Annotated in this window: 50 protein-coding genes (1 of these 50 running past the window's edge); 17 read left to right on the top strand and 33 right to left on the bottom strand. The window is 44.7% G+C overall.

Going from position 1 to position 57671, the window contains the following annotated elements; all coding sequences use genetic code 11:
- The 3 genes from ettA to OCV12_RS02525 form a co-directional block, all read left to right on the top strand.
- Positions 1 to 1604, top strand: the 3' portion of a protein-coding gene (gene ettA / locus OCV12_RS02535; RefSeq protein WP_017629779.1) for an energy-dependent translational throttle protein EttA. The gene continues 64 nt to the left of window position 1, outside the view; only the last 1604 of its 1668 coding nucleotides appear in the window; its start codon lies beyond the left edge, outside the window; its stop codon occupies positions 1602 to 1604.
- A gap of 90 nt (positions 1605 to 1694) precedes the next feature.
- Positions 1695 to 2063 carry a PilZ domain-containing protein gene (locus OCV12_RS02530; protein WP_261885279.1) on the top strand — a complete coding sequence of 123 codons (369 nt, stop codon included), beginning with the start codon at positions 1695 to 1697 and terminating at the stop codon, positions 2061 to 2063.
- Between the two features lie 50 nt (positions 2064 to 2113).
- The gene (locus OCV12_RS02525; RefSeq protein WP_176682024.1) at positions 2114 to 3124 is read left to right on the top strand and encodes a M23 family metallopeptidase; all 1011 of its coding nucleotides are present in this window, start codon (positions 2114 to 2116) and stop codon (positions 3122 to 3124) included.
- A gap of 164 nt (positions 3125 to 3288) precedes the next feature.
- Here OCV12_RS02525 and tyrA read toward each other — a convergent pair whose 3' ends face one another.
- The 4 genes from tyrA to OCV12_RS02505 form a co-directional block, all read right to left on the bottom strand.
- Complete coding sequence (gene tyrA / locus OCV12_RS02520) at positions 3289 to 4416, bottom strand: bifunctional chorismate mutase/prephenate dehydrogenase (RefSeq protein ID WP_239830909.1); 1128 nt, start codon at positions 4414 to 4416, stop codon at positions 3289 to 3291.
- Positions 4417 to 4517: 101 nt separating this feature from the next.
- A complete protein-coding gene (locus OCV12_RS02515; RefSeq protein WP_239849321.1) occupies positions 4518 to 5591 on the bottom strand; it encodes a 3-deoxy-7-phosphoheptulonate synthase in 1074 nt (357 codons plus the stop codon).
- 246 nt (positions 5592 to 5837) lie between these two features.
- A complete protein-coding gene (nagZ, locus tag OCV12_RS02510) occupies positions 5838 to 6827 on the bottom strand; it encodes a beta-N-acetylhexosaminidase (protein WP_261885278.1) in 990 nt (329 codons plus the stop codon).
- Positions 6828 to 6838: 11 nt separating this feature from the next.
- Complete coding sequence (locus OCV12_RS02505; protein ID WP_261885277.1) at positions 6839 to 7687, bottom strand: MurR/RpiR family transcriptional regulator; 849 nt, start codon at positions 7685 to 7687, stop codon at positions 6839 to 6841.
- 241 nt (positions 7688 to 7928) lie between these two features.
- On the opposite strand from OCV12_RS02505, the gene OCV12_RS02500 reads away from it, so the two are divergent.
- From OCV12_RS02500 to murQ, 4 genes are read left to right on the top strand one after another with little or no spacing between them, the layout of a single operon-like run.
- On the top strand, positions 7929 to 9521 hold the full coding sequence (locus OCV12_RS02500) for a sodium:solute symporter (RefSeq protein WP_261885276.1): 1593 nt from the start codon (positions 7929 to 7931) through the stop codon (positions 9519 to 9521).
- Between the two features lie 3 nt (positions 9522 to 9524).
- Entirely contained in the window at positions 9525 to 10409 is an 885-nt protein-coding gene (locus OCV12_RS02495) for a BadF/BadG/BcrA/BcrD ATPase family protein (protein ID WP_261885275.1), read from the top strand.
- Positions 10406 to 11518 (top strand): anhydro-N-acetylmuramic acid kinase, encoded by a 1113-nt coding sequence (locus OCV12_RS02490; RefSeq protein ID WP_261885274.1) that lies wholly within the window; start codon positions 10406 to 10408, stop codon positions 11516 to 11518. The genes OCV12_RS02495 and OCV12_RS02490 overlap by 4 nt, the downstream gene beginning before the upstream one ends.
- A 30-nt stretch (positions 11519 to 11548) precedes the next feature.
- Positions 11549 to 12469 carry an N-acetylmuramic acid 6-phosphate etherase gene (gene murQ, locus OCV12_RS02485; RefSeq protein WP_261885273.1) on the top strand — a complete coding sequence of 307 codons (921 nt, stop codon included), beginning with the start codon at positions 11549 to 11551 and terminating at the stop codon, positions 12467 to 12469.
- Positions 12470 to 12611: 142 nt separating this feature from the next.
- Here murQ and OCV12_RS02480 read toward each other — a convergent pair whose 3' ends face one another.
- Positions 12612 to 12962, bottom strand: a complete 351-nt coding sequence (locus OCV12_RS02480) for a DUF2799 domain-containing protein (protein ID WP_017629790.1) — start codon at positions 12960 to 12962, stop codon at positions 12612 to 12614.
- 354 nt (positions 12963 to 13316) lie between these two features.
- Between OCV12_RS02480 and OCV12_RS02475 the strand changes: the two genes are divergently transcribed.
- The 3 genes from OCV12_RS02475 (at position 13317) to btsR (ending at position 17566) form a co-directional block, all read left to right on the top strand.
- A complete protein-coding gene (locus OCV12_RS02475) occupies positions 13317 to 14807 on the top strand; it encodes a carbon starvation CstA family protein (RefSeq protein WP_261885272.1) in 1491 nt (496 codons plus the stop codon).
- 264 nt (positions 14808 to 15071) lie between these two features.
- Positions 15072 to 16742, top strand: coding sequence for a sensor histidine kinase (locus OCV12_RS02470; RefSeq protein WP_261885271.1), 1671 nt, complete (start codon positions 15072 to 15074; stop codon positions 16740 to 16742).
- 92 nt (positions 16743 to 16834) lie between these two features.
- A complete protein-coding gene (gene btsR, locus OCV12_RS02465) occupies positions 16835 to 17566 on the top strand; it encodes a two-component system response regulator BtsR (RefSeq protein WP_132762242.1) in 732 nt (243 codons plus the stop codon).
- 83 nt (positions 17567 to 17649) lie between these two features.
- On the opposite strand, the gene ispH is transcribed toward btsR, so the two are convergent.
- The 6 genes from ispH to murJ form a co-directional block, all read right to left on the bottom strand.
- Entirely contained in the window at positions 17650 to 18606 is a 957-nt protein-coding gene (gene ispH, locus OCV12_RS02460) for a 4-hydroxy-3-methylbut-2-enyl diphosphate reductase (RefSeq protein WP_171731860.1), read from the bottom strand.
- Positions 18607 to 18744: 138 nt separating this feature from the next.
- Positions 18745 to 19176 carry an FKBP-type peptidyl-prolyl cis-trans isomerase gene (gene fkpB, locus OCV12_RS02455; protein ID WP_145575390.1) on the bottom strand — a complete coding sequence of 144 codons (432 nt, stop codon included), beginning with the start codon at positions 19174 to 19176 and terminating at the stop codon, positions 18745 to 18747.
- A gap of 184 nt (positions 19177 to 19360) precedes the next feature.
- On the bottom strand, positions 19361 to 19861 hold the full coding sequence (lspA, locus tag OCV12_RS02450; protein WP_004739521.1) for a signal peptidase II: 501 nt from the start codon (positions 19859 to 19861) through the stop codon (positions 19361 to 19363).
- 158 nt (positions 19862 to 20019) lie between these two features.
- Complete coding sequence (gene ileS, locus OCV12_RS02445) at positions 20020 to 22860, bottom strand: isoleucine--tRNA ligase (RefSeq protein ID WP_261885270.1); 2841 nt, start codon at positions 22858 to 22860, stop codon at positions 20020 to 20022.
- 63 nt (positions 22861 to 22923) lie between these two features.
- The gene (gene ribF / locus OCV12_RS02440; protein ID WP_017062867.1) at positions 22924 to 23859 is read right to left on the bottom strand and encodes a bifunctional riboflavin kinase/FAD synthetase; all 936 of its coding nucleotides are present in this window, start codon (positions 23857 to 23859) and stop codon (positions 22924 to 22926) included.
- Positions 23860 to 23929: 70 nt separating this feature from the next.
- Positions 23930 to 25492, bottom strand: coding sequence for a murein biosynthesis integral membrane protein MurJ (gene murJ, locus OCV12_RS02435; protein ID WP_032545310.1), 1563 nt, complete (start codon positions 25490 to 25492; stop codon positions 23930 to 23932).
- 251 nt (positions 25493 to 25743) lie between these two features.
- On the opposite strand from murJ, the gene rpsT reads away from it, so the two are divergent.
- A complete protein-coding gene (gene rpsT / locus OCV12_RS02430; protein WP_004739529.1) occupies positions 25744 to 26004 on the top strand; it encodes a 30S ribosomal protein S20 in 261 nt (86 codons plus the stop codon).
- Positions 26005 to 26272: 268 nt separating this feature from the next.
- Here rpsT and OCV12_RS02425 read toward each other — a convergent pair whose 3' ends face one another.
- Together OCV12_RS02425 and nhaR are read right to left on the bottom strand one after the other, a co-directional pair.
- Positions 26273 to 26566 carry an ArsR/SmtB family transcription factor gene (locus OCV12_RS02425; RefSeq protein ID WP_004735028.1) on the bottom strand — a complete coding sequence of 98 codons (294 nt, stop codon included), beginning with the start codon at positions 26564 to 26566 and terminating at the stop codon, positions 26273 to 26275.
- A gap of 100 nt (positions 26567 to 26666) precedes the next feature.
- Positions 26667 to 27557 carry a transcriptional activator NhaR gene (nhaR, locus tag OCV12_RS02420; RefSeq protein WP_261885269.1) on the bottom strand — a complete coding sequence of 297 codons (891 nt, stop codon included), beginning with the start codon at positions 27555 to 27557 and terminating at the stop codon, positions 26667 to 26669.
- Positions 27558 to 27947: 390 nt separating this feature from the next.
- Between nhaR and OCV12_RS02415 the strand changes: the two genes are divergently transcribed.
- Entirely contained in the window at positions 27948 to 29093 is a 1146-nt protein-coding gene (locus OCV12_RS02415) for a Na/Pi symporter (RefSeq protein ID WP_017629800.1), read from the top strand.
- A 255-nt stretch (positions 29094 to 29348) separates the two neighbouring features.
- Here the strand turns inward: OCV12_RS02415 and OCV12_RS02410 are convergent, their stop codons facing one another.
- The 7 genes from OCV12_RS02410 to rppH form a co-directional block, all read right to left on the bottom strand.
- Complete coding sequence (locus tag OCV12_RS02410; protein WP_261885268.1) at positions 29349 to 29825, bottom strand: hypothetical protein; 477 nt, start codon at positions 29823 to 29825, stop codon at positions 29349 to 29351.
- Between the two features lie 217 nt (positions 29826 to 30042).
- Positions 30043 to 31437, bottom strand: coding sequence for a winged helix-turn-helix domain-containing protein (locus tag OCV12_RS02405; protein ID WP_261885267.1), 1395 nt, complete (start codon positions 31435 to 31437; stop codon positions 30043 to 30045).
- Positions 31438 to 31561: 124 nt separating this feature from the next.
- Complete coding sequence (locus tag OCV12_RS02400) at positions 31562 to 32413, bottom strand: thymidylate synthase (protein WP_123302202.1); 852 nt, start codon at positions 32411 to 32413, stop codon at positions 31562 to 31564.
- Between the two features lie 9 nt (positions 32414 to 32422).
- Positions 32423 to 33244, bottom strand: coding sequence for a prolipoprotein diacylglyceryl transferase (gene lgt / locus OCV12_RS02395; protein ID WP_017059338.1), 822 nt, complete (start codon positions 33242 to 33244; stop codon positions 32423 to 32425).
- A 56-nt stretch (positions 33245 to 33300) separates the two neighbouring features.
- A complete protein-coding gene (locus OCV12_RS02390; RefSeq protein ID WP_261885266.1) occupies positions 33301 to 34092 on the bottom strand; it encodes a sulfite exporter TauE/SafE family protein in 792 nt (263 codons plus the stop codon).
- A gap of 8 nt (positions 34093 to 34100) precedes the next feature.
- Positions 34101 to 36350, bottom strand: coding sequence for a phosphoenolpyruvate--protein phosphotransferase (ptsP, locus tag OCV12_RS02385; protein ID WP_261885265.1), 2250 nt, complete (start codon positions 36348 to 36350; stop codon positions 34101 to 34103).
- Between the two features lie 2 nt (positions 36351 to 36352).
- The gene (gene rppH, locus OCV12_RS02380) at positions 36353 to 36871 is read right to left on the bottom strand and encodes an RNA pyrophosphohydrolase (protein WP_004739545.1); all 519 of its coding nucleotides are present in this window, start codon (positions 36869 to 36871) and stop codon (positions 36353 to 36355) included.
- A 616-nt stretch (positions 36872 to 37487) separates the two neighbouring features.
- Between rppH and mutH the strand changes: the two genes are divergently transcribed.
- Positions 37488 to 38153: a DNA mismatch repair endonuclease MutH gene (gene mutH, locus OCV12_RS02375; RefSeq protein WP_261885264.1), complete on the top strand. Its 666-nt coding sequence runs from the start codon at positions 37488 to 37490 to the stop codon at positions 38151 to 38153.
- Positions 38154 to 38222: 69 nt separating this feature from the next.
- On the opposite strand, the gene OCV12_RS02370 is transcribed toward mutH, so the two are convergent.
- From OCV12_RS02370 to xerD, 9 genes are all read right to left on the bottom strand, one after another.
- Positions 38223 to 38534: a DUF6482 family protein gene (locus tag OCV12_RS02370; protein ID WP_176681991.1), complete on the bottom strand. Its 312-nt coding sequence runs from the start codon at positions 38532 to 38534 to the stop codon at positions 38223 to 38225.
- Between the two features lie 204 nt (positions 38535 to 38738).
- The gene (locus tag OCV12_RS02365; protein ID WP_261885263.1) at positions 38739 to 38990 is read right to left on the bottom strand and encodes a DUF1127 domain-containing protein; all 252 of its coding nucleotides are present in this window, start codon (positions 38988 to 38990) and stop codon (positions 38739 to 38741) included.
- A gap of 757 nt (positions 38991 to 39747) precedes the next feature.
- Entirely contained in the window at positions 39748 to 40761 is a 1014-nt protein-coding gene (locus OCV12_RS02360) for an IS110 family RNA-guided transposase (protein WP_261885262.1), read from the bottom strand.
- A 132-nt stretch (positions 40762 to 40893) separates the two neighbouring features.
- Positions 40894 to 42234, bottom strand: a complete 1341-nt coding sequence (gene vpsR / locus OCV12_RS02355; RefSeq protein ID WP_261885261.1) for a cyclic-di-GMP-binding transcriptional regulator VpsR — start codon at positions 42232 to 42234, stop codon at positions 40894 to 40896.
- A gap of 271 nt (positions 42235 to 42505) precedes the next feature.
- Positions 42506 to 44023 (bottom strand): lysine--tRNA ligase, encoded by a 1518-nt coding sequence (gene lysS / locus OCV12_RS02350; RefSeq protein ID WP_261885260.1) that lies wholly within the window; start codon positions 44021 to 44023, stop codon positions 42506 to 42508.
- 80 nt (positions 44024 to 44103) lie between these two features.
- Positions 44104 to 45202 (bottom strand): peptide chain release factor 2 gene (gene prfB, locus OCV12_RS02345; RefSeq protein WP_102300662.1). Its coding sequence is split into 2 segments (ribosomal slippage): positions 44104 to 45126 and positions 45128 to 45202, totalling 1098 coding nucleotides; the frame shifts between segments, so codons are not numbered across the junction.
- A 236-nt stretch (positions 45203 to 45438) separates the two neighbouring features.
- Positions 45439 to 47175, bottom strand: a complete 1737-nt coding sequence (gene recJ, locus OCV12_RS02340) for a single-stranded-DNA-specific exonuclease RecJ (protein ID WP_261885259.1) — start codon at positions 47173 to 47175, stop codon at positions 45439 to 45441.
- A 79-nt stretch (positions 47176 to 47254) separates the two neighbouring features.
- Positions 47255 to 48034 (bottom strand): thioredoxin fold domain-containing protein, encoded by a 780-nt coding sequence (locus OCV12_RS02335; RefSeq protein WP_239830924.1) that lies wholly within the window; start codon positions 48032 to 48034, stop codon positions 47255 to 47257.
- A 26-nt stretch (positions 48035 to 48060) separates the two neighbouring features.
- Positions 48061 to 48975 carry a site-specific tyrosine recombinase XerD gene (gene xerD / locus OCV12_RS02330; protein ID WP_086712433.1) on the bottom strand — a complete coding sequence of 305 codons (915 nt, stop codon included), beginning with the start codon at positions 48973 to 48975 and terminating at the stop codon, positions 48061 to 48063.
- 150 nt (positions 48976 to 49125) lie between these two features.
- Between xerD and fldB the strand changes: the two genes are divergently transcribed.
- The gene (gene fldB, locus OCV12_RS02325; protein WP_017630223.1) at positions 49126 to 49647 is read left to right on the top strand and encodes a flavodoxin FldB; all 522 of its coding nucleotides are present in this window, start codon (positions 49126 to 49128) and stop codon (positions 49645 to 49647) included.
- A 121-nt stretch (positions 49648 to 49768) separates the two neighbouring features.
- On the opposite strand, the gene brnQ is transcribed toward fldB, so the two are convergent.
- Positions 49769 to 51082 carry a branched-chain amino acid transport system II carrier protein gene (gene brnQ / locus OCV12_RS02320; RefSeq protein WP_017630224.1) on the bottom strand — a complete coding sequence of 438 codons (1314 nt, stop codon included), beginning with the start codon at positions 51080 to 51082 and terminating at the stop codon, positions 49769 to 49771.
- A 314-nt stretch (positions 51083 to 51396) separates the two neighbouring features.
- Here brnQ and OCV12_RS02315 point away from each other — a divergent pair, with 314 nt between their 5' ends.
- Together OCV12_RS02315 and srmB are read left to right on the top strand one after the other, a co-directional pair.
- The gene (locus OCV12_RS02315) at positions 51397 to 52125 is read left to right on the top strand and encodes a tRNA1(Val) (adenine(37)-N6)-methyltransferase (RefSeq protein WP_261885258.1); all 729 of its coding nucleotides are present in this window, start codon (positions 51397 to 51399) and stop codon (positions 52123 to 52125) included.
- Between the two features lie 107 nt (positions 52126 to 52232).
- On the top strand, positions 52233 to 53498 hold the full coding sequence (gene srmB / locus OCV12_RS02310; RefSeq protein ID WP_017630226.1) for an ATP-dependent RNA helicase SrmB: 1266 nt from the start codon (positions 52233 to 52235) through the stop codon (positions 53496 to 53498).
- Between the two features lie 111 nt (positions 53499 to 53609).
- On the opposite strand, the gene yaaA is transcribed toward srmB, so the two are convergent.
- Positions 53610 to 54386, bottom strand: a complete 777-nt coding sequence (gene yaaA, locus OCV12_RS02305; RefSeq protein ID WP_123924403.1) for a peroxide stress protein YaaA — start codon at positions 54384 to 54386, stop codon at positions 53610 to 53612.
- 208 nt (positions 54387 to 54594) lie between these two features.
- Positions 54595 to 56022 (bottom strand): alanine/glycine:cation symporter family protein, encoded by a 1428-nt coding sequence (locus tag OCV12_RS02300; protein WP_032545312.1) that lies wholly within the window; start codon positions 56020 to 56022, stop codon positions 54595 to 54597.
- A gap of 712 nt (positions 56023 to 56734) precedes the next feature.
- On the opposite strand from OCV12_RS02300, the gene OCV12_RS02295 reads away from it, so the two are divergent.
- Positions 56735 to 56923 carry a DUF3545 family protein gene (locus OCV12_RS02295; protein WP_008224353.1) on the top strand — a complete coding sequence of 63 codons (189 nt, stop codon included), beginning with the start codon at positions 56735 to 56737 and terminating at the stop codon, positions 56921 to 56923.
- 184 nt (positions 56924 to 57107) lie between these two features.
- On the opposite strand, the gene OCV12_RS02290 is transcribed toward OCV12_RS02295, so the two are convergent.
- Complete coding sequence (locus OCV12_RS02290; protein ID WP_026084176.1) at positions 57108 to 57659, bottom strand: hemerythrin domain-containing protein; 552 nt, start codon at positions 57657 to 57659, stop codon at positions 57108 to 57110.
- Positions 57660 to 57671 lie beyond the last annotated feature (12 nt).

The following is a 57671-nucleotide window of genomic DNA, read 5'->3' as shown; positions in this document are numbered from 1 at the left end:
TTAAAGACATTTCTCTTAGCTTTTTTCCTGGCGCTAAAATCGGTGTTTTGGGTCTAAATGGTTCAGGTAAATCTACCCTACTACGTATCATGGCTGGTATTGATACTGATATTGATGGTGAAGCTCGTGCACAGCAAGGCCTTAAAGTAGGTTACCTACCGCAAGAACCTGTACTAGACGAATCAAAAACGGTTCGTGAGATCGTAGAAGAAGCGGTTTCTGACGTTGCTGACGCACTTAAGCGTATCGATGCAGTTTACGCAGCTTACGCAGAACCAGATGCAGACTTCGATGCACTTGCTAAAGAGCAAGGCGAACTAGAAGCACTGATTCAAGCAAAAGACGGTCACAACCTAGAAACAGCTCTAGAGCGCGCTGCTGATGCACTTCGTCTTCCTGAGTGGGATGCGAAAATTGAATTCCTATCAGGTGGTGAGCGTCGTCGTGTTGCTATCTGTCGTCTACTTCTTGAAAAGCCAGACATGCTGCTTCTTGATGAACCAACCAACCACTTGGATGCAGAATCAGTAGCATGGCTTGAGCACTTCCTAGTTGATTACAGTGGTACTGTTGTGGCAATTACCCACGACCGTTACTTCCTAGACAACGCAGCTGGCTGGATTCTAGAACTTGACCGTGGTGAAGGTATCCCATGGGAAGGTAACTACACATCTTGGCTAGAGCAAAAAGACGAGCGTCTTAAGCAAGAAAAAGCGGGCGAAAGCGCACGTCAAAAGACTATCGAGAAAGAACTTGAGTGGGTTCGTCAAAACCCTAAAGGCCGTCAAGCTAAGTCTAAAGCTCGTATGGCTCGTTTTGAAGAACTGACTACTGGTCAATATCAGAAGCGTAACGAAACTAACGAACTGTTCATCCCGCCAGGTGAGCGTCTAGGTGACAAAGTTCTTGAAGTGAACAACCTAACTAAATCGTTTGGTGATCGCGTTCTTATCGACGACCTATCGTTCAGCATGCCTAAGGGCGCTATCGTAGGTATCGTTGGTGCCAACGGTGCAGGTAAATCAACACTATTCAAGATGCTAAGCGGCGCAGAACAGCCAGATTCAGGTACAGTTGAACTAGGCGAAACCGTTAAGCTTGCTTCTGTTGATCAGTTCCGTGACAGCATGGACGACACGAAGACAGTATTCCAAGAGATCTCTGAAGGCGCTGATATCATTAAGATCAACAACTTCGAAATCCCTGCACGTGCATACTGCTCTCGTTTCAACTTTAAAGGCAACGACCAACAGAAGATCATCGGTGAGCTTTCTGGTGGTGAACGTAACCGTGTTCACTTAGCGAAACTGCTAAAAGCGGGCGGTAACGTACTGCTACTCGATGAACCTACCAATGACCTTGACGTTGAAACTCTACGTGCTCTTGAAGAAGCACTGCTTGAGTTTCCTGGTTGTGCAATGGTTATCTCGCATGACCGTTGGTTCCTAGACCGTATTGCGACCCATATCTTAGACTACCGTGATGAAGGTCAAGTTAACTTCTACGAAGGTAACTATACTGAGTACACTGAGTGGCTGAAGCAGACTCTGGGCGCTCAAGCGGCAGAACCGCACCGCATCAAGTACAAGCGTATATCTAAGTAAATTAGCTTGTATTCTGAACAAAGGCCGCGATAATAGCGGCCTTTGATATATCTGGCTTACTATTTACCTATTGATATAGAGATATTACCTATGGTTGAAAGACGTCAATTTTCACGAGTTATTTATCAAGTCCCGACTGAGATCTCACAAGGACAAGTAAATGTATCCGGCTCAGTGCAAGATTTGTCGCTCCATGGTTTACTCATTCAATGTGAAGAATGGCAACAACTCAGCCACGATGTGCCTGTTCACGTGAGCTTTACGCTGACAAACAGTGATATCAATATTCAGTTAGAAGCAACGATAGTCTCTACCATCAATACCTCAATGCGTTTACGCATAGAGCATTTAGATATTGATAGTATTAGCCACCTTAAGCGCCTTGTGGAGCTTAACGTTGGTGACGATGAACTGCTTTATAGAGAGATTGAACATCTTACCGACTTAGGTAGTGAGTAATATCTCCGTAACCCATTTGTCTATTAGAAGCATTTAGTTAATACAGAACCATGTCTAAAAAAATTTCCATCACCATTCCCTCTAGTCAGGGGGAACAGACGTTTTACTTCGGGCGAAAAGCCGTGCTCATGTGCACCACTGCCATTTTTTCAGTACCGTTACTGATTGGCGGCGCTGCCTACATGCACTTCGAGAATCAGCAAGAACTCGCGATGCAAGCGGGTGACGCACAAGAGTTGATTGAAACCCTGATTGTTGAAAAAGAGCAAACTGAGTTTCTTTATGCTGAACAAGTAGAAACCAACCACTCTTTGTCGCAAACATTAACCGAGAAAGAAGGCACGATTCAGCTGCTTGGTAAGCGTGTATTTGATGTGGAATCCGTACTTGGCCTTGCCGATGAAGAGCTACTTACTGATGAAGTATCACTAGAAGATCGCATTGATGCTGCGGCCGTCGATTCAGCGGTAAGAGCCACCATGTTCCGCTTGATTCCAAACGACAGCCCAATGGCTTATCAGCGTATCTCATCTTCTTATGGTCGCCGTACCAACCCGATCACAGGTAAGCGCCACAACCATACCGGTATCGACCTGACGTGTAAGCGCGGCGAAGATATCTTAGCGCCTGCAGATGGTGTAATTGAAACGGTTCGTCCGAGCAATAAAGGCTTCGGCAACTTTATTACCATGCGCCACTCGTTCGGCTTCATGAGTTCTTACGCTCATCTACAGAAATTCAAAGTTCGCAGCGGTCAGTTCGTAAGTAAAGGCGATGTGATTGCAAGCTGTGGTAACTCAGGTAACTCAACCGGGCCACACCTACACTATGAAGTACGCTTCCTTGGTCGCTCGTTGAACCCTCAATACTTGATGGACTGGACACCTGAGAACTTCAACTACGTGTTTGAGAAAGAGAAAAAGGTTAAGTGGGGTCCACTGGTTCAACTGATTGATAATGTAGTTCGCTTGCAGATCAACCTAACAAACGTGCCTTACATCAGTTCGACTATCGACACGGTATCAAGTGAAGATACTAAAAAGCCTATCGCGACTAACTAGTTTTTAGCTGTTGGTTATTAGCTATTGGTTATTAGGAACAGTTGATTTGGCCTACGATGATCTAATTGCTTTTAGCCTACTGTAGGCCAAATACTTTCATAGCGTTCAGCACAAACAAAAAGAGCGACCCAATGGTCGCTCTTTTTCATGATTTCAAACCGTACTTAGCCACGGTGAATCGAGTCATGTGCTTGTTTTAATAGGCTTTGACTCTCTTGCAAGAATTGCTGTGAGTAATCACCAAACCAGTCACTCACCTGGTTAAAACTCTCAACGAACTTGGCTTTATCTTTTCCATCTAAGATCTCAAGAGCTTCACCAAAACAACGGTGGAAGCGTCGAATCATCTCAATGTTCTCATCTGAAGAGAGAATGATGTCGCCGTACAAGTTCGGGTCTTGAGCAAACAGACGGCCAACCATCGCAATCTCTAGACGGTAGATTGGCGAGCTCAGCTTCAGAAGTTGATCGATGTTCGGATTCTCTTTGCTTAGGTGAAGGCCGTAAGCAAAAGAGGTGAAGTGGCGAAGTGCTTGAATCAAAGTCATACCGTGGTCGTGCTCAGCAGCATCCATCTGACATAGGCTCGCACCCCAGATACCAAATTGATTCAGTAGCCATTGGTAGTTTTCAGAACCACGTCCATCACTGTAAACAATCACTTGTTTCGCTAGGCTTGGTACATCAGGGCCAAACATTGGGTGTAAACCAACTACCGGGCCTTGGTGCATGTTCATCATTGCTTGCAGCGGTTTTGACTTAATCGATGTTAAATCACAAAGAATACAATCGCTTGGTAAGTTACCCAGTTTTGCAATTACACCTTCCGTTAGGTGAATTGGGACGGTAACAACCACAAGCCCTGCGCTATCTAAGATTTCGTCGGCTCTATCCCAATCTTGGCTGCCAAGGATTTTCACTTCGTAGCCAGAAAGCTTAAACATACGGCCAAACAGACCGCCAAGTTGACCATTACCACCAACGATAACCACTGAACGTAACTCTGGGTTAAGACACTTAAAACCAGAATCTTTCTCACTGGCATAAGACTCACGCATAGTACGACGCAAAATATCTTCGATTAACTGTGGTGGAACCCCTATTTTCTCGGCTTCTTGACGACGAGATGCCAGCATTGCCGCTTCGCGCTCCGGCACATAAATAGGTAAACCATGTTCACTTTTTACTTCACCGACTTTCTCCACTAAAGCCAATCGCTGAGCAAGTAAATCCAGCATTTGTTTATCGACAGCATCGATTTGGTCGCGTAATTCGTTCAGTTCAACGGCCATTTTATTCCTTACTAATCTATAAGCCCGTACTAACGCTGATTTCGCTAGTAACAGATCTTAAAATGCCCCATTAGATGAGGCACTTAAATTTAAAACTCTGACTAACCTTTCAAGCGGTTCTCTAAGAACGGGACTAATTCCGTATGTGCATGTTTCAATAGTGCCTCAGTTGAATCCCAATTGATACACGCGTCGGTAATAGATACGCCGTATTTCATCTCATTGAGAGGTATATCCGAAGATTGGTTTCCTTCGTTAATATGGCTTTCAATCATAAGGCCGATGATCGACTTGTTGCCTTCACGAATTTGGTGAATCACATCTTCTGCAACTAGAGGTTGGCGAAGGAAATCTTTGCGAGAGTTTGCGTGGCTACAGTCAACCATCAGCGCCGCTTCTAAGCCTGATTTACCAAGCTCTTGTTCACATTCGTGTACAGAAACTGAATCGTAGTTCGTTTGCTTACCGCCACGTAAAATAACGTGACCATTTGGGTTGCCTTGAGTAGTAAGCAGTGCAACTTGACCTTCGCGGCTGATACCCATGAAGCGGTGGCTAGAAGAAGCTGCCTGCATCGCATTGATTGCAGTACCTAGGTTGCCATCAGTACCGTTTTTGAAGCCGATTGGCATTGAAAGACCACTTGCCATCTCACGGTGAGTTTGTGATTCAGTCGTACGAGCGCCGATTGCTGCCCAGCTGAAGGTGTCTGCTAGGTATTGTGGGCTGATTGGGTCTAGTGCTTCTGTTGCGAGTGGAATTTCCATCTCAGCAAGCTCAACCAATAGCTCTCGACCAACATGCAGACCATGCTCAATATCGAAAGTACCATCTAGATGAGGGTCATTAATCAAACCTTTCCAACCAACAGTAGTACGAGGCTTTTCAAAGTAAACACGCATTACAATATACAGTTGATCGCTCAGTTCTTCAGAAAGTGCTTTTAGGCGTTTCGCGTACTCTTTCGCAGCTTCAATATCGTGGATAGAACATGGGCCACATACAACAAGCATGCGATGATCTTTCTTATGAATAATGTTTGCGATAGTTTGACGAGACTCTTGAATGAAACGACGAGCATTATCACTCAAAGGCAGTTTTGCTTTTAACTCCTCAGGAGTAATCAGTACCTGTTCGTCGATGATATTGACATTGCTTAATTCACTTTTCTGCATAACTCAACCTGTATATTTATTTTTACACCCAACATTTCCATTTGGGCTAACAATCTTTAAAAACACAATAACAGCTACAAAAACGATTGCAAGTGTAAACAATAAAAAACATTTAGTGTAATTTTAATTTTACACCACTGCTTTAACTAGTTCAGGCTATCAAATAGCTCTAAACCACGCCCTACACATACAAAAAAGGCGATATTTATCATATCGCCCTATCTAAAATTATTATGTGTTTATTTATCACTCATTGCCTAGCATTCGCTTAATTTGCTCTGAAGCCTCTTTCCATCGGCTATCTGAGTGAAGAGTCGATAAATCAAAACTGTGTTTTTTAAGCAATGAGTTGGCTAAAGGCACCTCTTGGATAGCTAAGTGATCGAGAGCCTCTATTTGTGCATCTCGTTTATTACACATTAACACCATGTCGCACCCTGCATTCAAAGCAGCCTTTGCTCTGTCGGCAGGACCGCCCATAATCGCAGCGCCTTCCATGGTTAAATCATCAGAGAAGATCAGGCCTTTAAAGCCCAGTTTTTGTCTCAATACTTTTTGTAACCAATATTGAGAGCCACTTGCAGGTTGGTCATCGTAATGAGAGAAAACCACGTGCGCAGGCATCATCGCATCTAATATTCCCGCTTCAATTTGCGCCTTAAAAATCGCCATATCGGTTTCAAAAATGTCGTCTCTTGGGTCATAAGGCGTTTCAAGGTGTGAATCAGCAATCACACCGCCATGCCCGGGAAAGTGCTTTCCAGTTGTCGCCATACCAACCGACTTCATGCCCTTAATAAAAGCACTACTGTGACGAACGATGGTATCGATATCTTCACCAAATGCTCGGCTACCAATCGCTTTACAGTCATGGCCTTTGTCTAAGACTGGTGCAAAACTCAGGTCGATATCATGGGCAATCAATTCCGCAGCCATCAACCAACCCGCTTGTTCTGCTAGTTGTTCGCCATTGTTTTTGGTCGCAAATTCTTGAGCTGCTGGGATAATTGAAAAGCCGTCACGGAAGCGTTGTACTCGACCGCCCTCTTGGTCAACACCAATCAAAATAGGACGCTTCGCAACTTTACGGATCTCTTTGTTTAACGCCGATAGTTGTTTGCTATCGTGGTAGTTTCGAGCAAATAAGATGAGACCACCAACAGTTGGATGCTCTAAAATCTCTCTGTCTTCAGCGGTCAGTTCGTAGCCTGCAACATCAACCCACAACGGTCCCATAAAATTTCCTTCTATTGCTTAAATTCCGCTACTGCAGATTTACTTTGTTCAATTAATTGGTCGGCTTGCTCTTCTTGCTGAGTTAACGCAATGAACAACAAGTCAGTAATAAAAAGTTGGCTATCACGAGCCGTAATCGATGAACTGCGAATATGGTTTTCGTCAGCTGCCGAGATAAGTTTGATATCCGCATATTTGTCTAAAGCAGAAGGAGATAACTGACTAATCACAATCACCTTTGCCTTTTTCGATCTCGCCAACTGAGCGACCTTCACCACTTCTCTGGTTTTTCCTGAATAGGAAATCGCAACCAATACATCACTTTCAGAAAGAGAAGCGGCGTTAGCTATCTGAATATGGGCATCTTGTTCTGCGTTAACAGCATGGCCTATTTTCATCAGCTTGTAAGCGAAGTCTTTAGCGACCAGAGATGATGCACCTACACCTGAAATCTGTATTTTATTAGCAAGATGCAGTAAATCAGCGGCATTGCTCAGCTGTTCACCTTCATTTAATAACACGGTACGCTCAAGCGATTGTGTTTTACTTGCAAGAAGTTTGTCCATCACGGTATCGGGCGGATCTTTTCTGGTGATGGTGCCATGTATTCCTCGCTGGGATACCGGCTGATAAGTCATATCACTCTGATAGATCTTCATCTTCATCTCAGAAAACCCTTTGTAACCGAGCTTCTGGCTAAACTTTACGATCGTCGACTGGCTCACTCCCACCGCTTTGGCCAACTCAGGAGACGAAAGCTGCTTAACTTGCTGTGGATGATCCAGTACGTAACGAGCCACCAGCGAATCCGATGGAGAGAGTTTTGGTAATAACGCTTTAACTTTCGCAATGCCTTTCATTAAACGCTCTTCCCTTTGACCTCACCTCGTTATCATAACGAGTTTTGTATTTTCATTGGAATAATTATTCCTTCACATTCTGCCGTTTGGAATAGCTGACATAACCTTCTGGGATCACTGTCAAAGAAAACCATTGGTCACTATTCCACCAAGGAATAGATTTTGAAACTCATTATTCAAACTGACATTCTGAAAAAATAACAATAAACACCCTCTACTCTATTCATGCTACGGAGCTGCTATGAATTCACTATTTACCTCACTGGACTGGGCGGTATTTGCGATATATTTCGCCATTATCGCTTTTACTGGTTGGCACTTTAGCCGAACAAAAATCACAAGTACCAAAGACTATTTCTTAGGTGGTAACTCCATGCCAATGTGGGTTGTTGCTATCTCGGTACTGGCGACCTCACAATCCGCAGCGACGTTTTTAGGTGGACCAGAGTCTAGCTACCGTGGTGATCTCACTTACCTAGCGACCAACATTGGCGGTATTCTTGGTGCAATTTTTGTAGCGCTCGTTCTAATCCCTCGTTTCTACCAAAACAAAGTCTCTACCGTTTATGAACTGCTGAAAGTGCGCTTTGGTGAGAAGACCAAACAGCGCGCCGGTGTGATGTATTTGGTCGGTCGTGTGTTTGCTTCTGGTGCTCGCCTATACATGGCGGCTATCGCAGTATCTATGATCCTATTTACCAACATTGACCCAAGCAGCGTAGTCACTTCGGTTGTGATCCTTGTCGCCGTTGGCCTCGCTTATACCTACATGGGCGGCATTCGTTCCGTTATCTGGAGTGACTTAATCCAACTCATTGTTTATGTAGGCGCAGCTATTGCGGTAATTATCTACCTATTAGGTCAGATCCCAGCCGATTTTAGCCAAATTGCTCAGGTGCTTGCGAATCCAGGTGAAGGACAATCATCGAAGCTGACCCTACTCGATTTCACGCTCGACTTTAGCCCTGCTGGCACCTTTAGCTTCTGGGCATGTATCACTGGTTTTGTGCTGTTAAACATCGGTGCGTTTGGTCTTGATCAAGACATGACGCAACGCGTTTTGACTTGTAAAGATGCCAAGCAAGGTTCAAAGGCGATGATCAACTCAATCATCTTCTCGATCCCTGTCGTGTTGGTATTTATGTCGATTGGCCTACTCTTGTATGTCTTCTACCAAAGACCTGAACTCATGGGTGTTGAAGGCAAAGACGTCGTACAAAATTTCAATGGCGAAAACGTCACGATCTTCATGTACTACGTGCTGAATGAAATGCCTGCAGGTCTTCGTGGCTTAGTGACTGTTGGGGTAGTTGCTGCAGCGCTTTCAACACTAAACTCTGGCTTAAACTCAATGTCTTCAGTTGCGGTACAAGACATTTACAAGCCTTGGTTAGAAGCTCGTAAGGGGGAGCAAGATGACTTCCATTACGTAAAAGCTGGACGCTTTGGTATGGCTGCTGCGGCCGTAGCCTTGGGTAGTATGGGTATCCTTTGTTATTACTGGCAACAGTACACAGACATGCCACTGTTATCGTTCGCTTTGAGTGTGATGGTGTTTGCTTACACCGGATTACTGGGTGTCTACTTCACGGCGATTTTCACTGAACGCGGCAATGAAACGTCTGTAGCCTTAGCGCTTGTGGCAGGCTTCTTAACGACATTACTGATGCAAGCTTATGTGTGGGATAGCGTGATGGGTGTTATTAACGCGGATTGGGTGGGTATTCGATTAGCCTTCCCGTATCAACTCTGTGTCGGCACGTTTGTATCATTAATCGTGTGCCTTGCAGGAAAGAAGCAGACTCAAGAAGTTAATAAACTACAAACGGTTTAGCCAATGATTACCCATACTTTGGCAGTCGATGGCGGTGGAACCAAAACCGCCATGAGACTGAAGCAAATATCACCCACACCAAGTGTCATTCAAGAACGCACTTTAGCGGCGACGTCATTGACCTTATATGGTGAAACGGCAATCACTCAACTGACTCATTATATTGAAGAAATGTTGAGTGTGAATCAGATTAAAGCTAAACAGTGCTATATTGTGGTTGGCGTGGCTGGTGCAGGAAATAAACAATTAAAAGCCAAGCTACAATCGGCATTAGCCCACTGCCCACACCTATATGTGACAACTGATGCTGAGGCGTCGGTATTTGGTGCTAACGCAGGGCAAGGCGTTAACTGCATTGCGATTGGCACAGGTTCAGTTGCCATTCAGTTAGATAGCGAATATGTGACTCATCAGTTTGGTGGGTGGGGGTTCCCGATTGGCGATCAAGGGGGTGGCGCTTGGCTTGGGTTTCGAGCTGTGCAGCAAACTCTAGCCGAATTTGATGACAAACATTCCTCTTTAACGAGCCAGTTTGTCATGAATAAAATAGGTAGCGAACGTAGTGATATTCTTAAGTGGATCAATAGAGCCAATGCGACCGATTATGCGCAATTTGCACGAGAACTCGTTGATATAGAGCAACGCTGCTCAACAGCAAGTACCATATTAAAACAAGGTAATGAAGAAATAGAGAAGCTCACACGAGCATGCTCAGAAAATAACAGCTTACCGATTATGTTTTTAGGCAGCTTAGGGCAATTCTATCGCCCTAAGCTTTCTCAAGAGCTTCAAGCTCGCGCCTTAGACATTCAAGGTGATGCTCTGGATGGTGCTGAAGTTATCGCTCACCAAAAGATCCACATGCTCAATTTAGGAAATGAACAATGAAGTCAGAGTTATATATCGGCGTGATGTCAGGCACGAGTATGGATGGCGTTGATACCGCCTTAGTGTCGATAGAAGGCACTCGTATCACATTGCTCGCGCATGATGAGTTTCCTATGCCTGATGACCTTAAAGCCCGTCTGCTTGAAGTCTGTATTGGTCAGAAAACGGATTTGATTGCCATTGGTGAACTCGACCACCAGCTTGGTCATTTATTTGCTGATGCGGTTCTGCAACTTCTCGAAAAATCAGGTACTCCGGCCTCTTCTGTAACGGCGATTGGTAACCATGGTCAAACGGTATTCCACCAGCCAACGGGCGAATCACCCTTTACCATGCAGTTGGGTGATGCCAATATCATCGCTGCAAAAACAGAGATTCAAACCGTCGCCGATTTCAGACGCAAGGACATGGCGCTAGGCGGGCAAGGTGCCCCACTCGTACCAGCATTTCACCATACTATTTTTCACCCGCAAGACAGCTCGGTTGTGGTGTTGAACATTGGCGGTATCTCGAACATTTCGGTGCTACGCCCGAATCAGCCAACGCTTGGTTATGATACAGGCCCAGGCAATATGTTGATGGACGCTTGGGTAGATAAACACACGGGTGACAAATTCGACCGCGATGCGCAGTTTGCTCTTAAAGGCCAACTCAACCAAGCTTTACTCGAACAGCTGTTGGATGAATCCTATCTATCTCAACTGCCACCGAAGAGTACCGGTAGAGAGTTGTTTAACCTACCGTGGTTAGAACAACAACTTACTGAGTTTAAAGACCTTACAGCAGAAGATGTTCAGCGCACGCTTTGTGAATACACCGCTTTGACGATAGCCAATGAAGTGGAGACTTATCGCTTGGGCAACCAACCTGCACTCTATGTGTGTGGTGGCGGTACAAGAAACCCATTGTTGATGAAAAGATTGTCTGAACTACTTCCTAACTGGGAAGTAGAGTCGACCACCAGTAAAGGCGTTGATGCCGATTATATGGAAGCGATGGCCTTTGCATGGCTTGCTCAACGTCATGTGCATCAACTGCCAAGTAATTTAACCGAAGTGACTGGCGCAAGCAGGGCTGCCTCTCTAGGCGTTCTCTATCGTGCTGACTAAACAATTTAGAACCATCATTTAAGGATCATTATGAGTAACGACGCTCTCATATCAGCGCTCTCGCACCTCGTTTCGGAGGGGAGAAACCCTGATACTATGGATATTGATCTACTCACCTCTCTCGAAGTGGTTGAAAAGATTAACCAACAAGACAAACAAGTACCACTCGCTATCGAGGCCGAGCTTCCACAGATCGCTCAAGCCGTTGATAAAATCGCTCACGCCTTCCAAAACGGCGGTCGACTGATTTATATGGGCGCAGGCACCAGTGGTCGATTAGGTGTGTTAGATGCATCAGAATGCCCACCGACTTTCGGTGTTTCAGACAAGATGGTTATCGGTCTCATCGCTGGCGGGCCAGAAGCCATTTTAAAAGCTAAAGAAGGCGCGGAAGATTCGCTGACTCTAGGTATTGAAGACCTGAAAGCGATTCAGTTTTCAGAAAATGATGTTGTGGTTGGCATTGCAGCCAGTGGCCGCACACCTTACGTGATTGGTGCACTTAACTATGCCAATCAAATCGGGGCGGTGACCGTAGCTCTGTCTTGTAACCCTGACTCTCCAATTGCCGAGATCGCTCAAATAGCAATTAGCCCAGTAGTTGGCCCAGAAGCATTAACGGGATCAACTCGTTTGAAATCAGGTACTGCACAAAAGCTGGTACTTAATATGCTGACGACTGCGAGTATGATTCGCATTGGTAAGAGCTACCAGAACTTGATGGTTGACGTAAAAGCAACCAATGAAAAGTTGGTTGCCCGCGCCGCTCGCATCGTGATTCAAGCGACTGAGTGTGATAAAGCACTGGCCGTGTCGACACTAAAAAACACCAACTATGACGTGAAGCTCGCTATTTTGATGATTCTAACCGGGCTTGATTTTGAAAGTGCCAAGGCTCAGCTTGACCAACAAAATGGCTTCCTGCGAAAAGCGGTTGAGAATAATCAGTAAACGTCGGATTAGTCTTCGATACAGATGAAAGCTTGATACAAAAAAACCAGTACACATGAAGTACTGGTTTTTATTTAGCTAGGTGCTTTTTATGTAGCGAGATTTGCTATTTAACGAGATAACGAATTAACCGTAAACCAGATTAATAGTCGTTCGAGAACTCATCCCAGCCACGCTGCCATTCCATGCGGAAACGTTGAGCGTCTTCCGTACCAGAACATACACCTTCATACACCTGACCAGACAAGCCAATCTGATAAGCATGGTTAGGGTTACAGTATTCAGTCACTCCTGAGTGATAACCTTCTGTGTAACTTGCTTGGTCAACAGCGCCAAGCGCAGCCATCTCTTGATAAGAACGCTGAGTGTGGCCTTTAATACCATCACGGTAACCAATCTCTTTCCAGTTACCTTCTGCCGCTAAATCTTGAATATTGGCGCTGCATCCTGCAAGGCTAAATGCCACGGCGAATAGTGCGATTATTTTTTTCATTTCAATCCTTTATATTATTACTTCACCACTTTCTGACGAAGCGCTGCCTTTGTGGTGATTCTCCGCTGAACGCCTGTCGATGTCCACTTATTGTCTAATGTTCGCCACTTTAGGCCAATTTCGACCACTCGGAATCAGTAGTCGCCGCTAAGCCAGTTCAAACAACCTCTCTATAAAGCTAATAGGCCTCTCGATATAAATATCTGCCACTCAGCACAGTAAACAAACCACTCAATCAGTTATAACACCGTTAAATTGGCTATTCGACCACTCACTCTCGTAGCGGAAGTTTCTTCTCATCGACTCCTTTAATATACACCCTGACTTAATTAATACATTCAGGGATAACAAATTATGATGTGGTTTCTTACCTGTGTTGCAGCACTCATTGGTGGCTACTTTATTTACGGTACCTTTATCGAGAAGATTTTCGGTATCAATGAAAAACGCCAAACACCTGCTCACACTAAGCAAGATGGCGTGGACTACGTTCCAATGTCGACACCAAAGGTTTACCTAGTTCAGCTGCTTAATATCGCAGGTGTAGGTCCAATCTTCGGCCCTATCATGGGTGCCCTTTACGGCCCAGCAGCAATGCTTTGGATCGTTCTAGGTTGTATCTTCGCAGGTGCAGTACACGACTACTTCTCAGGTATGTTATCTATCCGTAATGGCGGTGCTTCGGTTCCAACCATTACTGGACGTTACCTAGGCAATGGCGCAAAACACTTTATGAACATCTTTGCCATTGTTCTACTACTTCTTGTTGGTGTGGTATTCGTATCTGCTCCAGCAGGTATGATCACTAACCTAGTGAACGACCAAACTGATTTCGCGATGTCTGCAACGACGATGGTTGTTATCATCTTTGCTTACTACATCATCGCAACGATTGTCCCTGTCGATAAAATCATTGGTCGCTTCTACCCACTGTTCGGCGCACTGCTTATCTTCATGTCTGTTGGCCTAATCACTGCGATTGGTCTATCTGACGAACACCAAATCATGGGTGGTTTTGAGATGAGCGACATGTTCACTAACATGAACCCGAATGACCTACCACTTTGGCCTGCGCTATTCATCACAATCGCATGTGGTGCTATCTCTGGCTTCCACGCAACTCAGTCTCCTTTGATGGCGCGTTGCATGGAAAACGAGAAGAACGGTCGCTTCGTATTCTACGGCGCAATGATTGGTGAAGGCATCATCGCTCTAATCTGGTGTGCACTTGCTCTGTCTTTCTTCGGTTCAGTTGAGTCTCTGTCTGACGCGATTGCAAACGGCGGCCCAGGTAACGTGGTATACAGCGCTTCATTTGGTCTACTGGGTGTATTTGGCGGTATCCTTGCATTCCTTGGCGTGGTTATCCTACCAATCACTTCTGGTGACACAGCGTTCCGTTCAAGCCGTCTTATCCTTGCTGAATACTTCAACATGGAGCAGAAAACACTGCGTAATCGTCTACTAATGGCGTTACCACTGTTCGTTATCGGTGGCATCTTGACTCAAGTTGATTTCGGTATCATCTGGCGCTACTTCGGTTTTGCTAACCAATCAACAGCAGTAATGATGCTGTGGACAGCTTCAGCTTACCTACTTCGTCACAACAAACTGCACTGGGTAACAACGGTTCCAGCTATCTTCATGACGTCTGTGTGTATCACGTTCATCCTGAACAACAGCCAACTAGGCTTCGGTCTACCAATGCAAATCTCAACCATCATTGGTGTGGTGAGTGCACTAGGTGTTGCGGCTTACGTTATTAAGATTTCAAAAGGCAAAGGCGACATCGACCTTGCAGATGAAGAAGAGAAAGAAGTAAAAGGCGTCACCAAAACAGCCTAGTTCTTTAAGGCTCTTGGGAACAAGAGACCAATCTTCAGAGAAAGAGACAAAAGAACAGCCAAACACAACTTCGCTTGTTCCCGTAATCACTGAGTGATTAGTGGAATCTAAGACTAAAGCCCGTCCACTGTGATGGGCTTTATTGTTTTCAGGCGTTAATGCTTTCGACTCTGGGAAGCGAATATACCCCACTAAAACACAAGCAAAGCTACCGTTACCAAGCAATGAGCTTTACACTTAACAAGCGTCTCAATAGGTGAAAATATGGAACTCATTCTCTCTCTGCTGCAACAAACCTGCGTCTACTTAGTGATTGCTTACATGTTAAGTAAAACCCCACTGATTCTCCCTTTGTTGAGCATCTCATCTCGCTTAAGCCATAAGATCAGCTGCTACGTTCTGTTTTCCCTGTTCTGCATTATGGGCACCTATTTCGGACTGCAGATCAATGACGCCATCGCCAATACGCGAGCTATGGGCGCGGTAATGGGCGGTTTGTTCGGTGGTCCTGTGGTTGGCTTTGCGGTCGGATTTACTGGCGGGATACATCGCTATTCATTAGGTGGTTTTACAGACTTAGCTTGTGCTATATCAACGACAGCAGAAGGCTTGATTGGTGGCTTGCTGCATGTTTACCTAGTCAGAAAGAACAAAGCCAGTCAGCTGTTTAATCCGCTGGTAGTGTTCTCTGTCACCCTGTTTGCCGAGATCATTCAGATGTTGATTCTGCTCGCAGTCGCCAAACCGTTTGAGCAGTCCTACGCTCTGGTTTCTGATATTGCTGCGCCAATGATCATTGCAAACTCAGTGGGTGCGGCACTGTTCATGAGCATCATCCAAGACAGAAAAACCATCTTCGAGAAATACTCCGCCACCTTCTCACGCCGCGCACTCACCATTGCCGAGCGTTCGGTGGGTATTCTGCATGGCGGCTTCACTTCTGATAATGCACAAAAAATCGTGCGTATCGTTTATGAAGAAACCAACGTTGGTGCTGTTGCGATTACCGACCGAGAAAAAATCCTCGCTTTCGTCGGCATTGGCGATGAACACCATATTCCAAACACACCGATTTCATCGCAGAGTACCCTCACTTCGATGGAAAAGAACGACATCATCTACCTTGATGGTAAAGAGAACCCATACCAATGTTCTCTATCTCAAGATTGTAAGTTAGGCTCTGCGCTCATTATCCCACTGCGTGCTGGTAACGAAGTCGTCGGTACCATTAAACTGTATGAGCCTAAGCTGAAGCTATTCTCGACCATTAACATGTCGATGGCAGAGGGTATCGCTCAGCTATTATCGAGTCAGATCCTGTTCAGCAACTATCAGCAGCAACAGACCCTGCTCACTCAAGCTGAGATCAAACTGTTGCACGCTCAGGTTAACCCGCACTTCTTGTTTAATGCGCTCAATACTATTAGTGCTGTTACACGTCGTGATCCTGATAAAGCGCGAGAGCTCATTCAACACCTATCCCACTTCTTTAGAAGCAACCTTAAGCAGAACATCAATACTGTGAAACTCAAAGATGAGCTGGCACACGTCAATGCGTATCTCACCATTGAGAAGGCGCGTTTCACCGATAGACTAGAAGTGGAATGGGACATAGACCCACAATTATACGAGTCTCAACTGCCAAGCTTTACTCTGCAACCATTGGTTGAGAACGCCATCAAACATGGTATTTCGAACATGTTGGAAGGTGGCACAGTGAAGATCTACAGCGAGGCTTTCAAAGGTGGATTCAAGTTGATCGTCGAAGACAATGCTGGTAACTATCAGAAGCCATCTCAAGATCATGTCGGATTAGGTATGGAGATTGTTGATAAACGACTCACTAATTTCTTTGGACAAGACTCAGCACTAAAAATAGAATCTCAACCACAGCAATTTACTCGAATGAGCTTTATCATACCTATACTAAAATAGCGGTCTTTTCGTAGGTGATAGCTTCTCGGTAAGCATATTTAGAAGACATATATAGAAACAAGCAGGGATAGAATCAAAATGAAGATTGTAGGATGTTAAAAGCACTAGTTGTCGATGATGAGCTTTTTGCTCGCGAAGAGTTGATTGAGCTGCTGACTGAAACTGGAGAAGTTGAAGTCATTGGTCAAGCGAGTAACGCAATTGAAGGGCTTAAGCAGATCAACCTTCTCAAGCCTGATGTGGTGTATTTGGACATTCAAATGCCTCAGGTCACTGGGATTGAATTACTGAGCATGCTTGACCCGGAAACCATGCCTTACGTGGTGTTTGTGACCGCCTACGATCAATATGCGATTCAAGCCTTTGAAGACAATGCCTTTGACTACCTACTCAAGCCCGTTGAACCTTGTCGATTAAACAAGAGTGTTTGTCGTCTGAATAAAGTCATCAAGCAAAACCAGAAAGCACCTGAACAAGACATCTCTGCGATTGCTCCCTGCCACTTAGAGCAGATTCCGTGTATTGGTCATAACCGCATTGTGATCATGGCAAGCCAAACGGTTGAATGCGCCTATTCCGATATCAGTGGCGTGCATGTTCGCAGCTCATCACAAACGGCAACCTCACAACTAACCCTGAAGATCTTGGAAGAAAAGACCGATTTGATCCGCTGTCATCGACAATATTTGATCAACATAAAATCGATCCAAGAGATCAAGTTGTTAGAAAATGGACTGGCCGAGATCATTACACTGACAGGCTTTGAAGTCCCTGTTAGCCGTCGCTACCTCAAGACGTTAAAAGAGCAACTCGGCCTTCAGTAAGCATAATTTAAGCTTAGATATTGCACGATCAAAAAAGCCAGCGCATCAACGTTGGCTTTTTACTGTTTACGAGTCGATAAAGATTAATCGACTTGCTTGATCTGTAGCTCTTTCGGTACTTCGAAGAACATGTTCTCTTCACGACCTTGAATCTCTTCAACATCAGTCGCACCTAACTCACGGATACGATCTAAGATTTGGTTAACTAGCTCTTCAGGAGCAGAAGCACCAGCGGTTACACCGATTTTCTTCTTGCCTTCAACCCATTCTGTTTGAATGTCTTCAGGACAATCCGTTAGGTAACCTGGTGTGCCAAGCTTCTCAGCCAGCTCTTTTAAACGTGTTGAATTCGATGAGTTCTTAGAACCAACCACAATCACTACGTCAACGTCGTTTGCCATCTCACGCACTGCGTCTTGACGGTTTTGAGTCGCGTAACAGATGTCGTCTTTACGTGGACCTTGAATCTCAGGGAACACACGACGTAGCTCTTCTATCACATCAGCCGTCTCATCCACAGACAGCGTAGTTTGGCTCACGTAGTGCAAGTTAGTTGGATCATTCACCACTAGGTTCTGTACGTCCTCTGGTCTTTCAACCAAGTACATACCACCGGTTTGACTAGCGTACTGACCCATAGTACCTTCAACTTCAGGGTGACCTGCGTGACCAATCAGTACTACTTCCATATGTTTGCGGCTCGCACGAGCAACCTCCATATGAACTTTCGTCACCAAAGGACACGTTGCATCAAATACAGTCAGTTCACGCTCTTTCGCTTCTTTACGAACAGCTTGAGATACACCGTGAGCAGAGAAAATTACGATGTTATCGTCTGGCACTTCACTCAGCTCTTCGACAAAAATAGCACCACGTTGCTTAAGCCCTTCAACAACAAAGCGGTTATGTACCACTTCATGGCGAACATAAATCGGTGGCTGATACATTTCAAGTGCGCGCTCTACGATGCTGATCGCACGATCGACACCGGCACAAAAGCCACGAGGGTTAGCTAACATTATTTTCATTTCATTGCTCATCATTTACCGCGGTACTAAGGTTGTTTCTATAGAGTTCGCCGTCAGCGAGGTTCGCATTCTACAGTGAAGCGCCTAGACAGTGAAGCTCTGGGTTGTGTGTCACAGCTGTAAGGCGGTGCTATTCTAACGTTAAGAGAGCTATTCGACAGCTAAGATATTGACATCAAACGTAACGTCTTGGCCTGCTAGTGGGTGATTAAAATCAACCGTCACTGAGTCACCCGCGATATCTGTAATAATACCTGGGATTTCCATACCGTCAGGGCCAGAGAATGCCATGATGGTGCCAACTTCAACATCTGTGCCACCAGCAAATTTTGCTTTATCCATATGGTGAATATGGTCTGGATTAGGCATACCGAACGCATCTTGTGCTTTCAGTTCGATAGACTTTTCTGTGCCTTCTTCAAGTCCAAGCAGACATGCTTCGAAGTTCTCACTTAGGCTGCCATCACCCATAACGAACTTCGCTGGTTTGCCCATATTTTCCGTACTATCGGCAACTGAACCATCCTTCATCTTAATCGTAAAGTGTAGGGTTACTGCTGAATCATTTTTAATTGCTGCCACGTTACTTTCCTTAGACTTCTTTATTATTTGAGAACGCATTCTGCTTTGCTCTCATATTAGTTGCAGCATAAAAAAAAGCGCCACCGGAATCAACCGACAGCGCTTAGGGCTATTCTATTCTGTGAGTCATAGACTGACTTTAAGGCAATCTATTTCAAAGCGTTTTTACTTAAGGCTTATTCGCCTATTTGCTTTCATCTTTCTTGCGGAAACCATCGAGGATGATCATCGCAGCACCGATACAGATTCCCATATCCGCTAAGTTGAATGCAGGCCAGTGGTAAGTGCCCCAGTAGAAGTCTAAGTAATCGACAACAAAGCCGTGTACTACACGGTCAAATACGTTGCCAACCGCACCACCAATGATGATTGCATAAGCGATGTTGTTCCACTTTTCTGTCGCTGGTAGTTTGCTCATCCAGTACGTCAGCATGCCCGTTACTGCAAATGCGATACCGGTAAATAACCAACGCTGCCAACCACTTTGGTCGCTCAAGAAGCTAAATGCTGCACCGTAGTTATGAACGTACAAGAAGTTAAAGAACGGCAGCACCTCAATACGGTTTGCCCAGCCATAACCCATGTTGTCCATGACAAAAAGTTTAATGCCGATATCTGCAAGGAAGACCAATAGAGCCAACCATAACCAACGCACACCAGATTGTTTTAACGAAACTTCACTCATTTCTATTCCTAGTATTTACGAAGCTGGTATTCATTCTCACCTGATTTAAGTGATCATCAGTACCCAACTTGGCGAAACACATTTCCTATAATTAAAAATAACCCCAGTTGATACTGGGGCTATAATTTTTACAAAAAGTTCAGTCTTTCTCTGAGCGGTTATGCGAATTTACGCACTTCGCCTTCACCGTCAATGTTCGACACACAACGACCACAAACTTTCTCGTGACCTTCGATAGTGCCTACATCTGGAGTGTGGTGCCAGCAACGGTCACACTTCTCAGCTTCAGTCGCTGCTACTTCAACAAATAGACCTTCAACGTCTGTCGCTTGAGCTGCATCAGACTTCTCGCTTAGTGGCTTAACAACCGCAGCAGAAGTGATAAGTACGAAACGTAGCTCATCTTCTAGCTTGTTGATCTTAGCCGCTATTGCGTCGTCAGCGTATAGAGTCACTTCAGCTTGCAGAGCACCACCGATTGTTTTCTCTTTACGAGCGTCTTCAAGAAGCTTGTTCACTGCGCCACGAACGGTTTGGATTTCAGCCCAGAATTCGTTGCTTAGCTCTTCGCCTTCAGCAAGACCAAATAGACCTTCGAACCACTCACCCGTGAATACGAACTTGTCACGTTGACCAGGCATCTCGTTCCAGATTTCATCTGCAGTGAACGACATGATAGGTGCCATCCAACGAACTAGAGCTTCTACGATGTAGTAAAGCGCAGTCTGACAGCTACGTTGAGCATGGCTGCCCTGCTTCGCTGTGTACTGACGGTCTTTGATTACGTCTAGGTAGAAAGAACCCATTTCGATAGAACAGAACTGCATTAGACGCTGAGTTACACCGTGAGTGTTGTACTCACCGTATGCTTTAACGATCTCTTCTTGTGCAGCTTGTGCACGGCCAACAGCCCAGCGATCAAGTGCAACCATCTCTTCAGCAGGAACTAGGTCAGTTTCAGGGTTGAAACCGTTCAAATTCGCTAGGAAGAAACGAGCTGTGTTACGAATACGACGGTAAGCATCAGCTGAACGCTTCAGGATTTCATCAGAAACCGCAACTTCACCCGTGTAGTCTGTCGAAGCAACCCATAGACGCAGGATATCTGCACCTAGCTTGTTGGTTACATCTTTAGGTGCAACAACGTTACCGATAGATTTAGACATCTTACGGCCGTTACCATCAACCACGAAACCGTGAGTTAGCACTTGCTTGTATGGTGCTTCGTCTTTCATCGCGATAGATGAAATTAGAGAAGACTGGAACCAGCCACGGTGTTGGTCTGAACCTTCAAGGTAAAGATCAGCACTGTTGCCGTTGTATTCTTCACGAGAGTCAACAACAGAGAAGTGCGTAACACCTGAGTCGAACCATACGTCTAGCGTATCCATTACTTTTTCGTACTTATCAGCGTCTTCTGCGCCCATAAGTTCAGCAGCGTCTACATCCCACCAAGCTTGAATGCCTTTATCTTCAACTAGCTTCGCTACTTTTTCAATAAGTGCAGGGCTATCAGGGTGAAGTTCTGACGTTTCTTTATGAACGAACAGAGCAATTGGCACACCCCAAGTACGTTGACGAGAGATACACCACTCAGGGCGACCTTCGATCATACCTTCGATACGGCTTTGACCCCACTCTGGCATCCACTCAACATTCTTAGTTGACTCTAGTGCTTTTGCACGTAGACCAGCTTGATCCATAGAGATGAACCATTGTGGTGTTGCACGGAAAATGATTGGAGTTTTATGTCTCCAACAGTGTGGGTAGCTGTGCTCGTAAGCGTGGTGATGCAGAAGTGCACCTTTCTCTTTTAGAACTTCTAAAACAGAATCGTTCGCTTTGAATACATGTTGACCAGCAAATAGCTCTGTATCTGGCAGGTAAACGCCGTTTGAGCCTACTGGGTTAGCGATTTCTAGGTTGTATTTCTTACCAACCACGAAATCCTCTTGACCGTGACCAGGCGCAGTGTGAACCACACCAGTACCTGAATCTGTTGTAACGTGGTCACCAAGAACAGCAGGAACAGTAAAGTCGTAGAACGGGTGGTTGAACTGAGAAAGCTCAAGATCAGCACCAGTAGCAAAACCAAGGTTGTGGAAGTGCTCGATACCTGCACGATCCATTACGTCTTTTGCTAGTTCAGAAGCAACAACGATACGTTGAGCGGGCTGGTCGCCATTCGCTTCAACTTGGATAAGCACGTATTCAAGATCATCACGTAGACATACTGCGCGGTTAGCAGGCAGAGTCCATGGTGTTGTTGTCCAGATAACGATAGAGATTTCGCCCTGACCCGCGTGGCCTTCAGCTAGAGTAAATTTCTCTAGAAGAGCCGCTTCGTCAGCTGCAGTAAATTTCACATCGATAGATGGAGAAACTTTATCTTTGTATTCAACTTCAGCTTCAGCCAGAGCAGAACCACAGTCAGTACACCAGTGAACTGGTTTGAAACCTTTAAGAAGGTGACCTTTGTCTGCGATTTTACCTAGAGAACGAATGATGTTCGCTTCTGTACCGAAATCCATAGTGCGGTAAGGTTTGTCCCACTCGCCCATGATACCAAGACGTTTGAAGCTCTCTTTTTGACCTTCAACTTGGCCCGCAGCGTACTTACGACACTCTTCGCGGAATTCAGCAGCCGAAATCTTCTGACCTGGCTTACCTTTCTTCTTCTCAACCATTAGTTCGATTGGAAGACCGTGACAGTCCCAACCCGGGATGTACGGTGCATCAAAACCAGAAAGGGTCTTAGATTTAATAATAATGTCTTTAAGAATCTTATTCAGCGCGTGGCCAATGTGAATGTCGCCGTTCGCGTATGGAGGGCCATCATGCAGTACGAAAGATTTTTTACCTTTCTTTGCCTTACGGATTTCGCCGTAAAGATCTTCTTTGTACCAACGCTTAAGCATTTCTGGCTCACGATTTGCCAGATTGCCGCGCATTGGGAACCCTGTTTCTGGTAAGTTCAGGGTATCTTTATAATCACTCATCGATTCTTAATTCCGTTATATTGGGCGAAGTTAGACATTATGTTAATCGGTGGAATCATCCGATTAATTCTTTAGCTGAAGCAGCCACACCCTTGCAGCTTCAGCATCCAATTCTATTTGATTCTTTAATGCGTCGAACGATTCAAACTTTATCTCGTCGCGCAGTTTGTGCAAAAGTCGTACTTCTAACTGTTTACCATACAAATTGGCTTTAAAGTCAAAAAAGTGCACTTCTAATTGCTGCCTTACACCATTAACAGTTGGTCGTTGTCCAATATTAGCAACGCCACCGACAGGAACCCCATCGATATCCAATGCTTCAACAACATACACTCCCGATACAGGAGAAACACAACGCTTTAATGGAATATTAGCGGTAGGGAAACCTATGGTTCTCCCCAGTTTACGACCATGGGACACACGACCACTAATACTGTAATCACGTCCTAACATGGTAGCACTTGCAGCCAAGTCATCGACCGCTAATGCATTTCGTATCTCAGTACTGCTGACTCGTAATTGGTTTAAGCAATAACTTTGGGTGCTTACCACCTCAAAGCCATACTTTTCGCCCGCTTCTTTAAGCATAGCGAAATTACCAGTGCGGCCTTTGCCAAAGCAAAAATCGTCACCAACCACCAAGAACTTCACACCAAGCTTATCAACCAAAAGATCTTTAATGAATGCTTCTGCGGATAAACTTGCAAAATACTGATTAAAATTGACACACAATAAACGACTGATATCTAGCTTGCTCAGTTGCACGTACTTATCGCGTAAGCGAGTTAAACGTGCTGGCGCTCTATCTCGGGCAAACAGCTCCATAGGTTGCGGCTCAAACGTCATAACAACAGAAGGTAGCCCTAATGCTGCAGCTTGTTTAGAAACCTGACTCAGAACCTCTTGATGTCCTAAATGAACACCATCGAAGTTACCTATGGTTAATACACAGCCATGATGCTGCGCTTTAATATTGTGTATACCTCGGATCAGTTCCATTATGATCAGCTAAAACCTGTTATTTGCATCATTTATTGTGTGAAACCGACGGATTATATACTAATCAGTATTAATCTGTCGCTGCTTTTAAATGTTTTACTCGGATACCTAAAATCAGTACCGAAACAATATAAACAAAGCCACCAAGTCCAATCAAGCCTGTTAATGTCAGCGCTCTCTGGCTAAAGCTCCATTCAAGCCAATGTTGCATATTATCCAGCTGCCATAAAATAGCGGCTACCATCACCACACCCGAGATAATCAATTTGGCACTGAACAATAAAGTTGTCTTCGTTAATTGATATACACCCGCAAGATGTAATCCTCTATATAACAAGGCCATATTCACAAAGGCAGACAATGCAGTTGCAATCGCCAAACCAACATAACCATAGAAATAAGCAAAGATCGCGTTAAACACCATGTTGGTCACCATAGCGATAATGCCGTACTTAACCGGTGTTTTCGTATCTTGGCGAGAGTAGTATCCCGGAGCCAATACCTTTATCAGCATGAAGTTAAGCAAGCCAGATGCGTACGCAACCAATGACATCGATGCCTGTTGTACATCATGTGGAGAGAACTCACCACGCATGAAGAGCACCATCAACATAGGTTTAGCTAACACGATAAGACCTAACATCGCAGGAATACCAAGCAGCAAAACCATGCGCACGCCCCAGTCCATGGTATGTGCGAACCCTTCCCCTTGAGCGTCTACGTGTTTACGAGATAAAGCAGGAAGAATCACCGTCGCAATCGCGATACCAAACAACCCTAATGGGAATTCAAGTAAGCGATCTGAGTAATACAGCCAACTGATAGAGCCCGTCGCTAGGAAACTGGCAATGAAGGTATCAAACAATAAGTTGATTTGACTAACAGACACACCAAACAGTGCTGGGATCATTAATGTGCGGATCTTAACGACACCCGGATCTCTCCAGCCCCACTTCGGCTTAACCAACACACCCGCTTTTATTAAGAAAGGCATTTGGAATAGGAATTGGACTAAACCACCAAGGAATACACCGATAGCCAAGCCAATTTCAGGCTGTTCCAGATTAGGAGAGATAAACCACGCTGCGCCGATGATCATTACGTTCAAGAACACAGGGGTAAAAGAAGAGACCGCAAATTTACCTAATGTATTAAGAATCGCACCAGATAAAGCAACAAAGGTGATAAACCATAAATAAGGGAAGGTAATCTTGAGCATGAAGCTCGCCAGTTCGAATTTAGGCGCCGCTGGGCCATCATTCAGCCAGTCGATAAACCAACCTGCACCAAACATCGCGGTGATCACACCAGAGCCCAAGACCCCGATAACCGTGACGATAGACACTAAAACCCCGAGCGTACCCGACACCTTAGCAATTAAATCTCGAGTCTTATCTTTATCACCTGCCGCGTGATATTCCGTTAATACAGGAACAAACGCTTGAGAAAACGCACCTTCTGCAAAAAGTCGACGTAAGAAATTAGGGATTTTATTAGCGAAGAAAAATACGTCGGCACTCGCTCCAGCCCCCATCAAATTTGCTACTACTACATCACGTACTAGCCCCAATACACGGGAAACAAAAGTCATAGCACTGACAATCAGGCCTGACTTTAATAGTCGTTTACTCACAGAAACCTCTGACACTAGTTGATTACTTTCAAGCGAGGATAAATACTATCCTATCCTAAGAAGCATATTTATTAGCATTGGTCTAAAAATGCTGTTAGAATCCCCGCCATCTTAACCGCGATGACCTTTCCATACCAAAGTTTGTTTGGCTACGATTGGTTTTTGCACAAATCATTTGACAATTAAGCGCTAATGAGGGATAGTCCTCGCCCTTAAATTGTCACCGAACTAAGTTTTTGGGAGTTAGACCCTTGGCAAACAGTAAATCTGCTAAGAAGCGCGCTATCCAAGCTGAGAAACGTCGCCAGCACAATGCTAGCCGTCGTTCTATGATGCGCACTTACATGAAAAAGACTATCGCAGCTATCGCAGCTGGTGATAAAGAAGCTGCAACTGCTGCTCTTGTAGAAGTTACACCACTTCTTGACCGTATGGCGACTAAAGGCCTTATTCATAAGAATAAAGCTGCACGTCATAAGTCTCGTTTCGCTGCTGCAATCAAAGCTCTTTAATAGAAATTTGATTACAACGCAAAACGAAAAAAACCGGCCTAGGCCGGTTTTTTTATATCTAAATTTTGAGTAACGCTGCTATTTACTTACTAAAAGCGACTTTACTCATTGAAACAGTTTTGTTTATTCACCGAACCTGCTTTTCAATAAACAGAATAAGCCGATCGGAAAGCAAGCTGTTCAGGATTAACGTTCGACGTGAAATACTGACACTTCCTTGTGTCGACCTTATCCCTGACAAGAAATCATCTCCCTCATCAGTAATAAGCTACTTGCAGTAAATACCATGCAGTAGGTTAATCATCGCTTTTACTTCTTCACTGCTCAATGTGTAATACACAGTCTGAGCTTCTTTGCGAGTTTCGACCAAACCATCTCTTCTCAACCAAGCAAGATGTTGAGATAAAGCAGACTGACTCAGTTCCAACTTGCCGCACAACTCCCCAACCGACAGTTCAGTACCATGTAATAGGCATAAGATCTGTAAGCGACGCTCGTTGGCCATGGCTTTGAGTAGAATCACAGCTTGTGCTGAGTTCTTCTCCATCTCTTTTAAGTTCATAGTTTGGCTCCCTACAACCTTTGTGCCAACTACGGGCTATCAGTATTTCCGGCATATTGCGGAGTTATGATAATCGATATCAATTCATTAACAAACTATCTCACTCGAACAATTTGCTAAAATCTGCGTCACATACGTTTTTAACTGCTGGATGTTGGATCATCCTCTCAGCAAATATGACGTAGTACTCCTCTTTTAGCTCTTCAATACCACCCAATAATTGCAGCGACGTATCTTCTTCCACTTCAGACATATACAGCGTCGGAGCCAAGAAAATAGCGTCATGATGATAACGAGCAAAAGCCTTCATCAATGCCGCATCATCAAACTCACCTAAAATATCAGGTTTAAGCCCTTGCCTATCAAACCACTGCAGCACTTTACGCCCCATAGAGGTTCGGCTACCGGGGATCAAAAGCTTCCTTTGTTCTAATACTGCTGGGAAGTTAACTGCTTCAACCTTGCCTGAACTGAAAAAACTCATGCCACTCTCTCCTAGCTTCTTACTAAACAAGCCCGGGCTTTGGCTAGAGTCCACCGGACAGTCAGACAAAATCATATCTAGCTTATGTTGAGAGAGTTGCTCAAGCAGCATTTCGTGAGTCGATTCAAAACAGCGAAGGTGGATACTGTTATCTTCTGGAATCGTCGACATTAAGATCTTGCTCACGAGCCTTTTTGACAGCGCATCCGCTACACCCACATCAAACAGAATATTGGAGTGCTGGCTGTAATTCACGATATCGAGCATTTCATAACTCAGGCCAAACATACGGTCAGCATACTTAAAGACCAGCTGCCCAAGCTCTGTTGGCTCAACACTACGCCCATTGCGCTTGGTCAGCTTGCCGTCCATTCGCTCTTCTAATGCTTTTATCTGACCAGTTACCGTTTGAGGAGTGAGAAATAAAGCTTCTGCCGCTTTGGTAACAGAGCCTTGCTTGCAGACCATCCAGAAGTAATAAAGATGGTTATAGTTGAGGTGCGACATAGGTGTGCCGTAATAAAAGGAGTAGATACCCTTTTATATCAAATATGACACTCCCACTCAACAAGCTCGGAAAAACCTAACTTAAACCCTTGTTACCACTTATTTTTTCGAAGTGTGTGATTTCATAATGTAATATTTGAGCGATTATTTTCAATTTTTTTCTAACTTTTAAGATCTATATCACCTATAGAAACACCCTTTAAATTCATTTAAAAACAGACACTTAAAATAACCACATTAGATATAGGAATATTTAAAGAGTAAATCATCACAAAAAAGTCTTACCTAAACCAAAATGTAATATTACTGAAATATTTCCCCTCTAACATCACGCTCAGATTAAACAAACAGACCAAACACAGACTTAAACGGTCCAATGGAGAAAACATTATGAACCAAGCTACTACTGCAGCAGCGCCTATCTCGAGCACAACTCGTTGGCTACGCTGGGCTAACTTGGCATTCATGCTTTACCTACTATTACTTTCAGTTTCAATGGTTGGTACAGGCTTCAAATGGGCAACAGGCGAGCAAGCAAAGGTTCTTTTTGAATTTGCTTCACACCCAGTTGCAGGCTTAATGATTGGCTTAGTGGCAACAGCACTTATTCAGTCATCAAGTACAGTTACTTCAATTATCGTTGGCCTTGTGGCAGGTGGTTTACCTGTTGAGCTAGCAATCCCTATGATCATGGGTGCAAACATTGGTACTACGGTAACCAATACGCTAGTTAGTCTTGGTCATGTTCGTTGTAAAGAAGAGTTTAAGCGTGCGTTCGCAAGTGCGACCATTCACGACTTCTTTAACTTATTAGCCGTTGCTATCTTCCTACCACTAGAGATGGCGTTTGGTATTCTAGAGAAGATTTCTCACTGGTTAGTGTCTCCAATGCTAGCAACAGGTGATATGAGCATGAAGGGTCTTAACTTCATCAAGCCAATCACTAAACCTGTAGTAAGCGCGATTAAAGAGCCACTATCAACATTTGGCGACACTGTTGGCGGCATCATGCTTATCGTTCTTGGTATCGCGACTATCTTCGTAGCTATCACTGTAATGGGTAAGCTAATGAAGAGCCTAATGGTTGGCCGTGCTCGTGAGATTCTAAAGAACGCAATCGGTCGTGGTCCAATCCACGGTATCGCTTCTGGCTCTATCGTTACTATCCTTGTTCAGTCTTCTTCAACGACAACAAGCTTGATGGTTCCGCTAGTAGGTTCAGGTGTTCTTAAAGTGCGTGACGTTTACCCATTCACTCTGGGCGCAAACATCGGTACATGTATTACCGCTCTACTTGCAGCAACAGCAGTATCTGGTGAGTTCGCAGTATTCGCACTACAGATTGCTCTAGTACACTTGGTGTTCAACATCATGGCAACGGTATTCATCTTCGGTATTCCGTTCCTACGTGAACTACCAGTTAAAGCAGCTGACTTGATTTCAGACATGGCTGTGAAGAACAAAGCTGTAGTGGCTGGTTACCTTGTTGCGGTATTCCTTGTACTGCCTGGTAGCGTGTTAGCTCTTACCGCTTAACAGCAAAACAAACATCGCTTATAACAAAGCCCGCAACCTTGGTTGCGGGCTTTTTCTTTTTTGGAACAGATACGGGATTCGAGTGAACGAGTAACGAAAGCAAAAGCAAAAGCAAAAGCAGATACAGAAACGATTGTGGTAAGTAATCAACCGTATTGCATCAAGAGATTCCCAACTCCCTCCTTCGTCGGTCTAGGGAATGACGGAGGCTTTGCTCTTCGCATCTCGAATCCCGTTTACTCGTATCTAGCTACCCTACTTACCTTGCTCATTACGCAAGTACATAATAGCGACCATGCCAAAGCCGATAAATTGCCATAGATACTGTCCATCGCTTGCGCCAGTGATAGTTTGAGTGAAAGCCATACAAGCAGTCACAAACAGAGAAGCAAAGGCGGCATAAAGCAACCACGGACGTTCTTTACCAACCATGAACTCACCACCAAGTACCGAGCGAATAACCAATAAAAACGGCACACATTGCAAAGCAATTAGAATCGGAAACATAAAGTCGAACGTTGGACTCAGTAAAACGTGACCGACTTGGCTTTTGTCCCAAGTACCGACAATATAGCCTTTCCAGCCTGCCCAGGTATCTCCCGCATAAGCAGTATCTGGCGTGATAAAGCCAAGTAGCACGCCCATCACTTTATCGATAAAGCCATTTTTGAACCAAAAAACGAATAAGAAGATCTGAATAGGAATGATCTGAAAAGCAAACTTCTTCAACATGTGTTTATCCCAAATAATGAATGATTTGGTGACCAGTATGTGGAAGTCGATGTCATTACGCTTGATGCAAGGCAATTGAGCTTGAGTCCAAACAGTAATCAAACATGTTGAGAAGCTAGTTGGTACAAGTGAGTTTTATAGAAATACCGTTGCAATCAGCTCTCACGAAACACGTTCACTTGAAAACGTATTTCACGGTTTAGGAAAGGTTTGTTTTTTATAAAGATTCAATAAGATCAAACAGTTGACCTGTATGCTCTTTTTTTACGTCAGTATAGCGCTGATAGTTGTATTGCGAGCCTTTTGGGTTGTCCGACAGCTTGTCAGCCACACTAAGCAGATAAAAGCTGATTGGGCTCGGTGTACTTTCAGCAGCATAAGAAAGGTAAGGGAAAGCTTGATTGGCATGTTGGTTGATTAACAAAGCTAGCCCCAGAGTAAGATTGGCAATATCACAACGTGGATTCATCTCAAAGGCTTGCTTTGCCAATTGCAGAGCGCGTTCGCGATCTTCTTGCTCACTGTTTTGCAAATAAGCCAAAGACTCCGAATACGAAAGTAAGGCATTGACTAGATAGTTGTCTCGCCCTTGCTGTTGAATCCCATTCAACTGAACCGCTATGTCTTCAAATGGCTGACCACCTTTGCCTTGGTAAAAAAGCGATATCCCCTCAGAGATAACACTCCAATCATCGTAGCTCTCAATAGAGGTCACTCGATGACTCGCTACGCCATACTCAGACCCCATAGGCGCAATAATTGCTTTAATCTCAAGGATGACATCCCCAATGGCATCAAAGAAATTATCTTGGCTAAAGCTCTTTTCTACTTTCTGTCTTTGGTTAGGGTGACTGTTGTTTTGTACCAGCACATTCAGTACATAATCCCCATCCTTTTTCTTGAGCCAACTTTTGAGTTCGACACCATTGTTGGCAAGTGATTGCCTGCCTTGTTTAGATAGCTGAGAGAAGTGGTAACCTGATAGATTTTTAGCTGAGTTCAACCCGTAAAAAAGATAGTTATAGACACTTTCCGACATCTCATAATTATTCGCCGAATCGAGGGTGATGTCATGGATATAAACGGGAATCACATCAGCCTGGCGTGCAGTAATAACCATAGGGTCATTAGTTTGGAAGTCATTGTTCCATACCCAAGCTACAGTTACGCCAACCGCTAATACTGCGGTTACAGTGAGGGTGATGATTTTCTTTTTGTAATAAGGAGCGAGAGTTGCAGTCGCAGATAGAGAAGTCTTTTCGGCAGACATAAATTTAACGCTCGGCTGAGTTACTTCAATATCAAACAGATAACCTTGTTTAGGTATCGTCTGAATAATCCGATACGGACGAGACTTATCCTGAAGTTGACTGCGCAACAAACTGATGACCTGTCTGACCAAATTGTCGGATACGTGAGTTCTTTGCCACACATCGTTAGCGATCTGTTGCGTACTCACCACCAGCCCACGCTTTTCGATGAAATAGCTGAGCAGCTTTGCTTGCAATGGCTCTAAATGAATCTCTTCACTATCAATCACCAACTGATTCTTCTCTGGGTAAAAAGAAATAGGATATTCGTGTTGCAATACGAAGCAATGCGAGCGAGTCATAGCTGTTCTGTAGTTAGAAAAGACCCCACAAGATTATTGGTTTTATAAATAGTAAGCAAGCCAAGCATTGCAAATAAAAAAGGCTGCACAGTGGCAGCCTTTCTATCAAACAAAGCGGATAAGATTAAACCGAGAACGGGTACTTAATCGCTTCGTGGCATTCGTAACCTTCAACCCAGAAGTCATCCATCGTTACCCACGTTTCCAAATCTTCTAGAGACTTAATCTCAGGGTTGATATGGAATGTTGGGCCAACTAGAGGCTCACGCTTCAACTGAATATCACGCATAGGTGCAAGTTGATCTTCGTAAATATGAGCATTCACAAGCTTGTGGTAAGCCACACCCGGTTTCTTGCCAGTGATTTGCGCCATGATAGCCAAGAACACATAAACTTGAACCATGTTGAAGTTCAGGCCTAGCGGTACGTCACAAGAGCGTTGAGTGCTGTTTAGGTACAGAGTGTCACCAAGTAGAGAGAAGTGGTGGCTGTACATACACGGACGCAAGCACCCCATGTGGAACTCGCCTGGGTTGTAGAAGTTTAAGATCTCACCACGGTCATCAATACCGTTCGTTAGATCATCAACAATCTTCTTCAGTTGGTCGATATGACCGCCATCAGGCTTTGCCCATGCACGACCTTGAACACCATAAACACGGCCCATGTCATCTTCACCCTTACGGTAAGGATTGTTCAGCCATGCTTCGTTCAAGTTAGAGTTCGCATCCCAAGTTTTTGTGCCTAGTTTGCGGAAGTCTTCAGCATTATCGTAACCACGGATGTAGCCAAGCAGTTCAGCAACCGCCGCTTTCCAGAAACTTTTGCGCGTTGTGACTAGAGGGAACTGGTTATTACCAACATCATATTCCAGGTCAGCATTGATCACGGTTAGGCAGCGCTTGCCCGTACGTTCATTTTCAATCCAAGTACCGTCATCAACGATACGCTGACAGAGATCTAAATACTGTTTCACACCAATTCCTTACTTCGTTTGTTGTGGTAATTCGTCTTTGTAGTGACCGCGTTTGTATGCCCAAACCATCATCAGCACACCGATAATAACCATTGGCAGTGACAGGATTTGTCCCATCGAGATAAATCCACCGAACAAGCCAAGGTGAGCATCTGGTTCACGTACGTATTCTACTAAGAAACGGAATGTACCATATCCTGCTAGGAATAATCCTGATACAGAACCAAGAGGACGCGGCTTTTTAATAAACCAGTTCAAGATGAAGAACAGAACAATACCTTCAAGCGCCATTTCATAAAGCTGAGATGGGTGACGAGGAAGTGGACCACCATTCGGGAACACGATAGCCCATGGCACGTCAGTCACACGGCCCCAAAGCTCGCTGTTCATGAAGTTACCTAAACGGCCCATACCTAAACCAAATGGTACTAATGGCGCAATCATGTCTGCTACACCAAAGAAGGTGCGACCGTTCTTTTTCGCATACCAAAACATTGCGGTGATAACACCAAGCAAACCACCATGGAAAGACATGCCGCCAGTCCATACCTTAAATAGGTAAAGTGGGTCTGCTAAGAAAAGGTCAAAGTTGTAGAAAAGTACGTAGCCAATACGACCACCAAGAACCACACCTAGAAAGCCAGCAAACAGTAAATCTGATACTTGCTCACGAGTCCAACCACTACCTGGCTGATCAGCTCGGCGATTTGCTAACCAAAGAGCAAACATAAAACCGACGAGGTACATTAGGCCGTACCAACGAACTGAGATTGGTCCTAGTTCAATAAGAACAGGATCGATATTTGGGAATTCGATAAAACCCTGAGACATACTTGGCTCTCTATCTAAATTGATCAACGGTTAGCTCACAGCTAACAGAAAAGACACTACAGCAACATTGTGGCTGCTATAAACATTAAAAATACCGCAAAGAATTTCTTCAACACAGGGGTTGGCAATTGAGTAGCCAACTTCGCACCCACTCGCGTCGTCAGAACGGAAGTACAAGATATCGCAATCAAAGCCGGAAGATAAACATAGCCTAAGCTAAATGCAGGTAGATCATCGACAGAAGAACCATGCCAGATGAAACCGAGCATTCCCGAGATCGCAATAACACAGCCACACACCGAAGATGAGCCAACCGCTTTGCGCATTTCCACACCGTGATGGTTAAGGAAAGGTACAGACAACGATCCGCCACCAATACCCGCTAAGCTTGATACCAAACCAATACCGCCGCCACATAACATGGTTTTAGCTGAACCTGGCATCGCCTTCTGACTCTTAGAGCGAATCGACAATAGCATTTGCAAAGCCAACACCAACACGATCATACCGAATACTTTTGGCAGATACTGAGCCGGAATCACTTCGGCCACAAAAGAACCGAGGAAACCACCGACAACCACTCCTGGCATTAACCACTTAACGACAAAGATATCCACGTTACCCAACTTTAAGTGGTTAATCGCAGACGATCCTGACGTAACAATGATGGTAGATAGCGACGTAGCCAGTGCCATTTGCATTGCAAACTCTTGAGGGATACCCGCTTTAGGAAGCAAAAACAGTAAGGCAGGAACCACCAGCAAACCACCACCAATGCCTAGCAAGCCAGCTAAAACACCAACAACAGCACCAAGGCCTGCTAACAAGCCTATAAGTTCATATGACACGTTAAATCCTATTTTTTACCTGCTCGAATGAAGCCTGTAAATTCACGCTCTTCGAAATAGTTCAGCATCATACTATAGATGTCACTACCATACGGTTTTGAAAGTGCCTTATTTGCCAAATCCTGTAATTCACCCAAGTTAGATTGACGAATCAAATATTTGGTTCTGGCCACATTCGAGGTATTCATACTTAGTGTCTGATACCCCAACCCAATCAGTAACAGTGCGCCCATTGGATCACCGGCTAACTCTCCACAAATACACACGGGTAATTGATACTGCTTACAAGTATCATGAATTTGTTTTAATGCCATGATCACCGCAGGGTGCATTGATTCATAGACATCGGAGACTCGTGAATTGTTCCGATCAACGGCCAATAAATATTGGGTTAAGTCATTGGTACCGACAGAAACAAAATCGACCTTATCCGCAATCAGCGGCAACAAATAAAGCATTGATGGAACTTCGATCATGATACCAATGCGTGGCATACGCACTCGGTTATCAAGCTCGTGCACTTCGTCATAGGCTTGTTCAATCAGCTGTAACGCGTCATCGAGCTCTTGAGCACCGGAGATCATCGGTAGCAAAATACTTAGGTTGTGGCTCTCACAACTTGCACGCAACATGGCGCGTAACTGAATAATAAAGATATCAGGATGATCGAGCGTAAAGCGAATACCACGCCAACCAAGGAATGGGTTGTCCTCTTCGATAGGGAAGTAAGGTAAGGCCTTATCACCACCGATATCGAGCGTACGCATCACCACTTGCTTCTTAGGATAACTTGCCAGTACAGAACGATACTGTTTGAACTGTTCGTCTTCTGACGGAAACCTTTGTTGCAACAAGAAAGATATTTCCGTTCGGTACAGCCCGACTCCATCAACTCCTTGGTTGATAGCTATATTAGTATCGGCACTCAAACCCGCATTAAGCAAAATCTCGACCTGCTGGTCATCTTGCGTTTTGGCTGGTAGATACAGTTCTCGGTTAACCATAGAAGAGAGCTCACTCTCCTCAAGAATCAGCCCTTTATACTCTTTGAGTAGGTTCTTCGTCGGCTCAATAAAGATCTCACCACTGTACCCGTCAACAATCGCTTGCTTGCCATTCGCTTGAACGAGGTTGAGGTTAACCCCCATTACCGAAGGAATGCCAAGAGCGCGAGATAAGATCGCAGCGTGCGAGTTCGCCGCCCCTTCCAAGGAGATCACTGCCAACAGCTTCTCTTTTGGAATCGACGCTAATACTGAAGCCGTTAATTCACGAACCACCAGAATAATAGGTTTATCTAAGGTGCGTAGCTCGTATTCAGAGTTATGGAGGAAATACAGCAGCCTTTGTCCGAGTTCTCGGATGTCTTGCGCTCTCTCACGAAGATAAACATCAGACATGCGAGCAAAGCGGTTGGAATAACTCTCAACCACTTGTCTTAATGCCCAATCGGCTTTATCGCCTTTTTGAATTTGGCTCTTTAGATCCTTACGCAACATAGGATCGTTGAGTAAGTGAGTAAACAGGTCAAAGATCGCCAATGCGTCTTTATTAATTTCGCTGTCTAAGCGCTTTCGCATACGCTTAAAGTCATTGAGGGCTTTCTCGACCGCGACCGCCAACAACTCTTGCTCTCTTTCGATGTTGAGTGTCGATGCTGGGTACACATCCGTTAATTCAGGCTGTGTGTTGTCCCACCAAATATCACCAATCGCGACACCCGATGAGGCAGCAATACCTTTAGTTGCAGGTAGCTTCTGTTGCTCTAATAGCCAATGGCCTTGAGTTTGGGCGTGCGCCACAATAACCGCAAGTTGTGCTGAGAGCGTGACAAGGAAGGACTCTTCCATCTCACTGAATAAACGCGGGGATTTCTGCTGAATAACCAATACGCCAAGCACTTGCTTGCGATGGATGATCGGAGTACCAAGAAAAGAGTGATAGACGTTTTCTCCAAGCTCTGGAAAAAACTTATAAGCAGGGTGAGCAGACGCTTGTGCAAGGTTGATAGGTTCCGCACTTCGCTTAACAAGGCCAACCAGACCTTCGTCAAAACCAATGTGGATACTATTGCCTTCAAAGATCAGGCCTTGAGTTGCCATCAACTCAAGGCGCTGCATATCATTATTGGCTAAATACACGGTGCAACATTCCGTCTGCATCGCACTGCATGTCTCTTTAACTAAAATATCAAGTGCCGTCGACACATCTTCAACTCTTGATACGTGTTCAACTATTTCCCTTAGTTGACTGAGCATGCTTAACCTCTACGCAATTTGCGTTTTCCTTTTGTTTTTCGCTCTTTAAACGGCATTGCTAAAGATGCGAATTCTTTCATCGCTCGACGGTAAACATCTCGCTTGAAAGAAACAACTTGTCGAACTGGGTACCAGTAACTCACCCAACGCCAACCATCAAACTCAGGTGTACTTCCACGCTGCATATTGATACGCGATTCATCGCAATCTAAGCGCAAAAGGAACCACTTCTGTTTTTGTCCAATACAGACAGGTTTCGAATCCCATCGAACCAGTCGTTTGGGTAGCTTATAGCGTAACCAATGACGACTTGTCGCGACGATCTTTACATCCTTTTTAGTAAGGCCAACCTCTTCATACAACTCGCGGTACATTGCCTGTTCCGGAGTCTCACCTTCATCTATTCCCCCTTGAGGAAATTGCCATGAATGTTGTCCGTATCGTTTAGCCCAGAAGACCTGACCATGATTGTTACAGATTACAATACCAACATTTAATCGGTAACCATCGCCATCTATCACTGGCCAACCTCTATCTAAATTTTTAATTACACTGATTTTTCCACATATCCCCAATCGGAGCAAACTTAGTGACGTGATAAGCGCTATATTTATGAATATTAACTAAGAATATGGATAAGTTTTGTTCAAATTTTAGTTACCCACACAATAGTGAGACATAGACCACATTTATTCACCTTTTCTGTGAATAACTATGTGAAGAATTACCCGCAATCGTTTTTTTTAATCCATAGATTCATCAACACCCAAAACAACCAATCTATGAATTAAATTTAAATTAATTTAAAATCAGATAGTTAAAGATAAAAATCAATTTTCAGAAACAAGATAAATGAAAAAGATCTTTTAAAATTAGAACGTGGTTAAAGATCAACCACTCCGGTGTTTATCCACACTGGTAATGGAAAGATTCATTTTAACCCCTGTTTGGCAAGCATTTTATCCACCACAAACCCCTGTTTATTTATCCACTAAATTAATATTTCAATTAATTACGTTCATGTCCTGTGGATAACCCTGACTTTGATCCCTTTAGTCGCAATGAGATCATTTCTTAACCAGTCGTCATATGGTGATAACTTCTGATAAAATCATTTTTTTGATCATGCCTTTTATTATGAAACCAGAACCACAAACACAACAAGAGCTTTTAGACAGAGCCTACGCGATTGCCGGAATGACTTTCAAAGAGCTCGCTGACGAAGCTGAAATGGACATGCCGAACGACCTAAAGCGTGATAAAGGCTGGGTTGGACAGCTTTTGGAATGGCACTTAGGCGCACCTGCTGGCAGTAAGCCAGAACAAGATTTTGCGAAGCTAGGTATTGAGCTCAAAAGCATTCCGATTGGCTACTCTGGAAAGCCGCTCGAAACCACGTTTGTTTGTGTCGCTCCACTAATGGGTGTGCAAGGCATTACTTGGGAAACCAGTCACGTTCGTAACAAGCTATCCAAAGTGTTGTGGATCCCTGTCGAGGGAGAAAGAGAGATCCCATTGGCAGAAAGGCATGTAGGATCCCCTTTGCTATGGACACCAAGCGAGGCTGAAAACGAGCTTCTAAAAAGGGATTGGGAAGAACTGATGGAATTGATCGTGTTAGGCAATGTTGAACAGATAACAGCAAGGCACGGTGAAGCGCTACATCTACGACCAAAAGCCGCCAACAGCCGAGTGTTAACGGAAGCTTACGGTGCAAGTGGAAAACCCATCAAGACTAAACCGCGTGGTTTTTACCTAAGAACTCAATTCACCCACAAATTGCTGACGACACACTACGCATAGATCGCTTTAACGGACCTCAAAGATCGGATGATCAATGTGTTATCAACCGTCGGAAATAAGAAACGAGTTCTAATGAGGTTTGAGCGCCAGTTCAATATCGCAGTAGCTTTGACTTGGCTCACTACCAAACTCATCATACGCGTTGTGCAAGCGAAGGTAGGCCTTTTCAAAGCCGAGCCGGAGTAACTCCTCTTTCACTTGATCCAAGGATCCAAAGTGAAGCGGCTCGCCGTCTTGCTTTACTGGTTCTAGCTTGTGTTTGTACTCCACCGCCAATAGATACTCTGAGATATCAGAACAACCAATAACGTACACTTTAGGTGTCTGATAAGAGTCTTTGTGCTCTCCATGTAACCACATGTCTAATTGATGCTTTTGCATAGCCGGCCTCCCTTGCTCTCTAAAGCTTAGTAGAACTCTATTTCTTTACTAGGGCGTGTTGATTTTTCTCGATTAAAAAACCAAAAAAGAGAAGCAAGAGCTTCTCTTTTTTGGCCAGTTCTAGTTCAAAAGCTCACACTTTTGACGCCATAACTATCCCTGTGACTTATCTAAGGGGTTGAAAGGTGCTATCAACCCCGCAGATTACGTCGGTATTCGCGCACTTAAGACACGACGAAGGTGACGTAGTCGACGTTCAATAGTAACGACTTCAGGTTCAGAAAAACCAATAGGTCGACCATCTACTTCAAGACCAATATCTCTTAATAAGTGAGTATTGTTCCATGGTAGATCATATGAACTGCGACGAACTTTTCGTTGCCATTCACGCTCTTCACGACGAAGGTCTGCACGGATAAGGACTGTGGCTAATTTTAAATATACTGAGTGACGCATAATAACTCTCCAGTTGTTGAATAAACTGAGGAAAAATAGCGTGTTAGATAGTATGAGGGCTTCTCATTTAGCTGCTATTTTTCCGCAGCCAAATAAGGATACGGATCTATTAGTTAGGTTTATCTTGGGTGTTTCGATCGGCCATGGCTGATGTTTGTGACATAACAGTCACCATGTCAGAACACGGATCAAACGAAGCGCAAATATGCTGTATAAAATCGAAATGTTTCATTTGCGCCTCCAAGCTAACTAAAAAATCCAAAAAGAAATGGGTAGTAAAAGCAGACAAGTCTTTGTTAAATCGCTGCTTTCACGGTTAAAGTCTAACCAAGTGAGTATATTATTCAACCGATAATTGGTTAACATTTTCAAAACAATGCATTCACCTGAAATATCAGTTGCATATTCATTTATATATAAGATATTCACTATGATTATATAAAATCACAGCATATCTCTCTTAGTGACTGAGAGTTCATCTCTCGATTGTTCGAGCATAAACGCAGCGATTAGCAACAAAAATGTATGGTCCGCCCCGTTATTGCAACTACAATTAAGTAATAACGGAGTTGGTTTGCGCTAATGTATTCGGAGTCCTTGTTGGGAGCACTAGCTTCCCAGCTCCACGATGATATCCGCGCCAGATTATCCTTAAAAAGCCTAAAGCATTGATTGCTATTTTTTGTGTCAGGTTCTTAATCTGGCCGATTGACCGTTTTTGTCATCACGTTCATTGGCGTTGCAAACTTGGTTATAGCTAAACAGCCTTAAAAGCTTGGCGGTGGTATAACACCGCCCAAGCTATCCTCACTAGCTTGTTGGCTAATGCGACTACCACTACATTAAATGGTTTGGTGGCTCGTAGGTTCACAAGCCACTCTCCAAACACTTTCCCTGTCGTCTCTAGCCTAGAGAGTACAGCCCTTGCTCCATGGACAAACAGAGTTCTGAGGTGTTTATTCCCTCGTTTACTCATACCAAGTAGCTTGGTCTTTCCTCCTGTTGAAAATTGCCTTGGCACAAGCCCCAACCAAGCCGCCATCTCACGGCCATTGGTAAAGTTACTCGGAGAGCTTACATCGGCAATACACAATGTGGAGGTAAGATCGCCAATTCCAGGGATAGTTTTTAATAATTGAGCACTTTCATTGTTATTAACAATAGTTTGAAGCTTGTTATCTTGAGTTTTGATTTGTTCATTAAGGTACTTGTAATGTTCGTGGATAGATATCAATTCACATAGCAAGCTTTTTGGTAATGAGACTGTTTGTTCTGCTAACCATTGAAACAGAGACTTCATCTTTGCATGTCCTTTGGGAAAGCTAAGGCCGAACTCAAGTAAGATCGCCCCGATCCGCGACATAGTGGCAGTTCTCTCCTTGATATAACTATCTCTGACTCGATGAATCGCTGCGATGACTTGAGCCTCTTCACTTTTTACAGCTACAAACCTCATAGTCGGTCGACCCGCAGCCTCTGCGATCGCTGATGCATCAATGAAATCGTTTTTATTGCCTTTGACATAAGGCTTAACATACTGAGGAGGAATAAGTCGGGGTTGATGACCAAGTTCACCACACTTTCGAGCAAGCCAATGAGCACCGCCACAGGCTTCGAAAGCAATAGTTGTTGGTTCTATTTTACTAAGAAAGATTAAAAGTTGGTTGCGATTAAATTTACGACGAAGCACTTCCACTCCACAACGGTTATGTGCGATAGCATGGAAGCAATGTTTACCTAGGTCGATACCTAAAATATGAATAGAAGACATATGGTTCACCTCATTCTGAGAGCCTACTCTAAGCTTAAGGGCTTGAGAGTGAGGCGGACCATATAATTAAGCCACGCATGATGCGTGGCTCTTAAATTTACACTAACAGATTGAATGACTTAGAAGAGAGCTCTACACAACACCCTCAGAAATAAGGCTGTGTTTATTTAGCAAACGGTACATGGTTGCTCGTGATACGCCAAGCTCCTTGGCCGCCAACGAAACCTGTCCACCATAAGACTCCAATACAATCAGCAATGCATCGCGCTCTGAACGCTCACGAATGCTTTTCAAGCTACGGCGTTCATCATTCTGTTTTGGTAAATCAAGTTGGTGATCTTCGATGATCACCGCATCCGACATCAGAACAACACGCTTAATCTGGTTCATCAACTCACGGACGTTGCCTGGCCAGTGGTAACGATTCATCGAACGAATAGCGTCGTCTGAAAAGCTCTTAGCCTGAGCATTAAACTCTTTCGAGTATTCACGAAGGAAATGATTCGCCAATACCGAAATATCACTCACACGCTCTTTCAGGCTCGGAACATGAATACGCAGAACATTGATGTAGTGGTAAAGCTCTTCATTAAAGTCACCTTCAATCAGTGCTTTTTCGATATCAGAAGAGTTCGCAGCAAGAATACGCACATCGACAGATTTTGGTCCGTTCGCTGTTTCAATTTTTCCTTCCTGCAAAAAGCGCAGCAGGTTCAGTTGTTGATTGCGTGGCATCGCCAACACATCATTGAGTAAGATGGTTCCGCCATCGGCCTCTTCCAGCATACATGGCGCTGTCGCTTGTTGTGTTGATGCTGAGATACCAAACACTTCAGCTTCTATTCTCATTTCAGACAAGGCGCGGCAATTCACCGTCAGAAATGGTTTCTGTGCTCGCGAAGAGTTTTGATGAATCGAGCGTGCAATCGTCTCTTTGCCTGCCCCACTCTCTCCGTAAATTAAGATACTGACGTCAGTCGGCCCAATACGCTTCACTTGGTCTCTCAAGCGCTTCACAGCCACAGAGTCGCCCAGTAGGCCCATATTGTTGTTAATGCCATAATTTGGCCATACTTTCTGCTCAAGCTTAAGCATACCCAACTGGTGACCAATGGTACTCAATAGCTGAGCATCCGGGATTGGCGCCGTGAAAAAGTCGATACAGAAGTTAACGATAAACTGGCAGATCGTATCAGAGCTTAATTGCGATTCACGAATGAAGGCGAGCCATCTCACCTGTTTGTTATTGCTCACAAGGTTAGCAATACCGTTGAGGCTGAACTCATCATGGCTAAGATCGACAATGCCAATGCATGGGCCAATGTCAGCAATCAAGGCATCGGCTTTTCGTAAATCTGCACATTGGGTGCATTGCCAACCCACTTGTTCTAATACAGATAACCAGGGTTCGTACGCACCACCAACGACGATAAGAGAACCTGGTAAGGAATCCATCTTAAATTGAGTTCCCATCCTTCTTCCTTATTCTATTTTTATTTAAATCAGGCTAATACGAGTCACTGCTTCATCGTTCGACAAAATGCCACGAGATCGTATTCAGCGCAGAGACGTATAGTAGTGAGACTATCTTAGATTTTTTGTCTCAATAGTAAGACTATGTCAGAAATAATGATTTTTCGAATCAAGAGTGCGGTACAGGTTAGGTTTTGGAGGACAAAAACAGAAAAAGCCACCCGAAGGCGGCTTTTTAATTTTATGGGCTGCTACGACCCTTAAGCGAAAATTACGCTTGTGGACGCATTGCCGGGAACAAGATCACGTCACGGATTGTGTGCGTGTTTGTAAATAGCATAGCTAGACGGTCGATACCGATACCTTGACCCGCTGTTGGCGGTAGGCCGTGTTCTAGTGCAGTAATGTAGTCTGCATCGTAGTACATCGCTTCGTCATCACCCGCGTCTTTCGCGTTAACTTGCGCTTTAAAACGCTCGTCTTGGTCTTGAGCATCGTTAAGCTCAGAGAAGCCATTCGCTACTTCACGGCCACCGATGAAGAATTCAAAACGGTCTGTGAAGAACGGGTTGTCATCGCTACGACGAGCTAGAGGAGAGATGTCCGCTGGGTAGCCAGTGATGAACGTTGGTTGAATTAGCTGAGGCTCAGCCGTTTCACCAAAGATCTCTTCAAGAAGCTGACCACATGTCCAGAACGTTTCTACGTCTACGTGTACAGATTTAGCGATAGCTACCATCTTCTCACGGTCTTGTAGGTCTGCTTCTGTTAGCGCTTGAATCTCAGCGTGCTCAGGGTTGTAGTGTTTGATTGCATCGAACATGCTCATACGAGCGTAAGTGCCACCGAACTCAACGGTTTCGTCACCGTAAGGCATAGAAGTTGAACCAAGAACGTCCATTGCTGCCGTGCTTAGCATCTCTTCAGTCAGATCCATAAGGTCTTTGTAGTCAGAGTACGCTTGGTAGAATTCCATCATTGTGAATTCTGGGTTGTGACGTGGAGACAGACCTTCGTTACGGAAGTTACGGTTGATCTCGAATACACGGTCAAAACCACCCACAACTAGACGCTTAAGGTAAAGCTCAGGTGCAACACGTAGGTACATGTCGATGTCTAGTGCATTGTGGTGAGTGATGAATGGACGTGCAGTCGCACCACCAGGGATCACGTGCATCATTGGCGTTTCAACTTCTAGGTAACCTTTAGCGCTCATGAAGTTACGGATTGAAGATACAAGCTTAGAACGCACGATGAATGCATTGCGAGAATCTTCGTTCACGATTAGGTCAACGTAACGCTGACGGTAACGCATCTCTTGGTCAGTTAGACCGTGGAACTTCTCTGGTAGAGGGCGAAGTGCTTTAGTCAGCAGTTCAAACTCTTCCATGTTCACGTAAAGGTCGCCTTTACCTGATTTGTGAAGCGCACCTTTAACACCGATGATGTCACCGATATCTAGGCCTTGGTACTTCTCTTTCAGTACTTTTTGTACGTCTTTCGCTGCGTATGTTTGGATACGACCAGAAGTTTCTTGAATCGCAAGGAATGGACCACGCTTCGCCATAACACGACCAGCGATCGCAACGATGTGGTTAAGCTCTTCTAGCTCTTCCTTAGTCTTCTCACCGAATTCCGCTTGAAGATCGCCAGCTAGATGCTCACGACGGAAATCATTTGGGTGACCATTTGCTTTGCAGTTTTGGCGGATGTGATCCAGCTTGCTACGACGCTCAGCAATTAATTTGTTTTCTTCTTGTACGTTTTCGTTTTGAACAGCATCAGTCATTAGAGATGTACCCTGCTTTTATAATTTGGACCGCTATATCTTTGCAAATATAGGCATTTTTACAAATATACTTGGTTAGCTTACAGACCTGATTTCAGGCTAGCTTCAATAAATTTGTCTAAGTCACCGTCAAGAACCGCTTGAGTATTACGGTTTTCGATGCCGGTGCGTAAATCTTTGATACGAGAATCATCCAGTACGTAAGAGCGGATCTGACTGCCCCAACCGATGTCTGATTTCGTTTCTTCGCTCGCCTGTTTTTCAGCATTTTGTTTTTGAATCTCAAGTTCAAAAAGCTTAGCACGTAGCTGCTTCATCGCTTGATCTTTGTTCTTATGCTGCGAACGGTCATTCTGACATTGAACCACGGTGTTGGTTGGAACGTGAGTAATACGTACCGCCGATTCAGTGGTGTTTACGTGCTGACCACCAGCGCCAGAGGCACGGTATACGTCGATACGTAAGTCAGAAGGATTAATGTCGATCGTAATGTTGTCATCAATCTCTGGATAGATAAACGCAGATGCAAACGAAGTATGACGACGACCACTTGAGTCAAATGGCGACTTACGAACTAGACGGTGAACACCTGTCTCTGTGCGTAACCAACCGTAAGCGTACTCACCAGAAATACGTACCGTTGCGCCTTTAAGGCCTGCAACATCACCATCAGACACTTCAATAACTTCAGTTTTGAAGCCTTTCGAATCTGCCCAACGTAAGTACATACGCAACATCATTGAAGTCCAGTCTTGAGCTTCTGTACCGCCCGAGCCTGACTGCAGATCGATGTAGCAATCTGATGCATCGTGATCACCAGAGAACATACGACGGAATTCCAGCTTCTCTAGTTTAGCTTCTAGCTCAGCCAGCTCTGGTTCAATTTCGTCAAACGTTTCTTGATCTTCTTCTTCAACCGCAAGCTCTAATAGGCCATCAACATCCTCAACACCTTGGTCAAGTTGGTCGATCGTTTCTACTACCGCTTCCAATGCAGAACGTTCTTTACCTAGCGCTTGAGCACGCTCAGGTTCGTTCCATACATCCGGTTGTTCTAATTCTGCGTTTACTTCTTCTAGACGCTCTTGCTTAGCGTCATAGTCAAAGATACCCCCTCAGGATATTTGTGCGCTCAGACACATCCTGCAGACGGTTTTTTATAGGATTGATTTCAAACATTTTAGCTCATCATTTATGAGTAGAATTTAACCGGAGAATTGTACTCAAAAGTGTGACGGAGATACAGAAATTTTTGGGGTTCGAAACAAGATTCAATCACTTAGAAGAATATAATTTTGAACACTGGGGAAATCATGCCATTCAGGCAATCACTGGAAGGAAAACAAGCCCTGCATTATGTACAGAGCTTGTTGAATTTAGCGCTAAATGTTTAACATTATTCAGCCAAAAATCGGCTATTTAGCTTCGATATGATCAATCATCAACTGCAGCGATTGGTTGCCACGAAACTCGTTAATATCGAGCTTAAACGCAAGGTGAACTGTTTTCACTGACGCATCAGGCCAGCGACGCAAATCCACGTTAAAAGCAATACCATCAATCATCACATTAGTTGGGTGACCTTTGTATAACGGCTCAAGCATCAGTTTAAGGTGCTTTTCACCCACCAACTTTTGGTGCAGCACTTTAAATTCACCGTCGAAGATTGGCTCAGGGAAAGCTTGTCCCCACGGGCCTCCAGCACGCAACGTTTCAGCGGTGTGCATCGAAAACTCTTCAGGCAGCAACTCACCGTCAGACAAGATAATGCCTTTCAGTGCCGTTTCTCCCAGTTCTTTTTTCACCACGTCATTGAACAGTTTGCTAAAGCGTTCAAAGTCTTTTTCCATGATGCTTAAACCCGCTGCCATCGCATGGCCGCCGAACTTAAGAATCAAGCCTGGGTTTTGAGTATCAATGCGATCTAATGCGTCACGCATGTGTAAACCCGGAATCGAACGGCACGAACCTTTGATCGTCCCTTCACCGCCGTCAGCAAATGCAATCACTGGACGGTGGTATTTGTCTTTGATACGCGAAGCCAAGATACCAATTACACCTTGGTGCCAATCACGTTGGAATAAAGCCAAACCAGAAGGCAGGTCGTCTTTACCAAACTCAAGGCGTTCACAAAAAGCCATCGCTTCTTGCTTCATGCCCTCTTCGATCTCTTTACGAGTCTGGTTCAAACCATCCAACTCACTCGCCATACGACGCGCTGCGTGGATGTTGTTGCTCATCAGTAGTTCAACACCAAACGACATGTCATCCAATCGACCAGCGGCGTTAATACGAGGACCCAGTGCAAAACCAAAATCAGAAGCAACTAAACGCTTAGCGTCTCGCTTGGCAATTTCAATCAAGGCTTGAATACCCGGACGAGCTTTACCCGCACGAATACGTTGCAACCCTTGATGTACCAAGATGCGGTTGTTCTCATCGAGTGGCACCACATCGGCTACGGTGCCCAATGCCACAAGGTCAATCAGCTCCATCAACTTGGGCTCGGTCATGCCGCGTTCTGCAAACCAATTCAGTTTACGCATGTGAACGCACAGCGCCATCATCAGGTAGAACGCAACTCCTACACCGGCTAAGGCTTTTGAAGGAAAAGCGCAGCTTTCAAGGTTCGGGTTCACCATCGCATCAACCATCGGCAGTTCATTGCCCGGTAAGTGATGGTCGGTAACCAGAACTTCTAGCCCTTTCTCTTTGGCGAAACGCACACCTTCAATCGAAGATACCCCGTTATCAACCGTCATTATCACTTCAGCGCCAAGCTCGATTGCCTGTTCGACAACCTCAGGGCTCAAGCCATAACCATCTTCAAAACGGTTTGGGACCAGATAATCGACGTTAGAGCTGCCCAACATACGCAGAGCAAGCACTGATAACGCTGAACTGGTCGCGCCATCGGCATCAAAGTCACCGACAATGATGATGCGTTTTTGCTGCTGAATCGCGTTGAACAACAATTCAACCGCAGCATCGATACCGCCCAGTTTCTGATAAGAGTGCAAGCCTTTCGCAGCAGTCTCAAGTTGGTCAGCACTGTCGATACCACGACTCACATAGATGCGCTTTAACAAGTCAGGTAAATGAGCAGGTAAAACTGAAATGTCGACCTCAGGACGGCGTTGGATCTCTATCATATAAAAATGGGCCCGATATAAATCAGGCCACTCCTTAAATCAAAAACATGGGGGATAAATTGGCAATAAGAAAACGAGATTATTGCTCTAAACGTTGAAGCAGTTGTGCTGGCGGTAAGTAACCACTCACCAACTCACCACTTTCTAATACGATAGCTGGCGTACCATTGATACCAAGCTCACGGCCTAGTTGGTATTGTTTTGCGATGATCTGTTTCTGCTCAGCAAGGTCTTTACCTGATGCTGGCATCTGACGTTCCACCTTCGCATTGTGCATTGCTGCTTTTGGATCTTCAGAAGCCCAAATCGCTGCCATTTGGTCTGCAACTTGACCCGTAGCACCTTGGCGCGGGTAAGCCATGTAACGAACGGTAATTCCTAAGTCGTTGTAGCCTTGCATTTGGCTGTGCAAACGAACACAGTAACCACACGTAATATCCGTAAACACAGTCACCACGTGCTTTTCGTTATCCGCTTTATATTCGATAACCGTATCTGACAGTGCTGCTACTTTTTCAGCATTAAGCGGCGCTTGTCGCTCAGCCAATACATCACTGAATTTGCCATTCTCATCCAAAGAGTAAAGTGTGCCCGCTAGAAAGTGATCACCTTTTGGAGAAGAGAAGATAATGCCGCTGTTGGTTTGAATCTCTAACAGACCATCGATATCTGAAGGAACGATCTTATCAACTTTGATACCGATTTTCTCAAAACGCTTAGTTAACGCTGCTGTATCAATCGCTTGAGCTGGAGCAACTTCTGCGGCTGTTGATGTTTGTTCTACTTTAGCTTCTGATGCGTTACATGCAGTAATCATCAGAGGAAGCGCTAATAGAGGAAGACGGCGTAATACGCTCATTAAGTTCACCTTAAAAATAAATGGATTTAAGCACGAGGGTGATGCTGCGCGTGAATTTGCTTCAGCCTTTCAGTCGCCACGTGAGTATAAATTTGGGTTGTCGATAAGTCACTATGCCCAAGCAACATCTGTACGACCCTGAGATCTGCGCCATAGTTCAGTAAATGCGTAGCAAAAGCATGTCTTAATACGTGCGGTGACAACAATTCAGTATCGATACCTGCGATAACCGAGTAATGCTTAATACGGTACCAGAACGTCTGACGGGTCATTTGCTTGGCGCGCTTACTTGGAAAAACCACGTCTGAACTGTTTTCACCAAGCAACTGCGGACGACCTTGTTCAATAAAAGTCTCGATCCAATCCACGGCATTTTCGCCCATTGGCACCAAGCGCTCTTTTCCGCCCTTACCAATAACACGCACCACGCCTTGTCTTAGGCTTATGTTTTCCATCGTCAAACTAACCAGTTCAGTCACACGTAAGCCGGTTGCATAGAGTAACTCAAGCATGGCTTTATCGCGAAGCTCGATAGGATCGTTCGGATCTGGCGCATCGAGTAAGGCGTCCACTTGTTCTTCGCTCAAATCTTTTGGTAAGCGCTGTGGCAACTTAGGACTGATCAATAAAGCGCTTGGGTCGTCCGCTCGGATTTTCTCACGGTGCAAATATTGAAACAGGCGACGAATTGCCGACAACATGCGAGCACGAGAAGTCTGCTTAAAATCAGCGTCGGCTAACCAGCCTTGATAATCTTGTAGCCCTGAAAGGCTAATGAAATCGAGGCGGTAATTGTGCTGTTCCATCCAGGTAAGTAGCTTGGACAAATCGGTACGATACGAGACAAGCGTATTCTCAGATAACCCTCGCTCCATCCACATAGCATCTAAAAACTGTTCAACTAGACCGTGGTCTGCGCTCTGCCCTTGAGGCGACTGCATAGTGTTACTCACAATATTGGAAACTGTTTTGAGAGTATGCCAGAGCAAATATGAATGCCATAAAAATTACGACTTGAGCGGATAATCGCTGCAATCGAAGTCGATTTATGGTTAGAATTCGCCATCTGAAATTAAAATCGAACGTTTGCTATGAAAATTGGATTATTTTACGGCTCAACCACCTGCTACACAGAAATGGCAGCAGAAAAGATTCGCGGCATTATTGGTGAAGACCTAGTTGATATCCATAACGTGAAAGAAACCCCTCTCTCATTGATGGCAGACTACGACCTTTTGTTATTGGGCATCTCAACATGGGACTTCGGTGAAATCCAAGAAGATTGGAATGAACTGTGGGACGACATCGCGACAACGCCAGTTAAAGGCAAGGTTGTGGCACTGTTTGGTTTGGGTGACCAAGAAGGTTACGGCGAATGGTTCTTAGATGCGATGGGTCTATTGCATGACGAACTGAAAACCGCTGGTGCAGAGTTTGTTGGCTTCTGGCCAAACGATGACAGCTACGAGTTCGAAGCGTCTAAAGCTCTCACCGAAGACCAATCACAATTCGTTGGTTTGGCGCTTGATGAAGATTCACAATACGAACTCAGCGACGATCGTATCGCAAGCTGGGTAGAACAAGTTCTGGTTGAGTACAGCGAAAAGCTATAAGCGCATATTCGCTCTCGAAGAGCTGTTCGTATAGAAACACACAGAATACAAAAAGGCCTCATTACTGCGAAGTAATGAGGCCTTTTCTATGTCTAGTGACTATTTAATCTCAACGGAAAGATTAAACCGTCTCTTCTGCCATCTCTTGCTCTGTTGATTTACCAACAAAGAACATACAGATGATTGCTGCAGTTGTTGGTAGTAACCAACCCATGCCGATCTCAAACAGTGGCAGCATCTTCAGTGCAGATACATCCACACCCGCTACTTTAGCGCCATCAATTAGAGCAAACAGTAGAGACACTAATACCACCACGCGGTAAGCCGCTTTTGGATTAGGGAAGCGGCTACGCAAGAACGTAAGTGCTACTAGAGCGATAGCGACTGGGTAAAGTGCAAACAGTACTGGTACAGACAGGGAAATCAGCTGAGAAAGACCAACGTTCGCTACGGTTGCACAAGCGACACCGTTAATGATTACCCAAGTCTTGTAAGACAGAGGCGTTAGCGAGCTGAAGTAATCAGAACATGCTGATACAAGGCCAATCGCTGTGGTTAGACACGCCAATAGTACGATCACAGAAAGCACTAGTTGACCAGAAGGACCAAACAAAGATTGAACGTATAGGCTTAAGATAGCACCGCCATTGTCCGCACCCGCTGCTACTGTTGCACTTGTTGCGCCTAGGAAGAACAGAGAGATGTAAACAAACGCTAGACCAGCAGCTGCAATACAACCTGCGCTGATCAGATACTTAGTCGTCGCTGCGCGGTCTGTAATGCCCTTACTGCGGATCGCGTCAACAATCAGCATACCAAACATCAGAGAAGCAAAAGTATCCATGGTGTTGTAGCCTTCAAGGAAACCTTTGGTCAGTGGTTGAGTGATGTACTCACCGTGAGCCGCAAGGACGTCGCCTTGAGGGTTAACGAATACAGCAATCGCCAGTACAACTAAGCCAACGAATAGTGCAGGTGTCAGTACCTTGCCGATTACATCGATAAGCTTACCTTGCGACCATGAGAAGAACATCGCTACTACAAAAAAGGCAATCGAAAAAAGAGTGAGGTGAGCTTGAGAGGCATCGATGAAGAACGGTTTCACCGCCATCTCATAAGCAACAAGACCGGTACGTGGTGCAGCAAATGCAGGACCGATAATGATGAAGATCAGCACAGCCATGATGGTTGCTGCTTGCTTAGGAAGATCTTTGGTTAGATGACCCCAAGAGCCACCAGCGACAGCAACGGCTACGATTGTGATTAACGGCAGACCAACGGCAGTCAGCAGAAAACCAGACATAGCTGGAAGAAAGTGGTCACCAGCCAATTGGCCAGCTAGAGGTGGGAAGATGATGTTACCCGCACCCAAGAAAAACGCAAAAAGCATAAAGCCCAATGCCATTATATCTGTTAGTTTTAGACTCTGTTTCACAGATAATCCTTAATTATATTTATGAATTTATGTTGTGCTTACATGAATGTTACAGCTCAAGGCTGCCAATCAATCTATAAAATAGTCGCGCATAATGACGAAACACTTAGCTAGCTGCAAGTCACCATAAAAAAACACCATATAAATTTGCATATATGAACAAAAAGCAGTGGATTCCACTGGATATGTAAAAATAGCCATAATTATAAACTAACCATAATTCACAACAATAAATCACCAAGCAGAACATTGATTCATACAAGTGGTTAACATTAGAGCTAATCACTTAAAATATCTCGATACTCAGAACATTAATGAAAGACAAAACAGTAGAAACCAAAAGCTTCAATTTTAAGCAATTCTCTATTTACGGTGGACAGAGCGGTATGCCTGTCAGCACCGATGGCGTGCTACTTGGTGCGTGGATGAGCCTTGCGCCGAAATCATCGGTACTCGATATAGGAACAGGGACAGGGTTGTTAGCTTTGATGACAACACAGCGCTTTGAAGATGCCGCTATCTCAGCGATCGATATTGATCAGCACGCCATTGACGCAGCGACCATCAATATTGAGCAGTCACCTTGGCAAGATCGTGTCTCGCTTCATCACGGCAGCGTTTTAACAGCAAGCTTTCCACAGAAGTTTGATGCGATCATCTGTAACCCGCCCTACTTCAACTCAGGCGAACAAGCACAGCAAAGCCAAAGAGCCACAGCCAGACACACAGACAGCTTGGATCACCTTGATCTTGCGAAGCGCTGCTTCGAGATAACAACCGACTCTGCGACGGCCAGCTTCATACTGCCAACGCCAGAGGGAGAAGCTTTCATCAAGCTTGCTCAGCAGTGTGGTTGGTACCTAGCAAAGCGCCTTGATGTAAAAACAACAGACAAGAAACCCGCGAGCCGAGTCCTGTTTGAGTTATCTAAAGATCCTGCTTGTGAGCAAGATTTGCAGCGTGAATCGCTTACGATTCATCATCAAGGTGGTTATAGCGCAGCATTTATTGCACTTACTAAAGATTTTTATCTCAAGATGTAGCAAATACCATGTGATCCTAATCACTAATGCTTCTATAATGTCCGACTACTCTTTTTTATCGTCTGCTTTTTGAGGCAGAAACATTTATTGCTTGTGGAGAAACAACAGTGATCAGAACCTTTGCAGAACTCGATCTAAACCAAGAGCTGCTTAAAGCAATTGACGAAATGGGCTATGAACGTCCAACACAGATACAAGCTGAAGCAATCCCACAAGCGTTAGATGGAAGAGACGTTTTGGCTTCTGCGCCAACAGGTACTGGTAAAACAGCATCATTCGTACTGCCAGCACTGCAGTACCTACAGGATTTCCCACGCAAGAAAGCGGGCCCTGCTCGTATGCTTATCCTGACGCCAACTCGTGAACTAGCAATGCAGATCACTGACCAAGCTCGTGAGCTTGCGAAATACACTGCGCTAAACATCTTCACCATCACAGGTGGTGTGATGTACCAAGAGCACGCAGATATCCTTGGCACAACGCAAGACATCGTAGTGGCGACGCCTGGTCGTCTGATGGAATACATTGAAGCTGAGCGCTTTGACTGTCGTGCTATCGAATGGCTGATCCTAGACGAAGCAGACCGTATGCTAGACATGGGCTTTGGTCCTGTTGTTGACCGTCTGTCTGCTGAGTGTCGCTGGCGTAAGCAAACTTTACTTTTCTCAGCAACGCTAGAAGGTAAAGGTGTTGAAGGCTTCACTGAAGATCTACTGAAAAACCCAGCGGAGATCGATGCGAAATCATCACTTCGTGAGCGTAAGAAGATCACTCAGTGGTACCACCGTGCAGACACAGCAGAGCATAAGCTAAACATCCTAAAGCACATCATCACAGAACAAGCTGAGCGCAGCATCGTGTTCTTGAAGACTCGCGATCGTCTAGGTGATCTTCGTGCTCAACTAGAAAGCGCACAAATCCCATGTGCATGGATCCAAGGTGAAATGCCTCAAGATCGTCGTAACAACGCGATTGCTCGTTTTCGCGACGGTTCAGTAAACGTATTGCTAGCGACTGACGTTGCGGCTCGTGGTATCGACCTTCCAGACGTAAGCCACGTAATCAACTACGACATGCCACGTACTGCTGACGTATATCTCCACCGTATTGGCCGTACGGCTCGTGCTGGTAAGAAAGGTAACGCGGTTTCTATCATTGAAGCGCACGATCAACTGATGATTGAGCGTGTGGCTCGTTACACAGACGAACCAATCAAAGAACGCTTCATCGAAGGCATGCGCCCAACGCACAAGAAAGCGGCCGTGACTAAGAAGAAGAAGCCGAAGAAAGAAGATAAGAAAGCGGTAGCGAAACAGAAAATCGCTAAGAAGAAGAAAATCGCTAAGAAAAAGAAAGCGGTTAAAAACAAGTAATCTAACGCTTTCAACGATTCAATAAAAAGCCCCATGCAGTTCGCTGCATGGGGCTTTTTCTATCTGGGTGGTATCACGCTATAGAGCGTGACGACCTTTAATCAATAGCGTCTAGTTTTGCTCTTCGCGCTTGAAGACCAACTCTTTCGCGTTCGACTCTTCTTCAACGAAGTAGTAACCCGCCGTATCGAACTTGGTCAGCGCTTCGACTGAGTCCACTTTGTTTTCGATAATGTAGCGAGCCATCATGCCACGCGCTTTCTTCGCGTAGAAACTGATGACCTTATATTGACCATTCTTACAGTCTTTAAATACCGGTGTAATCACTTGGCCATCCAAGTTCTTTGGCTTCACTGCTTTAAAGTATTCGTTCGACGCTAGGTTGATCAACACATTGTCGCCTTGAGCGTTCAACGCTTCATTCAGCTTGTCTGTGATGATGTTGCCCCAGAACTGGTACAAGTTAGTACCACGAGCATTCGCTAAGCGTGTGCCCATCTCTAGGCGGTAAGGCTGCATCAAATCTAACGGCTTAAGCAAACCATACAATCCAGAAAGCATGCGTAGGTGATTTTGTGCGTAGTCAAAATCTTCATCCGATAGCGTCTCAGCGTCTAAGCCTGTGTACACATCGCCTTTGAAGGCTAGGATGGCTTGGCGTGCGTTGTCTTGGGTAAAGGTCTCGCTCCACTGCTCAAAGCGCGCTACGTTCAACCCTGCGATCTTATCGCTGACTTTCATCAATGCAGAGACATCTGCAGGTGTCAGTTTACGGCACTCTTCAATAAGCTCAGCAGAGTGTTCAACAAACTCAGGCTGGCTAAAGCGTTCAGTCGCTAATGGTGATTCGTAATCAAGTGTTTTGGCTGGAGAAACGACAACTAACATAACTTTACCCTAATCGGTTATCTAACTGGATGCTGCTAGAGTATAGAAAAAACATCAACTTGTCTTTATGACTCTTCCTATTACTTTGATAGGGAGAATGAGCTTTAATAGACAGAATGAGATAAATAACAGGCAAAAAAAAAGGCTAAGGTCGAAACCTTAGCCTTTCTAATCGTTTTAGGATGAGCGGTTTATCGCTCCAACAAGATTACTTCTTGTTGTTGTCCCAAATACCGTCTTCCAGTTGAGACTTAAGCTCAGGGAAGTCATTCGAATCGAATGTCGGTACTTTACCCGCGTCTAGTTGGCGGTTGTAGTCTTTCGCTAGCTTAATCACGATGCCTGATAGCAGGATAATCGCCACCAAGTTAACAATCGCCATTAGACCCATCGATACGTCAGCCAGAGCCCATACCGTTGGTAGTGTCGCTAGAGAACCGAACATAACCATACCCAGTACAACAATACGGAACAGCACTAGGCCTTTCTTGTTGTTGTGCTCTAGGAAGATAAGGTTCGTTTCAGCGTACGAGTAGTTTGCAATAATTGAAGTGAAAGCGAAGAAGAAAATCGCTACCGCCACAAAGATGCCACCCCATTCGCCAACTTGTGCTGTTAGTGCACGTTGCGTTAGTTCGATACCTGTTACTTCACCGTGTGGTACATACTCACCAGACATCAGGATGATTGCTACTGTTGCAGAACAGATAACAATAGTGTCCATGAATACACCTAGCATTTGCACGTAACCTTGCGATGCTGGGTGCGGTGGGTAAGGCGTAGCAGAAGCTGCTGCGTTTGGCGCAGAACCCATACCCGCTTCGTTCGAGAACAAACCACGTTTGATGCCGTTAATCATCGCTTGTGCGATAGCGTAACCTAGGCCACCCGCTGCTGCTTCTTGCAGACCGAATGCACTCTTGAAGATAAGAGCTAGTACTTCAGGCACTTTCTCAATGTTCGCGAACATCACGTACATAGCGATCGCTAGGTAAGCCAATGCCATGATTGGAACGATGATTTCTGCAGTACGTGCAATCTTACGGATACCACCGAAGATAACGAATGCAGAGATAATTACGATACCAACACCAACGTAGCTACGCTCAAGGTCAAATGCTGTGTTCATTGCGCTTGCAATCGCGTTTGCTTGAACCGCGTTGAATACAAGACCGAATGCAATGATTAGGAAGATAGAGAATAGAACCCCCATCCAACGCATGCCTAGGCCTTTCTCCATGTAGTATGCAGGGCCGCCGCGGTAGTTACCGTCGTTATCACGCGTTTTGTATAGCTGTGCCAGTGTACTTTCAGCAAACGATGTTGCCATACCTAGCATTGCGATTAGCCACATCCAGAAGATAGCACCAGGGCCACCAGCGGTTAGTGCTACAGCAACACCTGCCATGTTACCCGTACCTACACGAGCAGCGAGACTAGTACAAAGAGCTTGGAAAGAAGAGATACCAGCACTGTCTGCTTTACGGCTGTTTCTTAGAACAGAGAACATGTGGCCGAAATGGCGGAATTGAATGAAGCCTAGTCGTACGGTGAAGTAGATACCCACACCAACCAGTAAGTAAACTAAGATAGATCCCCAAAGGAGATCGTTCATCAAATTGATTAAGTCTGTCACGTGAACCTCGTAATTGAGTTTAAGCACCGATCATGCTTCCTAGCCTTCCTCTAGATCACCTATGCCAGTGTCAATAGTTGTGTCGGCATTAGTTTTATATTTATTTGCTGCGATCTAGATTGTAAATGTCGCTTCATGCATCCATTTTACGTATCAGTGTATTTTTTGACGGGCGGATAATGCAGCGAGACGGCTTAAAAATCAATATGCAAATACACTTATATTAAAATGACATTTCACTAATAACACACCTTTTGTTAACACATTTTTCAACAATACAGCCCAATAAAAGTCACATTATCGGGACATAATATCAACAACAACCATCGCCTCACCGCAACAAGAACACCATCCCATAAAAATGACGTCAGCCTAGGTTTTACAAGGTATAGTGAAGATCTGCGTTTTTTTCTAGAGCAATAAGATTGCTATCTCGCACACAGCAATACGCACTTAAATGCATTGTGGCTAAAGTGCTATTCCTTTCGCACAATGAATTAACATTCAATAACCCCTAATTTAATCGTTTACTTCGGTTTGTTTGCTTGTTTTTTATACATAAAAATTCCCTCAATGTGTGAGCATGCATAAAAAAACAGAACAAAAGCTTCATAGATTTGAAACAAATGAGAAACAAATCAAGGTTATGGTGAACCTAAATATGATATTTAATGGTTCGTAAGAACTAGTCCCACGGAAGGAGATATGGCTTATGGATAGCTTTCAATTCGATGAAGTATCAGAACTAGAAATGCCTCGTGCAACTCAAAAAACACGCTCTAAACCACTCAAGCGTAAGTGGCGTGAAATCGAAGCAATCAACGATCGTAGGCAGCTTGAGAAAGAGCTAAGAGAGATGAACCTCGGTCTTGATTTTAGCCTTGACGATATAAAGCTTTAATCAGCACGATAAGAAATCAGATAGTAAAAGGCACCTATAAAGGTGCCTTTTTTATTGTCTAGACTCTCTCAACCGTTCAAAGCGCTGTATTAGGACCTAATCATCTAATATAGAGGGAGTCTCAAAGTCTCGCCTCTTATATAGAAGGCACTTCGAAATGGGAGTGACTCACTCTTAATATTATCTAAACGCACTCTTGCTCATTTTGTCGAACGCGCGCTGCGAGCTGGCGATATTGGTCAGCAATCGTGTCCCCAAAAACAGGGTCGTCTTCTGGTTGAAGCCACTGTGACTCGACCTCTTGCCAATCCTTAACCGTGAATGCATCAACAATCATTGGCAACACGTGCTTCTCTTCATATTCCATGTGCTTGCGCTGAGCTTTCACAAAGCTTTCAAGTTGGTCAATGAACACCTGTTGCGGCACCACAGCATCTTGGAGAATCATATCAACCACACCTAAGAAGTCGGCCGTTTTCTCAGATAGCAACTGATGCTCGAGTTCCAAGTCCTCAATCGCTTGGTCACTGCCATATTGCTTAAGGTAGTAGCGATAAATGACGTCTTCTTTAGGGTGATGAACTTTGTCTGAGTGGTTCATCAAGTAATGAACTACCTCGGCGATCAGGCTATAGTTTATTTCTCGCTCCTGCTTGAGGAACTCTAACTTATTGTTGAGTATCGCGAGTAAACGAGCCATATAGCCATGCTCTCGTCTTATCCTTTCAATCATCATAGTATTGCACTC

This window comes from Vibrio pomeroyi, assembly GCF_024347595.1.
In the GTDB taxonomy this organism is placed as follows: Bacteria; Pseudomonadota; Gammaproteobacteria; order Enterobacterales; family Vibrionaceae; genus Vibrio; species Vibrio pomeroyi.
The sequence above is the reverse complement of the archived record's forward strand: the minus strand, read 5'-3'. Positions and strand labels throughout refer to the sequence as shown.

Bases quoted from the DNA above. Each gene is read 5' to 3' on its own strand.
- OCV12_RS02360 (WP_261885262.1), bottom strand. From the start codon at position 40,761: ATGTCTTCTATTCATATTTTAGGTATCGACCTAGGTAAACATTGCTTC.
- ileS (WP_261885270.1), bottom strand. From the start codon at position 22,860: ATGAGTGATTATAAAGATACCCTGAACTTACCAGAAACAGGGTTCCCA.
- OCV12_RS02475 (WP_261885272.1), top strand. From the start codon at position 13,317: ATGATGTGGTTTCTTACCTGTGTTGCAGCACTCATTGGTGGCTACTTT.
- lysS (WP_261885260.1), bottom strand. From the start codon at position 44,023: ATGACTGATGCTGTTCAAAACGAAAACGTACAAGAAGAAAACAAATTA.
- OCV12_RS02290 (WP_026084176.1), bottom strand. From the start codon at position 57,659: ATGATGATTGAAAGGATAAGACGAGAGCATGGCTATATGGCTCGTTTA.
- OCV12_RS02315 (WP_261885258.1), top strand. From the start codon at position 51,397: ATGAAAGACAAAACAGTAGAAACCAAAAGCTTCAATTTTAAGCAATTC.
- OCV12_RS02505 (WP_261885277.1), bottom strand. From the start codon at position 7,687: ATGAAAGGCATTGCGAAAGTTAAAGCGTTATTACCAAAACTCTCTCCA.
- OCV12_RS02335 (WP_239830924.1), bottom strand. From the start codon at position 48,034: ATGAGCGTATTACGCCGTCTTCCTCTATTAGCGCTTCCTCTGATGATT.
- lspA (WP_004739521.1), bottom strand. From the start codon at position 19,861: ATGAGTGAAGTTTCGTTAAAACAATCTGGTGTGCGTTGGTTATGGTTG.
- nhaR (WP_261885269.1), bottom strand. From the start codon at position 27,557: ATGTCGCACCTCAACTATAACCATCTTTATTACTTCTGGATGGTCTGC.
- OCV12_RS02365 (WP_261885263.1), bottom strand. From the start codon at position 38,990: ATGCGTCACTCAGTATATTTAAAATTAGCCACAGTCCTTATCCGTGCA.
- OCV12_RS02425 (WP_004735028.1), bottom strand. From the start codon at position 26,566: ATGAACTTAAAAGAGATGGAGAAGAACTCAGCACAAGCTGTGATTCTA.
- OCV12_RS02480 (WP_017629790.1), bottom strand. From the start codon at position 12,962: ATGAAAAAAATAATCGCACTATTCGCCGTGGCATTTAGCCTTGCAGGA.
- ptsP (WP_261885265.1), bottom strand. From the start codon at position 36,350: ATGCTCAGTCAACTAAGGGAAATAGTTGAACACGTATCAAGAGTTGAA.
- OCV12_RS02495 (WP_261885275.1), top strand. From the start codon at position 9,525: ATGATTACCCATACTTTGGCAGTCGATGGCGGTGGAACCAAAACCGCC.
- OCV12_RS02500 (WP_261885276.1), top strand. From the start codon at position 7,929: ATGAATTCACTATTTACCTCACTGGACTGGGCGGTATTTGCGATATAT.
- yaaA (WP_123924403.1), bottom strand. From the start codon at position 54,386: ATGTTAGTTGTCGTTTCTCCAGCCAAAACACTTGATTACGAATCACCA.
- nagZ (WP_261885278.1), bottom strand. From the start codon at position 6,827: ATGGGACCGTTGTGGGTTGATGTTGCAGGCTACGAACTGACCGCTGAA.
- OCV12_RS02405 (WP_261885267.1), bottom strand. From the start codon at position 31,437: ATGACTCGCTCGCATTGCTTCGTATTGCAACACGAATATCCTATTTCT.
- OCV12_RS02515 (WP_239849321.1), bottom strand. From the start codon at position 5,591: ATGCAGAAAAGTGAATTAAGCAATGTCAATATCATCGACGAACAGGTA.
- OCV12_RS02470 (WP_261885271.1), top strand. From the start codon at position 15,072: ATGGAACTCATTCTCTCTCTGCTGCAACAAACCTGCGTCTACTTAGTG.
- OCV12_RS02410 (WP_261885268.1), bottom strand. From the start codon at position 29,825: ATGTTGAAGAAGTTTGCTTTTCAGATCATTCCTATTCAGATCTTCTTA.
- mutH (WP_261885264.1), top strand. From the start codon at position 37,488: ATGAAACCAGAACCACAAACACAACAAGAGCTTTTAGACAGAGCCTAC.
- btsR (WP_132762242.1), top strand. From the start codon at position 16,835: ATGTTAAAAGCACTAGTTGTCGATGATGAGCTTTTTGCTCGCGAAGAG.
- ispH (WP_171731860.1), bottom strand. From the start codon at position 18,606: ATGAGCAATGAAATGAAAATAATGTTAGCTAACCCTCGTGGCTTTTGT.
- OCV12_RS02415 (WP_017629800.1), top strand. From the start codon at position 27,948: ATGAACCAAGCTACTACTGCAGCAGCGCCTATCTCGAGCACAACTCGT.
- lgt (WP_017059338.1), bottom strand. From the start codon at position 33,244: ATGTCTCAGGGTTTTATCGAATTCCCAAATATCGATCCTGTTCTTATT.
- xerD (WP_086712433.1), bottom strand. From the start codon at position 48,975: ATGCAGTCGCCTCAAGGGCAGAGCGCAGACCACGGTCTAGTTGAACAG.
- tyrA (WP_239830909.1), bottom strand. From the start codon at position 4,416: ATGGCCGTTGAACTGAACGAATTACGCGACCAAATCGATGCTGTCGAT.
- recJ (WP_261885259.1), bottom strand. From the start codon at position 47,175: ATGATAGAGATCCAACGCCGTCCTGAGGTCGACATTTCAGTTTTACCT.
- fldB (WP_017630223.1), top strand. From the start codon at position 49,126: ATGAAAATTGGATTATTTTACGGCTCAACCACCTGCTACACAGAAATG.
- OCV12_RS02295 (WP_008224353.1), top strand. From the start codon at position 56,735: ATGGATAGCTTTCAATTCGATGAAGTATCAGAACTAGAAATGCCTCGT.
- vpsR (WP_261885261.1), bottom strand. From the start codon at position 42,234: ATGGGAACTCAATTTAAGATGGATTCCTTACCAGGTTCTCTTATCGTC.
- OCV12_RS02490 (WP_261885274.1), top strand. From the start codon at position 10,406: ATGAAGTCAGAGTTATATATCGGCGTGATGTCAGGCACGAGTATGGAT.
- murQ (WP_261885273.1), top strand. From the start codon at position 11,549: ATGAGTAACGACGCTCTCATATCAGCGCTCTCGCACCTCGTTTCGGAG.
- OCV12_RS02530 (WP_261885279.1), top strand. From the start codon at position 1,695: ATGGTTGAAAGACGTCAATTTTCACGAGTTATTTATCAAGTCCCGACT.
- OCV12_RS02370 (WP_176681991.1), bottom strand. From the start codon at position 38,534: ATGCAAAAGCATCAATTAGACATGTGGTTACATGGAGAGCACAAAGAC.
- ribF (WP_017062867.1), bottom strand. From the start codon at position 23,859: ATGGAACTGATCCGAGGTATACACAATATTAAAGCGCAGCATCATGGC.
- OCV12_RS02525 (WP_176682024.1), top strand. From the start codon at position 2,114: ATGTCTAAAAAAATTTCCATCACCATTCCCTCTAGTCAGGGGGAACAG.